Source organism: Catenibacterium sp. RTP21428st1_D7_RTP21428_210409, assembly GCF_040227455.1.
Classification (GTDB): domain Bacteria; phylum Bacillota_I; class Bacilli_A; order Erysipelotrichales; family Coprobacillaceae; genus Catenibacterium; species Catenibacterium mitsuoka_A.
In genome coordinates this window covers 1-57,671 of record NZ_JBEHVX010000004.1, presented here as the reverse complement: position 1 = coordinate 57,671, position 57,671 = coordinate 1, and the positions used below count along the sequence as shown (strand labels likewise).

General features: G+C 34.1%; 64 protein-coding genes and 2 other annotated features (1 of these 66 running past the window's edge). All 64 genes read right to left on the bottom strand.

Features of this window, described 5'->3' with window-relative positions:
• Positions 1-500 carry the 5' end (the start) of a 1-deoxy-D-xylulose-5-phosphate synthase gene (gene dxs / locus ABUA27_RS01450; protein ID WP_287846360.1) on the bottom strand. Its footprint begins 1,372 nt before the window's first position, so only the first 500 of its 1,872 coding nucleotides appear in the window; it begins with the start codon at positions 498-500; the stop codon falls past the left edge of the window.
• Positions 501-1,349, bottom strand: coding sequence for a polyprenyl synthetase family protein (locus ABUA27_RS01445; RefSeq protein WP_287846362.1), 849 nt, complete (start codon positions 1,347-1,349; stop codon positions 501-503).
• Positions 1,342-1,563, bottom strand: a complete 222-nt coding sequence (gene xseB, locus ABUA27_RS01440; protein WP_129981445.1) for an exodeoxyribonuclease VII small subunit — start codon at positions 1,561-1,563, stop codon at positions 1,342-1,344. Before xseB ends, ABUA27_RS01445 begins: the two co-directional genes overlap by 8 nt.
• A gap of 8 nt (positions 1,564-1,571) precedes the next feature.
• Positions 1,572-2,894: an exodeoxyribonuclease VII large subunit gene (gene xseA / locus ABUA27_RS01435; protein WP_349820077.1), complete on the bottom strand. Its 1,323-nt coding sequence runs from the start codon at positions 2,892-2,894 to the stop codon at positions 1,572-1,574.
• Entirely contained in the window at positions 2,894-3,298 is a 405-nt protein-coding gene (gene nusB, locus ABUA27_RS01430) for a transcription antitermination factor NusB (protein ID WP_129981443.1), read from the bottom strand. Before nusB ends, xseA begins: the two co-directional genes overlap by 1 nt.
• 110 nt (positions 3,299-3,408) lie before the next feature.
• The gene (locus ABUA27_RS01425) at positions 3,409-3,753 is read right to left on the bottom strand and encodes an Asp23/Gls24 family envelope stress response protein (protein ID WP_022424360.1); all 345 of its coding nucleotides are present in this window, start codon (positions 3,751-3,753) and stop codon (positions 3,409-3,411) included.
• 94 nt (positions 3,754-3,847) lie between these two features.
• Positions 3,848-4,405, bottom strand: a complete 558-nt coding sequence (efp, locus tag ABUA27_RS01420; protein WP_129981442.1) for an elongation factor P — start codon at positions 4,403-4,405, stop codon at positions 3,848-3,850.
• A gap of 68 nt (positions 4,406-4,473) precedes the next feature.
• Positions 4,474-4,842: a hypothetical protein gene (locus ABUA27_RS01415; protein ID WP_129981441.1), complete on the bottom strand. Its 369-nt coding sequence runs from the start codon at positions 4,840-4,842 to the stop codon at positions 4,474-4,476.
• On the bottom strand, positions 4,829-5,188 hold the full coding sequence (locus ABUA27_RS01410; RefSeq protein WP_349820076.1) for a hypothetical protein: 360 nt from the start codon (positions 5,186-5,188) through the stop codon (positions 4,829-4,831). Before ABUA27_RS01410 ends, ABUA27_RS01415 begins: the two co-directional genes overlap by 14 nt.
• A 29-nt stretch (positions 5,189-5,217) precedes the next feature.
• Positions 5,218-5,436 carry a hypothetical protein gene (locus tag ABUA27_RS01405; RefSeq protein ID WP_129981439.1) on the bottom strand — a complete coding sequence of 73 codons (219 nt, stop codon included), beginning with the start codon at positions 5,434-5,436 and terminating at the stop codon, positions 5,218-5,220.
• The gene (gene comGD, locus ABUA27_RS01400; protein WP_217748528.1) at positions 5,426-5,830 is read right to left on the bottom strand and encodes a competence type IV pilus minor pilin ComGD; all 405 of its coding nucleotides are present in this window, start codon (positions 5,828-5,830) and stop codon (positions 5,426-5,428) included. The genes ABUA27_RS01405 and comGD overlap by 11 nt, the downstream gene beginning before the upstream one ends.
• Positions 5,811-6,116: a competence type IV pilus major pilin ComGC gene (gene comGC / locus ABUA27_RS01395; protein WP_022424354.1), complete on the bottom strand. Its 306-nt coding sequence runs from the start codon at positions 6,114-6,116 to the stop codon at positions 5,811-5,813. The genes comGD and comGC overlap by 20 nt, the downstream gene beginning before the upstream one ends.
• An 8-nt stretch (positions 6,117-6,124) precedes the next feature.
• Positions 6,125-7,123: a type II secretion system F family protein gene (locus ABUA27_RS01390; RefSeq protein WP_129981438.1), complete on the bottom strand. Its 999-nt coding sequence runs from the start codon at positions 7,121-7,123 to the stop codon at positions 6,125-6,127.
• Positions 7,113-8,102 (bottom strand): ATPase, T2SS/T4P/T4SS family, encoded by a 990-nt coding sequence (locus ABUA27_RS01385; protein WP_349820075.1) that lies wholly within the window; start codon positions 8,100-8,102, stop codon positions 7,113-7,115. Before ABUA27_RS01385 ends, ABUA27_RS01390 begins: the two co-directional genes overlap by 11 nt.
• Positions 8,103-8,176: 74 nt before the next feature.
• Positions 8,177-9,043, bottom strand: a complete 867-nt coding sequence (locus ABUA27_RS12680; RefSeq protein WP_502812762.1) for a peptidylprolyl isomerase — start codon at positions 9,041-9,043, stop codon at positions 8,177-8,179.
• 218 nt (positions 9,044-9,261) lie between these two features.
• Positions 9,262-9,867, bottom strand: coding sequence for an MBL fold metallo-hydrolase (locus tag ABUA27_RS01375; RefSeq protein ID WP_129981435.1), 606 nt, complete (start codon positions 9,865-9,867; stop codon positions 9,262-9,264).
• A 39-nt stretch (positions 9,868-9,906) separates the two neighbouring features.
• Positions 9,907-10,056 carry a 50S ribosomal protein L33 gene (gene rpmG, locus ABUA27_RS01370; RefSeq protein WP_006506678.1) on the bottom strand — a complete coding sequence of 50 codons (150 nt, stop codon included), beginning with the start codon at positions 10,054-10,056 and terminating at the stop codon, positions 9,907-9,909.
• Positions 10,057-10,127: 71 nt separating this feature from the next.
• Positions 10,128-12,200: a peptidoglycan D,D-transpeptidase FtsI family protein gene (locus ABUA27_RS01365; protein WP_287845513.1), complete on the bottom strand. Its 2,073-nt coding sequence runs from the start codon at positions 12,198-12,200 to the stop codon at positions 10,128-10,130.
• A gap of 110 nt (positions 12,201-12,310) precedes the next feature.
• Positions 12,311-14,116, bottom strand: coding sequence for a translation elongation factor 4 (gene lepA, locus ABUA27_RS01360; protein ID WP_349820074.1), 1,806 nt, complete (start codon positions 14,114-14,116; stop codon positions 12,311-12,313).
• An 18-nt stretch (positions 14,117-14,134) separates the two neighbouring features.
• Positions 14,135-14,482, bottom strand: coding sequence for a single-stranded DNA-binding protein (locus tag ABUA27_RS01355; protein ID WP_022424347.1), 348 nt, complete (start codon positions 14,480-14,482; stop codon positions 14,135-14,137).
• A 62-nt stretch (positions 14,483-14,544) separates the two neighbouring features.
• Positions 14,545-14,868 carry a holo-ACP synthase gene (acpS, locus tag ABUA27_RS01350; protein ID WP_349820073.1) on the bottom strand — a complete coding sequence of 108 codons (324 nt, stop codon included), beginning with the start codon at positions 14,866-14,868 and terminating at the stop codon, positions 14,545-14,547.
• Positions 14,868-15,515 carry a hypothetical protein gene (locus tag ABUA27_RS01345; RefSeq protein WP_349820072.1) on the bottom strand — a complete coding sequence of 216 codons (648 nt, stop codon included), beginning with the start codon at positions 15,513-15,515 and terminating at the stop codon, positions 14,868-14,870. Before ABUA27_RS01345 ends, acpS begins: the two co-directional genes overlap by 1 nt.
• 21 nt (positions 15,516-15,536) lie before the next feature.
• Positions 15,537-15,854, bottom strand: coding sequence for a thioredoxin family protein (locus ABUA27_RS01340; protein WP_022424344.1), 318 nt, complete (start codon positions 15,852-15,854; stop codon positions 15,537-15,539).
• Positions 15,847-16,500: a tRNA (guanosine(46)-N7)-methyltransferase TrmB gene (trmB, locus tag ABUA27_RS01335; RefSeq protein ID WP_129981433.1), complete on the bottom strand. Its 654-nt coding sequence runs from the start codon at positions 16,498-16,500 to the stop codon at positions 15,847-15,849. Before trmB ends, ABUA27_RS01340 begins: the two co-directional genes overlap by 8 nt.
• Positions 16,501-16,536: 36 nt before the next feature.
• On the bottom strand, positions 16,537-17,232 hold the full coding sequence (locus tag ABUA27_RS01330) for a pseudouridine synthase (protein ID WP_129981432.1): 696 nt from the start codon (positions 17,230-17,232) through the stop codon (positions 16,537-16,539).
• Positions 17,222-17,713 carry a hypothetical protein gene (locus tag ABUA27_RS01325; protein ID WP_129981431.1) on the bottom strand — a complete coding sequence of 164 codons (492 nt, stop codon included), beginning with the start codon at positions 17,711-17,713 and terminating at the stop codon, positions 17,222-17,224. Before ABUA27_RS01325 ends, ABUA27_RS01330 begins: the two co-directional genes overlap by 11 nt.
• An 88-nt stretch (positions 17,714-17,801) precedes the next feature.
• Positions 17,802-18,680, bottom strand: coding sequence for an aldose 1-epimerase family protein (locus ABUA27_RS01320; RefSeq protein WP_129981430.1), 879 nt, complete (start codon positions 18,678-18,680; stop codon positions 17,802-17,804).
• A 2-nt stretch (positions 18,681-18,682) separates the two neighbouring features.
• Positions 18,683-19,822: an N-acetylglucosamine-6-phosphate deacetylase gene (nagA, locus tag ABUA27_RS01315; RefSeq protein ID WP_287514877.1), complete on the bottom strand. Its 1,140-nt coding sequence runs from the start codon at positions 19,820-19,822 to the stop codon at positions 18,683-18,685.
• A gap of 118 nt (positions 19,823-19,940) precedes the next feature.
• Positions 19,941-20,270 carry a 30S ribosome-binding factor RbfA gene (gene rbfA / locus ABUA27_RS01310; RefSeq protein WP_022424338.1) on the bottom strand — a complete coding sequence of 110 codons (330 nt, stop codon included), beginning with the start codon at positions 20,268-20,270 and terminating at the stop codon, positions 19,941-19,943.
• A 3-nt stretch (positions 20,271-20,273) separates the two neighbouring features.
• Positions 20,274-22,118: a translation initiation factor IF-2 gene (gene infB, locus ABUA27_RS01305; protein ID WP_349820071.1), complete on the bottom strand. Its 1,845-nt coding sequence runs from the start codon at positions 22,116-22,118 to the stop codon at positions 20,274-20,276.
• Between the two features lie 3 nt (positions 22,119-22,121).
• Positions 22,122-22,424 (bottom strand): L7Ae/L30e/S12e/Gadd45 family ribosomal protein, encoded by a 303-nt coding sequence (locus ABUA27_RS01300; RefSeq protein WP_287845529.1) that lies wholly within the window; start codon positions 22,422-22,424, stop codon positions 22,122-22,124.
• Positions 22,417-22,668, bottom strand: a complete 252-nt coding sequence (rnpM, locus tag ABUA27_RS01295) for an RNase P modulator RnpM (protein WP_022424335.1) — start codon at positions 22,666-22,668, stop codon at positions 22,417-22,419. Before rnpM ends, ABUA27_RS01300 begins: the two co-directional genes overlap by 8 nt.
• A gap of 12 nt (positions 22,669-22,680) precedes the next feature.
• Complete coding sequence (gene nusA, locus ABUA27_RS01290) at positions 22,681-23,991, bottom strand: transcription termination factor NusA (protein WP_287845532.1); 1,311 nt, start codon at positions 23,989-23,991, stop codon at positions 22,681-22,683.
• Between the two features lie 12 nt (positions 23,992-24,003).
• Positions 24,004-24,465, bottom strand: coding sequence for a ribosome maturation factor RimP (rimP, locus tag ABUA27_RS01285; protein ID WP_022424333.1), 462 nt, complete (start codon positions 24,463-24,465; stop codon positions 24,004-24,006).
• Between the two features lie 113 nt (positions 24,466-24,578).
• Positions 24,579-28,910, bottom strand: coding sequence for a PolC-type DNA polymerase III (locus ABUA27_RS01280; RefSeq protein ID WP_129981735.1), 4,332 nt, complete (start codon positions 28,908-28,910; stop codon positions 24,579-24,581).
• 33 nt (positions 28,911-28,943) lie between these two features.
• A complete protein-coding gene (locus ABUA27_RS01275; RefSeq protein WP_129981734.1) occupies positions 28,944-30,035 on the bottom strand; it encodes a M50 family metallopeptidase in 1,092 nt (363 codons plus the stop codon).
• 1 nt (position 30,036) lies between these two features.
• A complete protein-coding gene (locus tag ABUA27_RS01270) occupies positions 30,037-31,185 on the bottom strand; it encodes a 1-deoxy-D-xylulose-5-phosphate reductoisomerase (RefSeq protein WP_288835364.1) in 1,149 nt (382 codons plus the stop codon).
• Positions 31,186-31,200: 15 nt separating this feature from the next.
• Positions 31,201-31,974, bottom strand: coding sequence for a phosphatidate cytidylyltransferase (locus ABUA27_RS01265; protein ID WP_303352692.1), 774 nt, complete (start codon positions 31,972-31,974; stop codon positions 31,201-31,203).
• Positions 31,971-32,714 carry an undecaprenyl pyrophosphate synthase gene (gene uppS, locus ABUA27_RS01260; RefSeq protein WP_349820070.1) on the bottom strand — a complete coding sequence of 248 codons (744 nt, stop codon included), beginning with the start codon at positions 32,712-32,714 and terminating at the stop codon, positions 31,971-31,973. Before uppS ends, ABUA27_RS01265 begins: the two co-directional genes overlap by 4 nt.
• Before the next feature lie 93 nt (positions 32,715-32,807).
• Positions 32,808-33,353 (bottom strand): ribosome recycling factor, encoded by a 546-nt coding sequence (gene frr / locus ABUA27_RS01255; RefSeq protein ID WP_287514975.1) that lies wholly within the window; start codon positions 33,351-33,353, stop codon positions 32,808-32,810.
• Between the two features lie 2 nt (positions 33,354-33,355).
• A complete protein-coding gene (pyrH, locus tag ABUA27_RS01250; RefSeq protein WP_022424326.1) occupies positions 33,356-34,072 on the bottom strand; it encodes a UMP kinase in 717 nt (238 codons plus the stop codon).
• Positions 34,073-34,203: 131 nt separating this feature from the next.
• Positions 34,204-35,535 carry a uracil-xanthine permease family protein gene (locus tag ABUA27_RS01245; RefSeq protein ID WP_129981729.1) on the bottom strand — a complete coding sequence of 444 codons (1,332 nt, stop codon included), beginning with the start codon at positions 35,533-35,535 and terminating at the stop codon, positions 34,204-34,206.
• A 133-nt stretch (positions 35,536-35,668) separates the two neighbouring features.
• Positions 35,669-36,565, bottom strand: coding sequence for a translation elongation factor Ts (gene tsf, locus ABUA27_RS01240; protein ID WP_129982340.1), 897 nt, complete (start codon positions 36,563-36,565; stop codon positions 35,669-35,671).
• Between the two features lie 59 nt (positions 36,566-36,624).
• Positions 36,625-37,464 (bottom strand): 30S ribosomal protein S2, encoded by an 840-nt coding sequence (rpsB, locus tag ABUA27_RS01235; protein WP_022424323.1) that lies wholly within the window; start codon positions 37,462-37,464, stop codon positions 36,625-36,627.
• A gap of 165 nt (positions 37,465-37,629) precedes the next feature.
• Positions 37,630-38,169 (bottom strand): rod shape-determining protein MreD, encoded by a 540-nt coding sequence (locus ABUA27_RS01230; RefSeq protein ID WP_129982122.1) that lies wholly within the window; start codon positions 38,167-38,169, stop codon positions 37,630-37,632.
• Position 38,170: 1 nt separating this feature from the next.
• Positions 38,171-39,070 (bottom strand): rod shape-determining protein MreC, encoded by a 900-nt coding sequence (gene mreC / locus ABUA27_RS01225; protein WP_192924059.1) that lies wholly within the window; start codon positions 39,068-39,070, stop codon positions 38,171-38,173.
• Positions 39,071-39,085: 15 nt separating this feature from the next.
• A complete protein-coding gene (gene radC / locus ABUA27_RS01220) occupies positions 39,086-39,763 on the bottom strand; it encodes a RadC family protein (protein ID WP_129982120.1) in 678 nt (225 codons plus the stop codon).
• 305 nt (positions 39,764-40,068) lie between these two features.
• Complete coding sequence (locus tag ABUA27_RS01215) at positions 40,069-40,191, bottom strand: hypothetical protein (RefSeq protein ID WP_287846419.1); 123 nt, start codon at positions 40,189-40,191, stop codon at positions 40,069-40,071.
• A gap of 49 nt (positions 40,192-40,240) precedes the next feature.
• Positions 40,241-40,402, bottom strand: coding sequence for a hypothetical protein (locus ABUA27_RS01210; protein WP_022424318.1), 162 nt, complete (start codon positions 40,400-40,402; stop codon positions 40,241-40,243).
• Between the two features lie 40 nt (positions 40,403-40,442).
• Positions 40,443-40,595, bottom strand: a complete 153-nt coding sequence (locus tag ABUA27_RS01205) for a hypothetical protein (RefSeq protein ID WP_187012533.1) — start codon at positions 40,593-40,595, stop codon at positions 40,443-40,445.
• A gap of 88 nt (positions 40,596-40,683) precedes the next feature.
• Entirely contained in the window at positions 40,684-43,308 is a 2,625-nt protein-coding gene (locus ABUA27_RS01200) for a valine--tRNA ligase (protein ID WP_129982118.1), read from the bottom strand.
• Positions 43,286-43,921, bottom strand: coding sequence for a DMP19 family protein (locus ABUA27_RS01195; RefSeq protein WP_129982117.1), 636 nt, complete (start codon positions 43,919-43,921; stop codon positions 43,286-43,288). The genes ABUA27_RS01200 and ABUA27_RS01195 overlap by 23 nt, the downstream gene beginning before the upstream one ends.
• 30 nt (positions 43,922-43,951) lie before the next feature.
• Positions 43,952-44,153 (bottom strand) — a binding site (T-box leader).
• 36 nt (positions 44,154-44,189) lie between these two features.
• Positions 44,190-44,492 (bottom strand): PTS sugar transporter subunit IIB, encoded by a 303-nt coding sequence (locus tag ABUA27_RS01190; RefSeq protein ID WP_022424314.1) that lies wholly within the window; start codon positions 44,490-44,492, stop codon positions 44,190-44,192.
• A gap of 73 nt (positions 44,493-44,565) precedes the next feature.
• Positions 44,566-45,162: a ribosome biogenesis GTP-binding protein YihA/YsxC gene (gene yihA / locus ABUA27_RS01185; protein ID WP_022424313.1), complete on the bottom strand. Its 597-nt coding sequence runs from the start codon at positions 45,160-45,162 to the stop codon at positions 44,566-44,568.
• Between the two features lies 1 nt (position 45,163).
• Positions 45,164-47,488, bottom strand: coding sequence for an endopeptidase La (lon, locus tag ABUA27_RS01180; RefSeq protein WP_129982172.1), 2,325 nt, complete (start codon positions 47,486-47,488; stop codon positions 45,164-45,166).
• 44 nt (positions 47,489-47,532) lie between these two features.
• Positions 47,533-48,813: a trigger factor gene (tig, locus tag ABUA27_RS01175; RefSeq protein ID WP_129982173.1), complete on the bottom strand. Its 1,281-nt coding sequence runs from the start codon at positions 48,811-48,813 to the stop codon at positions 47,533-47,535.
• Between the two features lie 64 nt (positions 48,814-48,877).
• Positions 48,878-49,801, bottom strand: a complete 924-nt coding sequence (locus tag ABUA27_RS01170) for a hypothetical protein (protein WP_022424310.1) — start codon at positions 49,799-49,801, stop codon at positions 48,878-48,880.
• Between the two features lie 89 nt (positions 49,802-49,890).
• On the bottom strand, positions 49,891-51,009 hold the full coding sequence (locus tag ABUA27_RS01165; RefSeq protein ID WP_129982386.1) for a 6-phosphofructokinase: 1,119 nt from the start codon (positions 51,007-51,009) through the stop codon (positions 49,891-49,893).
• A 103-nt stretch (positions 51,010-51,112) separates the two neighbouring features.
• Positions 51,113-51,676 carry a Maf family protein gene (locus tag ABUA27_RS01160; protein WP_129981991.1) on the bottom strand — a complete coding sequence of 188 codons (564 nt, stop codon included), beginning with the start codon at positions 51,674-51,676 and terminating at the stop codon, positions 51,113-51,115.
• Positions 51,676-53,814, bottom strand: a complete 2,139-nt coding sequence (gene pnp / locus ABUA27_RS01155) for a polyribonucleotide nucleotidyltransferase (RefSeq protein WP_349820069.1) — start codon at positions 53,812-53,814, stop codon at positions 51,676-51,678. Before pnp ends, ABUA27_RS01160 begins: the two co-directional genes overlap by 1 nt.
• A 98-nt stretch (positions 53,815-53,912) precedes the next feature.
• On the bottom strand, positions 53,913-54,179 hold the full coding sequence (rpsO, locus tag ABUA27_RS01150) for a 30S ribosomal protein S15 (RefSeq protein ID WP_129981993.1): 267 nt from the start codon (positions 54,177-54,179) through the stop codon (positions 53,913-53,915).
• Between the two features lie 83 nt (positions 54,180-54,262).
• The gene (gene ribF, locus ABUA27_RS01145) at positions 54,263-55,192 is read right to left on the bottom strand and encodes a riboflavin biosynthesis protein RibF (RefSeq protein WP_349820068.1); all 930 of its coding nucleotides are present in this window, start codon (positions 55,190-55,192) and stop codon (positions 54,263-54,265) included.
• Positions 55,192-56,025 carry a tRNA pseudouridine(55) synthase TruB gene (gene truB / locus ABUA27_RS01140; protein WP_129981995.1) on the bottom strand — a complete coding sequence of 278 codons (834 nt, stop codon included), beginning with the start codon at positions 56,023-56,025 and terminating at the stop codon, positions 55,192-55,194. The genes ribF and truB overlap by 1 nt, the downstream gene beginning before the upstream one ends.
• Positions 56,026-56,065: 40 nt before the next feature.
• Complete coding sequence (tyrS, locus tag ABUA27_RS01135) at positions 56,066-57,292, bottom strand: tyrosine--tRNA ligase (protein WP_117458083.1); 1,227 nt, start codon at positions 57,290-57,292, stop codon at positions 56,066-56,068.
• A 32-nt stretch (positions 57,293-57,324) separates the two neighbouring features.
• Positions 57,325-57,523, bottom strand: a binding site (T-box leader).
• Positions 57,524-57,671 lie beyond the last annotated feature (148 nt).

Here is a 57,671-nt window from a genome sequence, read left to right as displayed (position 1 = left end):
ATAACCTTTGTATCTATACCACCAAGGAAATTGAGTGCTTCTAAAGATTCTCCACTCATTAAAGCAGCATCACCAATCACGCTTACTACTTCAAATTTTTCTTTTTTAAGATCTCGGGCAAGAGCCAGACCTGTTGCCCCTGATATAGCTGTAGAAGAATGACCCGCTTCCCAAGGATCATAAATACTTTCCTGACGATTCTGGAAACCACATAATCCACCATATTTTTTTAACATAGAAAACTGAGATGCTCTACCAGTCAAAATCTTATGAACATAAGACTGATGTCCGACGTCAAAAAGAAATTTATCATTAGGTGAATCAAATACGTAATGAAGAGCAACAGTCAATTCCACAATACCAAGATTACTAGAGAAATGACCGCCAGTCTGAGAAATATTTTCGATCAAAAAATTCCTTATGTCCAGTGATAATTGATTTAATTCTGTAATATTCAATTGTTTCAAGAATCGAGGATTCTCAATCTTCTTAATTTCCATTTAATTCACTCTTTTCATAATAATTTGGAATAATTCAATCATCAATCCATGGTTAAGTTGTAAACCATACACATTAGCTAAACATTCTTCAAATAAATCTTCTACACGCTTTTGTGACTCTTCTAAACCAAGTAATGAAACATATGTAGACTTATGATTTATAATATCACTACCTACTCTTTTACCTAATGTTTCAGTTGTACTTGTGACATCTAGAATATCATCCTGAATCTGGAATGCAAGACCAAGCTTGAATCCAATATCTTCTAAAGCGTTTGCGTCTTCTTCTTTCGCAATAAGTCCAGCAATCTTCATCGGTACAGAAATAAGTGCACCTGTCTTATCACGATGAATAGCCTGCAATTCTTCAAGAGATGCCTTATGCGATTCAAAGTACATATCCTGCTGCTGTCCATAAATCATTCCATCCATCCCAGATGCCTGATATAAAGAGCCTAATATCTTGAGTTTAAGTGCGTCATCTAAATTCATTCTTAAAATCACATTCATAGATTCATTCAATAAAGCATCACCTGCTAAAATTGCAGTGGCTTCATCAAATTGTTTATGACATGTTGGTTTACCACGTCTCAAATCATCATTATCCATCCCTGGAAGATCATCATGAATCAAAGAATATGTATGTATCATTTCAATAGCACATGCAATATCTATATATTTATGATAATCCACATTATATGCTCTTAATGTCTGAATAAAGAGAAGAGGTCTTAATCTTTTACCGCCAGCCATCACAGAATAAGTCATTGCTTCTTTTACTAAACCTGGACGATATTGAGATAAGATTTCTTTTAATCGTTCATTCACTTCTTCAATCATATTATTCATCATCATCACCTAGATAATCTTTTAACTGATGTTCCTCAAAAATTTTAGTTACTTCCTGGTCTACATTTTTTAATTTTGTATCACAAAATGCAGCGAGTGACACGCCTTCTTTATAAAGATCTAAACTCTCATCTAAGGAAGCTTCATTGTTTTCTAATAAATCAATGATTTCATCTAAACGTGCCATTGCTTCTTCATATGTCTTTTCTGCCATATCATCACCTACTTCACTATAACTTCTTTTTCACCGTCTGCATAAACAAGTGTAATTGTATCATCTGTATGAAGATCTTTCACACTCTTAATGATAGAATCATTCTTTTTAGAAATGATATAACCTCTTTGTAATGTTTTTAAAGGACTTAATAAATCAAGTTTCTCAATACAATAAGAGAAAGAAGTCTTTTTATTTTTCAAATATTTCTCAAAACAATTTTTAAGTAATTCCTGCTTATTACTAATATTCTTTGTCTCAATCAATTGTTTCTGTTTAATCAATGTATTGAGTTGAATTGCTTTTTTATGCATTTCATAATGTGATTTTTGTTTAATTCTAATTTTATAATTATTCAGTTTAAGATGAACGCTATCCAATTTCATGAATTTGATTTCGAATATTCTAGAAGGGTCGGTAAAAACATAGGAATGTGTATACTTTTCTAGCTTTTGTTTTTCTAGATAAATAGTCTTTCTCATGACATTCGATAATTGCATAATCTTATTTTCGAGATGACTTAAAAGTTCCTTTTGAGAAGGTACTGCAGCTACTGCAGCTGCAGTAGGCGTAGGTGCACGTAAATCACTGACATAATCCACTAATGTAAAATCTGTCTCATGTCCTACACCTGTAATAATAGGTGTTTTTAAATCATAGATACAACGTGCAAGTGCTTCTTCATTAAAATTCCATAGATCTTCAATAGAACCTCCACCTCTTACAAGAAGAATAGTAGAATAGCCCAATTGATCAATCTGACTTAATGTCTCTACAATATACTTATAAGCATCTCTGCCCTGCACTGGTACAGGATAGATATCTCGTCTAACTAATGGATAACGCTGATGAAGTGTACGTAACACATCCTGCAAGGCAGCCCCTTGTTTAGCTGAAAGAATAGCTAAACGTTCAGGCATAACAGGTATAGCCTTTTTATGCATAGTATTAAAGAGACCTTCTCTTTCTAAGGTCTGCTTTAACTCATTGAAGCGAAGGTAAAGATTACCTAAACCATCTTCCTGCATACTTCTTACATAAAGCTGATATCTTCCTGCTCTTTCAAATACAGAAACCTGTGCTGTGATAAATACCTTCATACCATCTCTTAGTCTAAACTTTAAATAACGTGCCTGTGATGCAAACATTATTGCACTAATGGATGATTCTGTCTGATCATCCTTTAAAGTAAAATACATATGACCTGATGGATGTGGACGATAATTAGATATCTCGCCACGAATATATACAGTCTGAAGCTGCATATCATTATCCAGTACAGCTTTAATATAACGATTTAAAGCATGTACGCTTACATATTGTCTTTCCATTATTCGATTGCAGTTAAAACACCATTAATGAATTTATAAGAATCTTCATCACAATACTGTTTTGCATTAATAACTGCTTCATTAATTACAATACTCTTATCTAATTCTGATTCTAATAATTCACATGTTGCAACAAGAAGAATGGCCTGTTCCATCTTATTTAAACGATCAAAAGACCAGCCTTTCTTTAATTTAGTATTCAATAAAGTTTCATAAGAACTCTTATTTTCCATAACTGTTTCAATCAACCAATAACAGAATTGTTCTGCTGATCTACCTTCAAGCAATGCTTCATCAGCATGAACATATTCCTTAAGTTCTTCTTTAGATGCATCAACTGTTAACCATTGATATACTGCAATAACTGCTTTTTCTCTAGCGATTTGTCTAATTGTTTTTTCCATTTTAAAGGACCTCCATAATACTCATTCATTTTAACACATCAACACTTTTTATAAAAGATTTTACCTCTTTTTGCTTCTTCAAAAAAAATAAAAGCAAGTTAGACTTGCTTTTAGAAATCAATAGCTTCTACTACAACATCAACACTCTTTACTGTTACAGCAGCCATTTCTTTAATTCCAGAAGCAATTTTCTTCTGTAATTCTTTTGTCTTGGCTGTAATGTTTGTACCATATTTAATACGAACATGAACTGTAATATAAACTTCATTATCTTTAATTGTACAGTTCACAAGATTCTTAGTACCTGTCACAGAAAAACCTTTTGATGTATCAAGCTTAATATCCTTATCTTCAGCAGCTACCTGCTTAGTGATAATATCAAAAACTTGAACACTCATCATGATATCGCCATTAATTGGGCTATCCTTATATGTATAATATTCATTACGTGCCATACTATTACCTCTTCTTTCTTTACCTTATATTTTATAAGAAAACAGGGATAATTACAAGTATTGATACATTATCTCCTATGAAAAAAGGAAGAGTTTAAGCTCTTCCTGAATATTTACCTTCAACTGTATTTACAACAACAACTTCGCCTTCTTCAATAAATAAAGGTACTTTGATCTGGTAACCTGTTTCAATGGTTGCATACTTAGTTGCACCTGTTGCAGTATCACCTTTAACTGCTGCTTCAGTTTCAATAATCTTGAATGGTACATTGACTGGTAATGCGACACCTAAAATTTCACCTTCATAGCTTGTTACTTCTACATTATCAGAAGGTTTCATGAAGTTGATTTCCCATTCTAAGCGATCTGCAGGAATTTCAACCTGGTCGTATGTTTCATTATCCATGAATACTAACATACCAGCATTGTCATATAAATACTGCATTTTGCTCTTTTCTACCTGAGCCTTCTTTACCTTTGCGTTACTACCAAAAGTCATTTCAGTAGTAGTTCCTGTTCTCATGTTCTTCATCTTAACACGAATGTTTGCAGCAGCACGTGCTGTCTTGTTGTGGCTATAATCTAAACATACATAAAGATTGCCATCATATTCAAATGTTACTCCTGGTCTTAAATCAGTTGCATTAATCATAACTTTATATCATCCTTTCTAATCGTACACCATTATATCATATATAATAGTATAAAGTAAAGTATCCATTAATGCCCATATATGCACTCATGCATATCTAAAGTTTCCATATCAATTTTAACCTGCATTGTATAGTGATAAGACTTTGTAGTAATATCACAATCAATAAGATAATCCCTTCCATCATCATCTACAGTATAACTAATAATACTCTCTTCTATTTCATAGGTATCACTAAGTAGAATGTCTTGATCAATTGTAGAACGCCAATGTCTTCTTAACAGTATTTCTATACGTCTTTGTTCATTCATCATTCTCTGAAAGCGTGACAATTCATATTGTCTTGATACAAGCGTACAATAGCTAAATATACTTGTAAATAATATCAGGAAGATCACTAAGACTACTTGTAATACGCTTCCTCTATTCCTCGACATAATCTTCCTGCTTTCTATATAAGTCACAGATCATATATGTATATTTCTGTTGTCCTCTCGTAATAGTCATATACATATATGCATCTTTTTCAAAGAAAATGACATCGTCGATATCAGTTATTAATATTTCATACCCTGGTGTTTTAACAAGTCTTCTCTTATCAAAAATAATGGTATTCTCTTCACCTTTCTCATCATAATATCCAATATCTTCACTATATGTCTTAATCTTAGAAACAAGAAGATAATCAGCAAGCTGTTTAGCGCCTACCGCAATATCCTGATTATAACTCGCTACAGGGACCTTTAAGACACGTATGATAGAAGGTACATTCAAAACAATCATTAAACAAATACTTAAAGACAACAACATTTCTACGAGCGTAAAGCCTCTTTGAGTTTTGATTGGAGATCATCTCCTTCCTCTGCAATGCGTAATTCCTGCTTATTACTATTTTCTTGAGCACGTCTGAATCTCAGTTGCGCCTTATTTAGTACAGTTAAAGATCCAACAAAATAAACCACAATCATCAAATAAATAGACAATGCAAAAAGTGACTCAATAAGTGTATTTCCTTTATGATTAAGTAACATAATAAGCACCACTTCCTAACTGAAACACAAACTTTCTTGTATGATGAGGTGTTTTTAAAACAAGAGTCTTGGCTATTTTAATACGCCCATGATCATTATATGTAAATGTATGATTTGTAAGAAACTGATAGCCTTCCTCTAGATTCAATGTCTTATTTTCCTTTCCAATCAAATCAATACGATGATTAGAAACTGATACCTTTACTGTATCTTTTTCTACTATAGCCATTGCTCTTGCTTCATCAAACATGGCTTTAATAAGCGCTATTTCTTCTTGTTCATTAATTGTACGTGTATGCATAGTCATACAAAGTGATGATAAAAAGATTGTAATAGACAAAACAAATAACATCTCGATAACTGTAAATCCCTTCTTATACATAAGCTTGTCCATTTGATATATAAATAGATTTTCCATTTGGACATGTAGCCTGTTTTTGAGTGAGATAAGGATTAGAACCAGATGTTAATTGAGAAATACTTGTAGGTAATTCATCATGTTCTATCTGATAAAGTATAATCTGTGAATTAACAACTTCCACCTGCGCTTCACATCCTTTGCCTTTTACTACATTATTCTTACTTGTAACATTAGGAATAACAAGTAATAAAATCACAAGAATAACGGAAATACAGAATATCATTTCGATTAAAGTAAAACCTGCTTTATTATTTTTCATAGAACCTCCTAAATATCTCCAATAACATTCATCATCGGAATAATAACCGCTACATAAATAGTGATGACGAAAAATGCGACAAAACCATAAACAATAGGTACAAAGAATTTAGTAAACTTGTTCACTGCATATGTAATCTGTTCCTGAGAAATATCTAAATAACCCCTCATTGAGCCTATTTCTTCAGGATTCTTTAAATACATCTTATACATAGATACAAAGAGATGATCAAAATAAGGAAAACCATCAATAATATTTTCTAATTGCTCTCCTTCCTTTAATCTTGTATAAATCTCATATAATACTATCTTAATATCACTCTGAGTCATATTCTCATTCAGCATAGTTATAATTGTATTAGAATCAATGTGATCTTCTAATAACTCATTAAAATAAAGACAGAACTTAAATGTGAAATACTTTTGAATGTACTTTTTCAAAAAAGGAACTTTAAGAAAACGCTCAATAATCCAATACTTCTTTTGCTTAAGTGCGATAAGAAAATAAACGAAAGAAACAATAAGTGCAACTAATATACCGATTACAAGAATAGGAATCAAACGAATAATAAAGAACAGAATACTAAAGCTCAAAGATGGATTCATTCCAAATGAACTAAATAACGATGTCACTTTTGGGAAGAGAATAAATGTCGCAAATAATGAGAAAAAAAGCAAAAATACAATCAAAATCAAAGGATAAGTCATCTGTGCCGTTAATTTCTTTCTTATCGAAATTATTTCATTATAGATCTTTAAGCTATTCTTAATTGCATCAGAAATAGTAGAACGCATAGAAAAGAAGGTAAAGAATTCAATAAATAATCTTGGTAGATGTGGGTCTAATAAAGCGTCTGTGAAGTCTTCCCCATCATATATTTTCTGTAGTATTGTATCAATGCTGGGATGACTATTGATATCTTTACAAATAAGTAATGTTTCTTCTATGCCATAACCCTGCTCAAGTAAATTAGAAAGGTTTTCTAGAAACAATAGATCATTGTCCATTTAGTTCATCCTTAAACAAATATTGATCACAATGCTTCTCTTTAATAAGCATAAGTGCATTATCCTTAAATGATAGATAGCTGACAGTATGATCAAGAAAATATGTTTTAATTTGGTTCCTATTCATTGTTTCAGGAAGTATAATGACCTTTCTATTTCTTCTATCATATTTAATACGCTGAGTTACTACACCTATAAGTACATCTTCTAAATCCGTTTCATTAATACCTAAATTCAACATTCTCTTAATAACTAGTAGAGAATTACTCGCATGAATAGTAGATAATACCAGATGTCCTGTCAAAGCACATGTAATAGCCAGTTTTGCTGTCTTCTCGTCTCTTATTTCACCAATCATTATTACATCTGGATCATGTCTTAAAATCTGTTTCAATGAATTATAATAGTCTATTCCCATGCTTTCATTCATCTCTATCTGTAAACAATGTTCCTTTACTATTTCAATAGGATCCTCTAGCGTGACTACATTTCTTCCACCCATTTCTATAATCTTATCTAAAATCGCATATAAAGTTGTAGATTTACCTGATCCAGTTGCACCTGCCACTAAAAATAACCCTGACTTTTGATAACATACCTCATTGAGGTAGAAAGTAAAATCATCTATTTCTGAGATTTCATTAATAGTAATGTTTTCGTGATTATTCAGTATTCTAATAACAATACTTTCAAAATCCATACCTGGCAAATAAGAGACACGTAAGAAATAGATATGCTCATTCAGATAATAATGAAAAGCACCTGTTTGAGGAACCATCTTATAATTCACGTTAATAAAAGACTTATATTTCAAATAATTCATGATTTTAGCCCCTATTGTCTTTTCATACTCCTGATAAGGCTGTAACTCTCCAAATACTCTGAATTGAATACTCAAATGATCTGTCAGCTTAAAATGGATATCTGTAGAGTCTGCCTTCAGAGCTTTGAAAAAAATGGTTTCAAATAGTTCATCCATAAAATAACCTCCTACTATTACATACATATTTGAATCCCATTTTTCTCATAAAATAAAAAAAGATTCAGCAAAAATTACTGAATCTTTTTACATGTAATACTTTCAATGACTGGCTGGTTCTTTTTAGAAACAGTTCCATTGCTGTCTTCTGTCTTTACGTCATCACAGATCTTATCAACAATATCCATACCTGAATAAGCACATCCAAATGCTGCATATTGACCATCTAATGAAGGTGCATCTTCATGCATGATAAAAAACTGACTACTCGCACTATCATATGACTGACTTCTCGCCATTGAAATAACACCTCTTGTATGTTTTATTGGATTATCAACACCATTGGCAGTGAATTCACCTTTAATTGTTTGTTTAGATCCTCCAGTACCATCACCATTAGGGTCACCACCCTGAATCATGAATCCTTTAATAATACGATGGAATGTTAAACCATTATAGAAACCATCATTCGCAAGACCTACAAAGTTGCTCACTGTAATAGGTGCAGTATTCGCATCTAACTTCAATTTAATTGAACCATAGTTCTTGACTTTGATTTCACAATCATAATAGCCTGTTAATAAATCCTTTAGTCCGGATACTTTTACCTTCTTAGTCGGATTCTTAATAGTCAATCCTAAATCTTTTGCCTTAGATTTAGAATATTTCGCTTTAATAGTAATTTCATCACCATTAGAAAGAGCACCATTTGTTCCATTCTCTAAAGTATATTCTATATCAGCTACAAAGTCTCTAATATCTGAATCCGTTTTATCGTACTTTGTATTATTATCGATATAAACTTCTCCTTTTCCATTAAACCCTTTGATTGATACTTTAATATGACTCGTTAAATCAATAGTACCTCCTGGCTTAGAAGAACATCCAATAAGAGTAGAACCTATAGCCAAAGCAAGAATTATACGTATTAACTTCTTCATCTTTTAAACCTCCATCATTTATTATAATTGAAAGCGCATTAATTGCCAACAAAAAAAGTCCTCTATTTCAAGGCATAGAGGACAATTGAAATGGACAATGAGAATGTAGAACTCATATACATGAGGGAAAATCATATAGTTATAATCCACTTCAAAAACATTATATACCTAAATATTTATATTCTTTATATTTTGCTTTAAACAACACTGTTTTTACCTTAAAAAGACAAAAATGGGTTATTTTTCTTTTCAAAAGAGAGAGTTGACTCCGGTCCATGGCCAGGATAAACATCTGCATCTAAGTCAAGATTCTTTATACGAGATAAAGATTTTATTAAAGAGAACTTATCTCCTGTAGGAAAATCAACTCTTCCACAGCCACCTTTAAATAATGTATCACCTGTAAATAACGCATCCTCTTTTGCATAATAATAAAGACAACTTCCTTTTGCATGTCCAGGTGTTTTATAAATTCCAAAGTACATTTCACCCAATGTAATGCTGTCTTCGATGGCTATTACATCATCTACAATATACTTTTCTCCACCAAGCATCACTGATAGATTCTCATCCCAATCAAGCATCATGTCTTTTGCATCTTCTGTTGCATAGACATTTGTATGATAATAATCTCTTAATTCATTTACTGCGCCAATATGATCATAATGGCCATGTGTAATAAGAATTCCTTTAACATCTAACTGTGCTGTTTCTTCAATAATACTCTTTGGTTCATCTCCAGGATCAATAATAACACAATTCGAACCAAAACTCACAATATAACAATTCTCTTGAATAGGACCTACTACTATTCTTTTTATCATACAATTTCCTCCCTGTATAAAAAAAATAAGCCTTGAGGCTTATTTCTTTTCCTTATGAACAGTTTTCTTGTTACATCTTGGACAATATTTTTTAAATTCAACCCTTTCAGGATGACTCTTTTTATTCTTTGTGTTGATATAGTTTTCTTCACCACATTCTGTACACTTTAAGATAATATTATCTCTCATGAATATTACACCTCCAAATAAGTTTGCTTCAATATAATATCATATAAATTCATAAATTACTAGTTCTTTTTTTAATTATTATAGCCATATTTTTCAAAATAAAGACTAAATGCTTTTTTCGCAATACTTGGTGCATCATTTGCACCCTTTAATCTTTCTTCAAGAACAGCTACGACAACCTGTGGATCCTTACTAGGACCATATGATATAAACAAATGGTTAGGATGATCGACATTACCTGTATGCGTATAGTCTTCTGCAGTACCTGATTTAGCAGAAATATCATACTGGAACCCAGCAAAAGAACCTGCAGCAGTACCATAAGTAACTACGGCTTTCATACCAGCCTGAATCTGATTAAATGCATCTTCATTACCTTCTGAGACATCATCCATTATATGCTTCTTATGTGTATTAAGAGTCACAATATTACCAGATGTATCTGTCTTATAAGAACTCTTATAAAGATGTGGCTGCACTTTGACACCTTTATTTGCTAGAGTAGACGCATATACAGCAAGCTGTAATGGTGTATATGTATCATACTGACCAATAGAGAAGTCAAGAAGCTTACCAGCAGTATCTTCTTCTACACGAGGACCAGTCGCTGCTTCATAAGGTAAATCAATACCAGTCTTAACACCTAAACCTAATTCTCCTGCTGCATTTCTTAATTTAGCAAAGGCACTCTTATCAATATGAATTGGTTTATCATACTGATAATGACCACCAGCAAGCTTGATGATAATCTTCATCATATAAATATTAGAAGAATAAGCCAATGCCTGTACTTCATTGATATTACCAAAACCACTCTTATTCCAAGAATGCTTAGCTTTAGTACCAGCAATCTTTAAACCTTCAGATGTATCTGTTTCATAATGGTTAGCTTTAATAATGTTATTCTTGAAGCAGGCATAAATAACAGCCCCCTTCATAGTAGAACCAATACGATAAGCACCTGTATAAGTAAGATAAGTAGCATCCTTCATCTCATAAGGTGTTTTCTCCTTATTGTATTCCTTACCAACTAACGCAATAATATCACCTGTCTTAGGTTCCATCACTATACAATAAATATGCTGCTGATATCTTTCTGCTGTATGACTATAAAGACACTGTTCTACCATCTGAGTCAATTGTGACTGAATATCCCAGTCAATCGTTAACTGAATATTCTCACCACTGCTGCCCTGTTTCTTTGTTTTGACGATTGGTGTTCCATCACTTGCATACTTTAAAGTCATTACTGACTTATTACCACTTAAAATATCTTCATACTGTCTTTCAAGTCCTGAAGTCCCTACACGTGAGTCATTACTATAATCTAATGCAAGAAGTTCATCCTTTAAAGTAGCAGGTAACCCCTGTTTCTTAGTTGTTACCTTCCCTAGTGTACTCTTTAAAGTAGACTCATCAGTATAAGCACGTTTCCAATCACTTGTGACCTGAATACCTCTTAATAAGTCATTGTTTTCACCAATAACACTTGCTTCTTGATAACTAATATTTTCAAGAAGCACTGCAGAACCACTCTTACAATTCTTAATCGTATAATAAAGCTTATAATAACGTACATCATCATCACTCAAGTGCTTCTTTAATACACTATCTGTGATTCGTTTAAGTTGTAAATTATAATATTCAGTATCTCCATCATCATTTGCTGCAAGAGCCTTTTTCTCTGCCTCTGACACAAGAGATTTTGCAAACTTCTTATCCTTCATGAGCAGATAGTCTTTCTTTTCTCTCTCAGTCACGCTAGAAATATCAATATTACAATTCTTAGTCAAGAAATTAACCATTGATTTGATTTCATCATCCTTAATTCCTTTGACTGCATAATAAGTTGCACATACTACATTCTCATTATATACAAGCTTATTATAGTTTCTATCTACTATTTCACCACGTAATGCATCGACTTCAAATGTATTTGTACTATATTGTTCTAGCTTTGCTGAATAAAAGTCAGACTTATTGACCTGCATATAAAAAAGTCTTAATGCAAAAATGCTTGCTATCACAATAACGACGCCAATAATAATATAGAAACGACGTGCAACTACATTATCTAATTGATTACGTTCCTGTTCCTGGGCTTCTTTTCGCCCAATAAACTTTATCGGTCTATTACTAAACAATCAAATCCCACCTTTTTTCTCTCATATTATATATGTATATTCTTTTCATTTCAATTAATTAGAGAAAATCAAATGTGTGAAAAAACAAAGAAAGGCAGAAATAACTCTGCCTATTCATCATCCACAGATAAAATAGCCATGAATGCTTCTTGTGGAATTTCTACACTTCCTACAGCCTTCATACGCTTTTTACCTTCTTTCTGTTTTTCAAGAAGTTTCTTCTTACGTGAAATATCCCCACCATAACACTTTGCAAGGACATTCTTTCTAATTGCCTTAACATTAGTACGAGCAATAACACGTCCCTGAATAGCTGCCTGAACCGGAATCTCGAATTGCTGTCTTGGAATAATAGTCTTTAATTTCTCACAGATGATTCTTCCTCGATCATACGCAAAATCTTTATGAACAATAGAAGATAATGCATCGACTACTTCACCATTTAAAAGAATATCCATCTTTGTTAAATTACTTGCACGATAACCATGTAATTCATAATCAAATGAAGCATAGCCACGAGTACATGATTTTAATTTATCAAAGAAATCATAAACAATTTCTGATAGTGGAATATAATAAATAACGTTTCTTCTTGTATCATCAAGATATTCAATATCTACATATTCTCCACGCTTGTTCTGACATAATTCCATAATAGGACCAATAAATTCATCAGGTGTCATAATTGCTGCACGTACATAAGGTTCTTCAATACGTGTAATTGTTGTTGGATCTGGCAATAAAGCTGGGTTATCTATTTCAATCATAGAACCATCACTTAAATAAACGTTATAGATTACAGATGGTGCTGTCGCAATTAAATCAAGACCAAATTCTCTTTCTAGTCTTTCTTCAATAACATCCATATGTAATAATCCAAGGAATCCACAACGGAAACCAAATCCTAAAGCCTGAGATGTTTCAGGTTCATAAACAAGTGAAGAGTCACTTAATGCAATCTTTTCAAGTGCTTCACGTAAATCTTTATATTTAACATTATCAATAGGATAAAGACCACAATAAACCATTGGGTTCATACGTCTATAACCAGGTAACGGCTCTGATGCTTTATTTTCTAAAGTAGTAACTGTATCACCTACATGAACATCAGATATAGACTTGATACTTGCTGCAATCCATCCTACTTCGCCTGTTACTAGTTCATCCTTTTTCACTTCACGAGGCGTATGCACACCGCATTCTACAACTTCGTAATCAGCATCACTTGCCATAAAATGAATGTGATCCCCTACTCTAATCTTACCTTCCTTAACGCATACAAGAATAATAACACCTCTATACGCATCATAGAAAGAGTCAAAGATTAAAGCCTGTGTAGGGTTATTAATATCACCACTAGGTGCAGGAATCTTAGTTACAACCTCTTCTAGTACCTGGTCAACATTTAAGCCTGTCTTAGCTGAAATACGAGGTGCATCATCTGCAGGAAGACCAATTAAATCTTCTACTTCTTCTGCAACCCTATCAGGATCTGCACTAGGAAGATCAATTTTATTAATAACAGGAAGAATCTCTAAATTATTATCTAATGCAAGATAAACATTCGCAAGAGTCTGTGCTTCTACACCCTGAGCCGCATCTACTACAAGAATAGCTCCTTCGCAAGCTGCAAGGGAACGTGATACTTCATAAGAGAAATCAACATGGCCCGGTGTATCAATAAGATGCAAAAGATAAGTCTTACCATCTTTTGCAGTATATGAAAGAGATACTGCATTTAATTTGATTGTAATACCACGTTCTCTTTCAAGTTCCATATCATCAAGTAACTGATCCTTCATATCACGATCAGCTACTGTGCCAGTTAATTGTAAAATTCTATCGGCAAGGGTACTCTTACCATGGTCAATATGTGCGATAATTGAAAAGTTTCTAATAAGTGACTGATCAACCATAAATAAACCTCCTTATTTCTACATAGTCAGCGGTTTCTGAAGTTCTTTGAGCTTCTCATCAAGAACCTCGAAAGACTCTGCACGTACAGACATGACACGATATCCTTGATAATCGGGCTTGTCTTCAAGATCATTCAATCTTCCTTTTACTGCAATGACACTGCCAACATGACATGTATCATTAATCATTTCCGCTAAACCTCTCCACAAGATAATAGGAACCAAATCATAATCCCTACATCCTTTCACTTCATCAAAAGGACGATAAACCATAATATGGATTAAAGCATCCTTTCGATAATTATTGATAATTTCATAATCAGGCATCTGAGCAAGTCTACCCACAAGAAATACTTGATTATACATATAAAAATCACCTCCTCCAAAAGACTTGTTTTAAGAAGAAGGTGAATACGGGTTAAATAAAATTATTTCTTATTTACAAAAGCGATCGCAATGCCACCATCATGTGCAATAGAAATGTCTGCATCCTCATCATTGAGATAAGGACTTCCGTCTTCATGATTCAAAATGACAATATCATGAAATGAAATACCACCAATACCTAGGTGATTTGCTTTCAGATAAGCTTCCTTGGCTGCAAAACGACCACCTAGATACTCTCTCTTACGCTTTTTGGTAGGGAATGATTGAAATATCTCATATTCTGCATCTGACAAAATATGACGGACAAATCTTTCATTCTCAATATCTAAGCGAGAAAGCTCAACGATATCAACACCAACCCCCATTAATCTTCAAACTTCTTTTCATAAAGATTCATGAGTTCATCATAGCTCATATCATCATTGATTTCTTCAATCAAAGGATCTTCATTCTCCATGTCATGTTTGAACTTACCAGTTCTCTCTTCAACAATTTTGAGGTCTTCTTGTGATTCAAGTGTTAAAGTAGATAAATTCTTCAAGCGGCTTTCTACAGAATCAATCACTTCACTGCTTTCCTTCTTGACGACTTTCTCTACCTTCTTTGCCTTTTTCACAACAGGCTTTTCTTCCTCAATTCCTTGAGCACCATAAAAAGGACTTAATACCGGTACCACATCATCCTCACGTCTTTTTATTTTTTTCTTAACTGCTGGCTTTTTTTGTGGCACAGGGTTATTAGATTCCTGCACTCCGTTCATTGGAGAGATGATCTGACTCATGACATATTCTTGCTTTTTAGGCTTTTTAGGTTCTTCTTTTTTCTTTACTACGGGAACCTTTACTTCGACCTTTTGTTCTTCAACTTTTTTTTCTTCGTTATAAATCATAGGTTCACTGAACTTTTCTTTACGACGCTGTTCAATCACAGGATCCACATATGGTGGCTCCTCTTTCTTTACAGTATCTTCAAAATCCATATCTTTACCCATAATCCAATCTGTAATTTTCATATTCAACCCACACTTTCTTTTTTAAATTGAATCAATGAAAGACTGAACTTCCTCCTCTGTCTTTCTTAATTTCGATACCAATCGTCCTAGTTCCTGTCCCTTATCATATGCGATAAAAGAAGGAATACCTAAGATATTTAATTCAATACATAAATCAAGCATATCGTCACGATTCACATAATAGAATTGATATGCTGGATTGTTTTCAACAACATGTTCTATATAGGTTTTCATATAAAGACAATCTGGACACCAATCTGTAGAAAATACGATAATACATTTATTCTGGATAGCTTCTTTAAACTCTTCTAAAGAATGCAATTGAATGAGCTTATCCATTCATATCACCAAAATCAATATCGATTCTATAAATAGGGCCAAATGGTGAGAACTTCTTTTCATATTCAGTCATCACATTATCTTCATATCCTTCGCTATGATGAAGATCTAAACATATATCATGGAAACGTGCTCCATAATTATTCATAGAAACAAGTGAGAATTCAAAGAACGGGCGGTTATCTGTCTTAAAAATCAAATGACCTTCATTCTTTAAAATACTCTTATAAACATCCAAGAATGAAGAATAAGTCAATCTTCTCTTTGAATGTCTCTTTTTAGGCCAAGGATCACTGAAGTTTAAATAAACTGTATCAATCTCACCTTCCGCAAATACTTCACCTAAAACTGCAGCATCTTCCTTCATAAAGCGAAGATTTGGTAAAGTTTCCATTTCTAAAGATTTCTTTACCGCAATAGTTAGAACTGTTGAATATTTTTCAATACCAATAAAGTTGATATTTGGATTTCTTCTCGCATTTTCGATAATGAAATCGCCTTTTCCCATTCCGATTTCAATCGCAATAGGATTGTCATTTCCGAATACCTCATGCCACTTACCTAAGCGGTCACGTGGATTAATAAAAACTAAATCTGCATGCTCTTGTAAAAAAGGCATCGCATCAGGATTATTTCTTAATCTCATAAAACCTCCATATCATTGTTATTATATCATAAAACGTTATAGTATGCTATTAATTTCCTCATCTGTAAGTGGTCTGTAATGACCTAATTTAAGACTCTCATCAAGTTTAAGTTCTCCCATGCTGATACGCTTCAAATAAACAACCTCTTTACCACACGCTTGAAACATTCTTTTAACCTGATGAAACTTGCCTTCATAAATAGTCACTTCACACTCACTAATTTCACCGCTCTTAATAATATTCAAAAAAGCTGGCATACATGTGAAATCTTCTAAAGGAATACCTTTAGTAAATGCGTTGATATCACCTATTCCAAGTCTTCCCTTCACTTTAACATAATAAGTCTTTGGAACATGTGTTCTAGGAGAAAGAAGACGATGTGCTAGCTGCCCATCATTAGTGATAAGCAAAAGACCTTCTGTATCTACATCAAGTCTTCCTACCGGGAATAATCCAGGATGATATTCTTTAATCAAATCAATAACCGTAGGATAAAGATTATCTTCTGTTGCACTCACATAACCATCTGGCTTATTCAACATATAATAAACATACTTTAAATAAACAATCTTTTCACCATCTACATAAATCTCATCTTTTTCAGGATCAACATGAGCCCCTGATGATTTAATCTTCTTACCATTAGAAACAACAACTCCATCCTTTAAAAGCTGCTTCACATCTTTTCTTGAGCCATATCCACAATGTGCTAATAATTTATCAATTCTCATTCTTCACCTCAAAACAATAACTATAACTTTCATCAGAATCTGATTTCTTTTTATCATAATGAACAAAAACTTTAAGTGTCTCTTTCTTCTTCACTCTTCCTGACAAAGAAATGCCTTTATAAATATTTTTCTTTTTATCAACGACTCCAGGAACCATAGAATATGTTTCCTTATCAAAATATCCAATAGTCGGCTGGTAATCATCTAAACATGATGAACTATATGAAATAGCCTTAATATTGTACATGTTCTCTTTTGGTTCATCAATAACTAATTCATATCGATATCCTTCATTTATTTCCGTATAATACAATTTCATATTCATTTTATCAGAAACATTATCGAATTTCTTAGTTTTTTTGATATATGACAAATCTTCTTTATATTTTCTCAACACACTATCTGAAATATCTGAATTTTTCGTCTTAGTTCCACATGCTGTGATAAATAAACAAAGCAAAACCACCAACAACTTCTTCATACAAACTGCCTCCTATTTGAAAATTATAACATTCTCATCTATAAAACGTAAATACAATGTTAAAAAAAGAAGACAATTTCTTGTCTTCTTACTGGAAAATTTCAACAGCAAATTCGCAATTAAATGTTTCACCCTTCTTAAGTGCCACAGCACTTTCCTTATCTTTGAAATCTCCTTCAAAGTCAACATAATCAGTATGTCCAACCCAAGGTTCAATGGCAAGTAAACCACCCACATGCTTGCTTGTCCAAAGTCCTAAATGATCAAAGCCCTTCATGTAGAAGTTCAAACTCTTATTATTAGTAAGTGACTTTAATGAAACATAGCGAGATTTAAAATGAGGCACTACAACTGCATCATTATCAAACATAGCCTGACGTACAAAGAAATGACGTTCATTATCAAATAAACGTTTTGTTTCATGAGACATACCTTTTCTTTCTACATCAATAATTTTCTGATCTACCGTTTCATTCTGTTCAAATTCAATATAATAATCATTCGCATCTTCACCTTCAATAAATGGGCAGGCAAATGCTGGATGACCACCAATCTGGAAATAGATTACATCTTCATTATGATTTTCTACTCTAAATTCAGCTTTTAATTTATTGTCTACTAATGTATAAGTCACATATAAATCAAATTCATAAGGATACATTTTCTTGATTTCATCACTAGAAGATAAATGGAACACTACATGTGTATCATCATGTTCATATACTTCGTATTCAGTATTTCTAGAGAAACCATGCTGATTCATATGATATTCCTTACCATCAATACAACATGTTCCATTCTTTAATGCACCTACAATTGGGAAAAGTACAGGCGCACTATGTCCCCATAAACAAGGATCCTGCTTCCACATATAGTTGAGGCCATCCTGCATTCCAATAAGCTTTGAGATTTCAGCACCTTTAGGATCAAATTGTGCTTCTAAATAATCATTTTTAATTGTAATCATGTCTACCCTCCAATTTTAGTTTCACCATTTAAAATGACTCTCTTAATATCAATTTCATCATCAATAAGAATCATATCAGCTACGCATCCTTCTTTAATACGTCCATAATCCTTTAAACCTAGATGATCTGCAGGATTCTTAGTCGCATAACCAATAGCTTCATATAATGGCAAATCAAGATGTTTATAAGCATTTCTTACACACTGATTAAGGTTTGCAGTAGAACCAGCAAGGTTACCTGACTTCAAGCGTGCCTGACCATCCTTTACATAAACCTTCTGATTACCTAATTCATAAGTGCCATCTGGAAGCATAGCAGCCTCTAATGAGTCCGTAATTAAAATTAATTTATCTGCACCTTTCATCTTAGATAAAATCTTAGCTGCTGGGAATGATACATGAATACCATCAAGAATAAGTTCTGCATATACTTCATCATGAAGCATTACAGCACCTACAACACCTGGCTCTCTATGTTTTAAAGGAGTCATCGCATTATAAGTATGAGTACCTGAAGTCGCACCTGCTTCAATAGCTTTCACTGCTTCTTCATAAGTCGCATCAGTATGTCCCATAGAAACAACAACGTTCTGTTCTCTTAAATATTTAATCAAATCTACTGCACCTTCAATTTCAGGTGCTAAAGAAATCTTCTTTACAAAATCAGGATGATCACCTGCAAAAGATAAGTAGTTTTCTACAGTAGGTGCAATCATACATTCTTCTGGCTGAGCACCTTTATATTTCACACTAAAGAAAGGTCCTTCTAGGTGCATACCTAAGATTTTAGCACCTTCTACCTTATCCTTATTATCATAGCCTGCTGCAATAGCCTTTTTAATATCTTCAGCTGGCATAGTCATAGTTGTAGGTAAAAAGCTCGTTACACCTGTCTTTAATTCTGATACAGAAATATTATTTAAATCTTTAAAAGTTGCATACATTGTATCGCTACCATTACGTCCATGAGTATGCACATCAATCATACCAGGCGCAACATATAAGCCCTTTGCATCTATTACTGTTTCATCAGTAGGTACACGGTTACTGACTTCTGTAATCTTTCCATTTTCAAAAAATACATTTAATTCTTTAATTGAATCTTCTAAAATCACTTTACCATTTATAATAACGTTTTTCATATTGAAATCCTCCTTTCTCTATTATAGCACATATTTATCGTATAATGAAATTATACGAATTTTTATACGTATATATTTTGTCTTTAATTGTAAAAAAAGAGCCTCTTGATAGAGACTCTTAGTGTAAGTTCTTAATTAATTCTTCAATACGATTACCATATTCTAATGATTCGTCTACCTTGAAGATTAATTCAGGACATTTTCTGATTTTTAATCTTCTAGCAAGCTGTGAACGGATAAAACCTTTACATCTTTCTAATGCCTGAAGACCTTTACCCTGGTTCTTCATGAATGTCACATAAACTTTTGCGACAGACATATCGTTTGTACAGCTTACTGAAGTAACAGTACACATACGTAAAGCTGGATCTTTTACTTCATCACGAAGAATTAATGATAATTCCTTCATGATATAATGATTCATTTTATCAACTTTTAATGAAGCCATAAATTAACCTTCAACTTCCTGCATAACATATCCTTCAACGATGTCGCCTTCTTTGATATCGTTATAGTTTTCGATAGTTAAACCACATTCATAGCCCTGATTAACTTCCTTCGCATCATCCTTGAAACGCTTTAATGAAGCAAGCTTACCTTCATAAACAATGATACCTTCACGAATTAATCTGATACCACAATCTCTCTTAATAGAACCATCTGTTACATAACATCCAGCGATATTACCAATCTTAGAAACCTTATAAATATGTCTTATTTCAGCCTGACCAGTAACAACTTCTTCCATTTCAGGAGCAAGCATACCCTTCAGGGCTGCTTCAATTTCTTCAACCATCTTATAGATTACCTGGTGTAAACGGATTTCTACACCTTCTTCATCTGCTTTACGACGTACATTAGCATCTGGTCTTACATTGAAACCATAAATGATTGCCTTAGAAGCACTTGCAAGAAGGATATCAGATTCAGAAATAGCACCAACAGTAGAACGGATAACGTTAACTCTTGCACCTTCTACATCAATCTTTTCTAATGAACTCTTAACTGCTTCTGCAGTACCATTTACATCAGCTTTAACAATGATGTTTAAGTCAACGACTTCACCAGACTTCATCTGTGAGAATAAGTCATCAAGACTCATTGCTGAAGTAGAGTTTCTTTCTTCTTCAATCTTCTTCTGAGCACGTTCTTCACCGACATGTCTCGCTTCTCTTTCAGTTTCAAATACCATGAACTTATCACCTGCTTCAGGTACATCATTTAAACCAGTAATTTCTACTGGAGTTGCAGGACCAGCAGATTTAATTTCACGTCCACGATCATCAACGAACTGTCTAACACGACCATAAGTCGCACCAACAACAATTGGGTTACCACTTCTTAAAGTACCATTCTGAATTAATAGAGTCGCAACTGGTCCTCTACCCTTATCAAGACGGCCTTCGATAACACTACCATAAGCCATACGCTTTGGATTTGCTTTTAATTCAGCAAGTTCAGCTACAACTGTAACTGTTTCTAATAATTCATCGATACCAATACCCTGTTTAGCTGAAATGTTTACATAAGGAACATCTCCACCCCATTCTTCAGGCATAAGTCCAAGTTCAGATACTTCAGTCATAATACGCTGAGGATCAGCACCTGGTTTATCAATCTTATTAACAGCTACAATAATAGGTACATTTGCAGCTAAAGCGTGGTCTACTGCTTCTCTAGTCTGAGGCATAACACCATCATCAGCAGCAACTACAATAATAACAATATCAGTAATCATTGCACCACGTGCACGCATTGCAGTAAATGCTTCATGACCTGGTGTATCAAGGAAAGTAATCTTCTTACCTTTTACTGATACCTGATAGGCACCGATATGCTGTGTAATACCACCAAATTCACCTTCAGCAACTCTTGACTTTCTAATATGGTCAAGCAATGTTGTCTTACCATGGTCAACGTGACCCATGATAGTAATAACTGGAGGTCTTGGCTCTAAATCTTTAGGATCATCAACAACTTCTAAATCTTCAAAGTTTACTTCACTTACAGGAACAACCTTTTTACATTCAAGACCATATTCCATACAAATAAGTTCAACCTGTTCATCATTTAATGATGAGTTGATTGTCACCATTGTACCTAACATGAATAAAACCTTGATAACATTTGCTGGTGTTTGACCAATCTTTTGAGAAAGTTCATCAACAGTGATACCTTCTTCATATTCAACAACACCATCTACAACAGCTTTTTCTTCTTTCTTGCTAGGAAAGTTTGAGATCATTTTCTTCTTGTCATTCCCTTTGTTTTTTATGTTTTTCTTCTTTTTTGCCATAAATTACCCTCCTAACTTAGATTTCATACTTTTCGCAAAACCAGCATCAAGTACCGCAATTGCCATTCTATTTATTTTACCAACAGAATTAGATAGCTCTTCACTTGTGCCAGCAACATAATAATCTACATGATAATATGTACACTTATCAATATATTTCTTCTTCGTATTGTCACTTGCATCACTCGCAATAAGTACAAGACGAGCCTGCTGTGACTGGATAGCCTTTAAAGCACTCTCTCCAGTCGCAAGCTTTCTTGCACGCATCGCAAGACCTAATAAAGAAGCCACCTGCTTATTAAGCATAAGTCTTAAGCTCCTCATAGATTTCTTCAGGAATTTCAGTATCAAGAACTCTATTTAAAATCTTTTTCTTTTTTGCAAGTTCAATTGCATCTAAAGAACGTTTTAAATAAGCCCCACGACCGTTCTTTTTACCTGTAGGATCGACAGAAACTTCTCCTTCTTTATTTTTCACAATACGAATGAGTTCTTTCTTTGGCAGCTGTTCACCAGTTGCCACACACTTTCTTAAAGGCACTTTCTTCATAAAAGATCACCTCTAGTCTTTATAATATTCATCATACTGATCATAATCAATATCTTCATCATATTTAGGATCATGGTCTGGTTCTTCTGAATCATCTTCATCATCAAATGATTCATCATCACCTAAGTCTTCTTCTACCTTATCTTCTTCATTTTCATCTTCATCTAGAGTTAAAATGATAGATTCTTTTTCTTCATCTGCTTCATGTTCTTCCATAGATTTCTTCATCTTTTCAAGAAGTTCCATATCTACTTCAGGTGCATCTAAATCAATACCTTCTTCTAAGATTTCAGATACTGACTTAATATCAATCTTCCAGTTTGTTAATTTAACTGCAAGTCTTGCATTCTGACCACGCTTACCAATAGCAAGAGATAACTGATCATCAGGTACAACAACTAAAGCACTGTTCTTAGAATGATTTAATTTCACTCTTTCAACCTTAGCTGGAGAAAGAGCATGAGAAATGAATGTTACAGGATCTTCAGACCATTCAATAATATCAATCATTTCACCATTTAATTCTTCAACAACATTTCTAACACGATTTCCCTTTGGACCAACACATGCACCAATAGGATCAATATCAGGATTTGCTGTATAGACAGCAATCTTAGAACGTTCACCTGCTTCTCTAGATACTGATTTGATTTCAACAGTTCCCTCGAAGATTTCAGGAACTTCCATTTCAAATAAACGCTTTACTAATCCTTCATGAGTACGAGATACGCTGATATGAGTACCTTTAGTAGTACGTTCTACTTCACTCACATAAACCTTAACATGTTCACCTTCAACTAAAGTTTCACCAGGAATCTGGTCTTTAGATGAAAGAAGTGCACCTGTCTTACCAATGTTGATGATTGCGAATCTTTCTTCTACACGATCAACAGTACCATTGATGATTTCATCAAGTTTATTGATATATTCATTATATAAAGCTTCTTTTTCAGCTTCTCTGATTTTCTGTCTTAATAACTGTTTAGTTTGAATTGCAGCTAAACGACCAAATTCAGAAATATCAGCTTCTTCAACAACTTCATCTCCAACCTGATATTTTGGGTCAATTTCCTGTGCTTCTTCAATAGAATATTCAAAATCTTCATCATTTACATCATCTACAACATAATGAGTTGTAAAGATTCTGATTTTTCCATCATCATCAATCTTACAATCAACGATTGATTCTGCCCCACTATAGTTTTTCTTATATGACTTAGCAAGTGCTTCAGTCAATGCTTCAATTACAATAGCACTATCTAGCCCTTTATCTTCAATAAGATTTTCAAGAGCTGATTTATAACCTTTATCCTTTTTCGCCACGTTTTTTACCTCCTAGAACTTTACAGCGAGTCTGATGAATTTAATATCATCATAGTTTATAGTCATTTTCTTTCTTACAGCTTTCACCATATACTGGATCAATAATTCCTGGCCATCAATAGAGGCTAATGTTCCTTCTAGAGAATCAATTCCATTCTTTGGATTCTTCAAATCAATATGAACATATGAGCCAACATGAGCTTCTACCTGCTCAAAAGTCTTTAATGGCTTTTCAATTCCTGGAGAAGATACTTCAAGATAATACTCATCCTTGATTAAATCAAGTTCATCTAACTTTTCACTCACAGCTTCACTGACTGCAACACAAGTATCCATGTCAAGATTTCCATCATTCTTTTCAATGAAGACACGTAAATACCATTCTCCTTTTTCCTTTACATATTCCATTGAATCAAGATGGCATTCAAATGAAGCAATAATAGGCAATAAGCCTTCTTTAATTTTCTCTAGCATAGAACCTCCTATTCAATAAATAACGAGAGGGTCTCCCCTCTCGTCTTTTGCTAAATCGAGTATAGCACAGTTAAATGTATAAGTCAAATAATGTTGAAGAACACGTAAAAAAACTATAAATCAAAGATTGTAAGCTGATCACTTTCAGAAAAACCATTTAAAACACCCATCTTCTGCAGTGTCTCAATATGTGTTCCTGAAAGACGTGTTCTCTTTTTAATGTCTTCAATAGAAGTGAAAGGTCTCTCCTTTCTTGCTTCTACTACTGAGTCACCAACGGCATCACCTAATCCATCAATAGAAGTAAAAGGAGGAATAATAGCTGCCAGATCATCTGGATGACAAATAAACTTTCTAGAATCAGATTGATCAAGAGAAATCTTACTAAACTTTAGGCCTCTTTCAAACATTTCTAAAGCAACCTCAAATACAGTAATCAAACCTTCTTCTTTATTAGATGCTTTATGTTCAGCCTTTAACTTTAAACATTCCTGATATTTATCATATACTGCTTCTTTTCCAGCAATGAGCGTTTCAATATCATAGAAATCACATCTAGTTGTAAAGTATACAGCATAATATTCTCTTGGATAATATAATTTCCACCAAGCTACACGTATGGCACTTAATACATAAGCGACGGCATGGGCTTTAGGGAACATGTATTTAATCTTTAAGCATGAATCAATATACCATTGTGGCACATTATGTTTCTTCATGAGTTCAACATAACCCTTTTGAGGGAATACTTTAGGTGACTTACCTTTACGTACACATTCCATGATATCAAAAGCATCCTTATTAGGAAGTCCCTTTTCAATTAAGTAAACCATGATATCATCACGACATCCGATAACCTGCTGTAATGTACAAGTACCTGACTTGATCAATGTCTCCGCATTGCCTAGATATACGTCAGTCCCATGAGACAATCCAGAGATAATAACTAATTCATTAAAGCTTTTTGGATGTGTCTGTTCAAGCATGCCACGGACAAACTTTGTACCAAATTCTGGTAACCCTAAGGCACCTGTCTTACAGTTTAAGAAAGATAGATCACAGCCTAATGCTTTAGAACTATTAAATAAGCTCATAACCTTCTGGTCATTTGTAGGAATAGACTTTGGATCAACACCTGTCATATCCTGAAGCATACGAATAACAGTAGGATCAACATGTCCTAAGATATCAAATTTTAATACGTTATCATGAATCTTATGGAAATCGAAGTGAGTTGTACGCCATTCAGCATTCACATCATCTGCAGGATACTGATAAGGTGTAAAGTCAAATACTTCCATGTCATTAGGAATAACGATAATACCACCCGGATGCTGACCGGTAGTACGTTTAACCCCCGTACATCCATTAGCCAGTCTTTGCAATTCAGCACTACGGATATGATCTTCTAAACCTAAGTTTTCAGCATATGCTCTTGCATAACCATAAGCTGTCTTTTCTGCAACAGTAGAGATAGTACCGGCTCTAAAGACATGGTCTTCACCAAAGATTGTTTTAGTATAAGCATGCGCTTGAGGCTGATATTCACCTGAGAAGTTTAAGTCAATATCTGGAACCTTATCCGCATTGAACCCTAAGAAGGTTTCGAATGGGATATTATGTCCTTCGCCTTTCATCTTATGTCCACATACTGGACAGTTCTTATCAGGCAAATCATAACCATCAGAAATAACTCCTTCTTCTAAGAACTCATTATGTTTACAATGAGGACATATATAATGTGGTGCAAGAGGATTTACTTCTGAAATACCAGCCATAGTGGCTACGAAAGATGAACCAACTGATCCTCGAGATCCTACTAGGTAACCTGCTTCATTAGAAACTCTTACAAGTTCTGAAGCGATAAAATAAATAACTGCGAATCCATGTTTGATGATGTTGGATAACTCTTTTTCAAGTCTTGCTGATACAATCTCTGGTAATACTTCACCATATGTCTCATGCGCATTCTTATGACATAATTCTCTAAGTTTCTTATCTACGTTTTCAATTGAAGGTGGATATAATCCTTCTTTTGTGACAATAATATCATCACCAATCATATCTGCAATCTTATTTGTATTAGTGACAACATATTCATATGTATCTTCATCACTTAAATAAGGGAAGCATTCCAACATTTCATCTGTTGTTCTTAAATAAACATCAGGTGTTAAAGCACGAGGATTATTTCTTACAAGGAGTGGATGAGGTTTACCATTAATCTGAATCTTAGAGTTAGTAATAAATACTTCACGGTATACCTTATCTCTCTTATCTAGAAAATGAACATCACCTGTCGCACAGATAAGTTTATTTTCTTCTTTCGCAATCTTAATAATACGCTTGTATATTCTTTCTATATCATCAATAGAATCATACTTACCACGATCCACCAAATACATTGCATCTTCTAAAGGCTGTATTTCTACATAATCATAGAATCGTATTTCTTCTCTTAATTCTTCTTCATCTCTTGTAGAAGCTATTTCAAAGACTTTAGAATTTAAACAGCCACTACCAAAGATTAATCCTTCACGATAGAATTCTAATTCACTTCTAGGAATACGATCACATTGATGGAAATACTTAGTATTCGCAATAGATACAAGTCTAAACATGTTCTTTAACCCTTCAGGTGTTTTCGCAAGAACACACATATGATAAGGGAAAGCATGCTTATAAGCATCTTCTATTTTGATATCATTGATTTCATCAATCGTCTTAAAACCTCTCTTAATTAAATCCTGAAGCATGACATTAAATGAATGACTTAATACTTCAGCATCATAGTCAGCACGGTGAGCCGCTTCTGTATCATAAGGAATATGATAAAAACGACAGACAGCACCTAATCGATAAGAACGCATTAATGGTATGAGACGTCTAGATAAAGGCAATGTATCAATCCAAGGGTTTTTAATATGTTCTTTTCCCATTCTCTCTAATGCCTTATCTAACATACCAATATCGAAACGACCATTATGCGCAATGAGAAGATTATCTCCAAAGAATTCCATTAATTTAGGCATGAATTCTTCAATTGTAGGCGCATTTCTAATATCTTCATTTGTAATAGATGTTAATTCAGTAATCTTCTTAGAAATAGGTTTAGGAGATTTAATAAATGTCTGTAATCTTCCAACCTCTAACCCATTTTTTATCTTTACTGCACCAATTTCAGTAATATGATCGTCTATCTGAGATAAACCTGTTGTTTCTAAGTCAAAAGAAACATAAGTTAAATCATTAAGCTTTAATCCATTCGCATTGAAAACACAATCAAAATTTGTATCAATCATGTTCATTTCAACACCATAGATCATCTTCAACTTGTCTCCTGCTGCTGCCTGTGCATCAGGGAATGACTGCACGTTGCCATGATCAGTTACTGCAATAGCACTCATACCCCATTCTGTCGCTCTTTTAATATAAGAACCAACAGTCGCAATACCATCCATAGTAGACATATTAGAGTGGCAATGTAGTTCCACACGCTTCTTTTCCGCCTTGTCAATACGTGGTTTAGGTGCTGGAATAATTTCTATTTCAGTCGCAATAATCACCTGTTCACGGGCAAAGCTATCATATTCAAAGGTACCTTTAACACGAATCCATTTACCACCTTTTTTTAATTGTTCCATTTCTTCTAATGTATTACGATTCTTATTCTCAAATCTCTTTACCATAATACTATCAGAATAATCAGTGACAAGAAGTGTCTGAATATGTTTACCACTTTTAGTCTGTGTTGTTTCTTCCTGGAAACAATACCCCTGTACAGCTACTTCACGCATTGTATTATCTAATTGACTGATCTGCGTCATGACATATTCTTTCTTATAACGTTTATAATTACCTGCTGGCTTAGAATAAGCAGGAGGTGCATCATTCATCGCTTCATTATATTTTTCAAGTGCACTTGAATCTATATGAACGCCTTTATTTTCTTCCATCTTTGCAATAGTCTGTTGATATTCATGATTATCTGCATCTACCTCAGCTCTTAAATCAATATTAATACCAAAGCCAGATAATAATGTACGCATTTCATTAAGCTGAGTCTTAATAGAATCACATTGAATATGATTAACAGTATGTAATGTCAAAATATTGTCCTTTAAATCCATATCATCTCTTGTCATACTCTGCATTTCAGGTACATTGCCTAATACATGATGCATAATATAATCACTATATTCAATGACATCTTCCTCTCTAAAATGATTAGACGTTGTTTCAAAGAGGAATTCACATGGATAAGGGAATAAATGCTGGGCTTCTTTTAAAGCCTTCACATTATCAAGAGGCATTAATTCTGGTGAACTGATATAAAAGGTATAACGGCTATCATGATGGACAACTACTCTTGTAATATCAGCCTGCGAAAACGCCTGATTTGTATCTATATGTAATTGTTGTAATAAAATACTTAGTTTATTCATAAAATCACCTTTTAAAAAGGAACCGAAGTTCCTTTATTTAAAAAATCGCAGCAGATCCTGATAAGTAACTGCAATCATGAGACCAAATACAAGTGCAAGTCCAAGAACCTGCAATGCATATTTCACCTTCACAGGTACTTCTCTATGGATAATACCTTCAATTAAAGAAAGAATAGCCTGATAGCCATCTAACCCCGGAATAGGCAATAAGTTTAAGATTCCAATATTTACTGACAACATCGCAACTAAATATAGAAGTGTTGTCATAGAACCAGATTCTCTTACCTGTGAAGTGACTTTATAAATTCCCACTGGTCCTGACATCTGCTTAATAGTAGACGCAAAATTCACAATAAGCTGTCCCAATGCATGAAAGATTGCAGTAGACATCTCACATAATTCTTTAAATGTATAGCTGAATGCTTCAGTGACACTCATTCTTCGAGTCACCTGCATAAAGCCAAGAACATAACGCCCCTGTTCTTCATTATATGGACTCACTGCCTTGACCACAATACTATTTTTACCACGTCTGACAGTAATATCTAATGTCGCATTTCTAGAATTAATCTTTAATGCTTTCTTAGTCATATCACTATGAAGATCTTCATAACTTGCGACTGCATACGACACACCAGTCTGCTTACATTCAATATTAGTTATAATGTCACCTTTTTTAAATCCATATTTTGTCGCAGAACCATTTTCTACGAGCGTTCCTACTTCACAACGATTGACATTTACCTGACCACCCATTAAGTTTGCAGATAACATAATGACAAGTGCAAGCATGAAATTCATAAAGACACCTGCAAGCATAATAATAATCTTTTGATATGTCTTCTTACCCTTTAATGTACGTTCTACTGGAACATCCTTAAGTTCTTCATCGTCTTCCTGATCCGCTTCACCTGCCATAGAGACAAAACCACCTATTGGTAAAGCACGAATCTGGAATTCTGTTTCTTTTCCTTTTTTTCCATAAATCTTAGGACCCATACCAATACTAAATGCGCCACAATAAACCTTGAAAAACTTAGCAGTTACAAAGTGTCCTAATTCATGTATGACAATAATTCCTGTAAGAATAAGCAGGAAAACGAGTATATTCAATAAAGTCTGCATCTTATAAACCTACTCTCTTTCTTACAAAAGCTCTTGCTTCCGCATCTATCTTGATCAATTCGTCAAGAGATGGATTTTCAATAACAGTATGTGCATTCATGGCTTCTTCAATTAAATCAACGATTTCTAGGAATTTAATCTTTCCATCACGGAATAACTGGTTGGCTTCTTCATTTGCGCCATTGAAAACACAAGGCATACTGCCCCCTATTCTTCCTGCACGATAAGCAAGAGGTAGTGCCTTAAATCTTTCTGTATCAGGCTTATAGAAATGAAGTGTTCCAATATCTGATAAAGAAAGTCTCTTACTATTAATAAGTGGTATTCTATGAGGATATGTTAAAGCATATTGAATAGGCAAACGCATATCTGGAGTACCTAATTGTCCAATTACTGCAGTATCTGTACATTCAATCATAGAATGTACAACACTTTCAGGATGAATCAATACTTCAATATCATCATAATCTACATCAAAAAGCCATTTGGCTTCCATCACCTCTAAACCTTTATTAACTAAAGTCGCACTATCAATAGTGATCTTTGCCCCCATGCTCCAGTTAGGATGATTTAATGCCTGTTCAACAGTAGCATCCTTTAATTCATCTAATGATTTATCACGGAAACTTCCACCACTACATGTTAAAATTATTTTTGAAATTTCTCTTGGATACTCTCCATGCATTGATTGGAAAATAGCACTATGTTCACTATCTACAGGTAAAAGCTGAATGCCATATTCTTTTGCGAGAGGAATAATAATATGTCCTGCAACTACTAGAGTTTCTTTGTTTGCAAGTGCAATATCCTTACCTGCTTTAATTGCTTCTATAGTTGGTAATAATCCTGCAAATCCTACAATCGCATTAAGAACTATTTCTGTCTCTTCAAGAGTACTAATTTGAATAAGTCCTTCCTGTCCAAGATAAAAATGACGATCTGGATATTTTTCACTTAAATAATCATAATCTTTCTGTTCTAGTACACAAATATGTGGAACAGGAAGCTGATTCATAATTTCTTCTAATTTCTTGATATTGTGTCCTGCTGACATTGCAACAATTTCAAATTCATCAGGATGTCCAGTCACAACATCAATTGTCTGCGTTCCAATAGAACCAGTCACACCAAGTACTGTAATTTTTTTCATAGATTGCCTCCTTCATTAGAGTAATGTAAGTAAGAATCCTAAAATCATAGAATTAAAGATGATAGAATCAAAACGATCCAACACACCACCATGACCAGGGAAAATCTGAGAATAGTCCTTTACTTCAAAAGTTCTCTTAATAGAGCTAAATGTCAAATCACCAATCTGACCTGTTGTTGCAAGTAGAAAGCTCATTAAGGCAAGATAAGGAAGTGAATAAGGAATCTGAACACAATAAGCATAAGCTAAACCTAATAAGCCACCACATACTATACCACCAATAGAGCCTTCAATTGTCTTCTTAGGTGAAAGACGAGGATTAAGTTTATGTTTACCAATTGCACGTCCCACAAAATAAGCAAATGTATCAGCGCCTAAAGTCGCAAGTGCTAAGAAGATAACATATCTGATATCTAAGGCTGTTCTAAAATAATAAATAGCATGAAGACCAAGAGCTACTAAAGTCGCACTTGTAAAGTAATATGAAATTCTCAAGAAAGGCATACCTGCATCAAAGATTCCACAAGTTAATAATATAACCATGTAAATTACAATAAACATATTAGATACAAGTAATCCTTTTGAAAAGAATAATGAACCTAGAATATAAACACCTAGTACTCCATATAAATAAAAATGTGGCTTAGGTTCTTTTGTAATAGATAGTAATTCATATGTAGCCATAGCCCCAATAAAAGCTATAAGGATTTTAAAAGGAATACCACTTACAATAACACACGGTAAAAATAAAACTACTAATACAATCGCTGTTATGACCCTTTGCTTCATTTCTTCACTCCTCCATAACGACGATCTCTATTCTGATATTTCCAGATGCATTCATGTAATTTTTCCGCATTAAAATCTGGCCAATATGCTTCATCAAAAATAAATTCAGCATAACTTAACTGCCATAATAAGAAGTTAGATAAACGACATTCACCACTTGAGCGAATCATTAAATCAACAGGCGGTAATTCTTTAGTCATTAAATGAGATTGAAAATAATCTTCTGTAATATTATCTAAGTCAATCTTACCTTCTTTATATTCTTCACAAATCGCTTTAGTAGCTTCAACGATTTCATCACGTCCACCATAAATAAATGCAAAGACAAGCTTTAATCCAGTATTATCTTTAGTTTTAGTAATAGCATCATTAATAATGTCTTGAGTTTCCTGTGGTGCGAGTTCTAGATGACCAATTGTCATAATACGTACATTATTATCCATTAGTTCCTGAAAATATAAAGAGAAGAACTCTTTAGGTAACTTAAAGATATATTCTACTTCACTCTGTTCTCTTTTAAAGTTTTCAGTAGAGAATGCATAGACAGTCATTGCTTTTACACCTAAGTTGTTGGCTTCTAAAGCAAGATTTCTTATTGTTTTAGTTCCTTCATGATGACCATATGTTCTAGGCATTTTTCTTTTCTTAGCCCATCTTCCATTTCCATCCATGATAAATGCGATATGAGCTGGAATTCGATTCATATCTAATGTATATTTTTCTTTTCTTTTAAAAAGCATAATAATCACCTCATAAACCGTATTATAACATAGTGCACTCCATTTTCAAACAGACAAAAAAAGGAGGATTTCATAATCCTCCCAAAAATGACATTAAACTGTCATTAAATCCTTTTCTTTTTCTTTAGCAATCTGTTCAATTTTCTTAACAAATTCATTTGTTAAATCCTGAACATCTTCCTTACCTGCTTTTACTTCATCTTCAGTTTCGCCAGTCTTTTCAACATCAGCATTTGCATTTCTTCTGATATTTCTTAAAGCAACCTTAGCTTCTTCAGCAAGCTTATTTACCTGCTTAACCATTTCTTTTCTTCTTTCTTCAGTTAGAGGTGGAATCACAATACGGATGACTGTTCCATCATTCTGTGGAGTTAAACCTAAATCGGCCTGGTAAATACCATGTTCAATATCCTTCATAGAATTCTTATCATAAGGCTTAATCACTAACTGACGACCTTCTACAACTGAAATACCAGCAACCTGATTAAGTGGAGTTGGTGAACCATAATATTCAACCATAACTCTATCAAGCATGCTTGGATTAGCACGTCCAGTTCTAATATTAACTAATTCATTAGAGAAAGCGTCAATTGATTTCTCCATCTTTTCTTTTGCTTCTTCAAGTACTAATTCTACCATTATTATTCTCCCTTTGAAATAATTGTGCCAGCCACTTCCTGTTTACATGCTAACGCAATATTTCCTTCTTTCTGCATATTAAATACACTTAAATCAATGTTGTTGTCTTTACATAATGTAATAGCTGTCTGATCCATGATCTTTAAATCTTTATTAAGAACATCTAAGTAAGTTAACTTATCAAACTTAACAGCATTTGGATCTAACTTAGGATCAGCTGAATAAACACCATCAACACCATTCTTAGCCATCAAGATAACATCTGCATGAATTTCAGCAGCTCTTAATGCAGCAGTTGTGTCTGTAGTAAAGTATGGACTACCTGTTCCAGCTGAGAAAATAACAATACGACCTTTTTCAAGATGACGTACAGCTCTTCTTCTGATATATGGTTCAGCTACTTCTTTCATATCAATAGCAGTCATAACACGTGTTTCAAGACCAATTGACTCTAAAGCATTCTGTAAAGCAAGACCGTTCATAACAGTTGCAAGCATACCCATGTAATCTGCACTTGCTCTTTCCATACCCATATCGGCACCAGTCTTACCTCTCCAGATATTACCGCCACCACAAACAATCGCAATTTCAACACCTAGATCTTTTGCATCTTTGATCTGCTGTGCAATGTCTTTAACTACAATAGGATTAATACCAAAGCCCTGATCACCAGCCAAAGCTTCACCACTTATTTTTAATAAAACTCTTTTATAATTCATATGGATCTCCTTCTGTAAAATCTACAAATTAATTATAAATAGAATTAAGTTTTTAGTCAACAACGAACTGATGCCACAAAACTTACTCCTCAAACAAAAACTTCCTGATTAAATAATCAGGAAGCATTATACTATGAATTCGTATTTTTTGGTAAGATTAAGTTTAAAACAATAGCTGTAATAGTAGCAAGGACTACTGGAGACTTACCAAAGATAGTTGTCACCCAAGATGGGAATGATGCAAGTGCTGCATTCGCCTGAGTAACACCCATACCAAGTGCAACAGCTAAACCAACAACTGTAGTATTTCTGAAATCCATTGGATGAGATGCAATTAATTTAATACCAGTCATCGCAATAGATGCAAATACAGAAACAGTGGCACCTCCAAGAACGCAATAAGGAATGGTAGTTAAAAGTGATGAAAACTTAGGAATAAGCCCTGCAACTAAAATAATACTAGCTGCAATTCCAAATACCTTTTTAGATACAACTTTTGTTGATCCAACAATACCAACATTCTGACTATAAGTTGCAGTTGGTAAACCACCAAAGAATGCACAAAAGATATTAGTTAAACCATAAGCAACAATACCACCATTTAATTCTTCATCAGTAGGCATACGATCCATACCACCTGTAGTAGTGGCAGAGAAATCACCAATTGCCTGAATAGAGTTTATTGCGAATAATACCGCAATTGCCACACATGCTGCTGGATTAAACTTCACACCAAAATGCATGAATTGTGGTAAAGCAAACCATGATGCATTTGCGACAGCTGAGAAATTGATCATACCAAAGCAGAGAGCAATAATATAACCAACAATAATACCAATTAAAATAGAAGCTAATTTAAAAATTCCTTTACCATAATGATTCAAGAAAGTAACAACAGCTAATGTAATAAAAGCAATAAGCCAATTCTGCCAAGAACCATAACTCTTAGAAGCTGCACCACCAGCCATATAATTAATAGCTGTAGGATACAATGATAAACCAATTGAGAATACTACTGTACCAGTAATAAGTGGTGGAAAGAATTTTCTAATCTTCTTTACAAATAGTCCTACAATAACAGCAACAATACCACCAGCAATCTGTGCGCCTAAAATGGTTGCAATATCAAATTCACCAGCAATTGCCTGCATAGTAGGTAAATAGGCAAAACTAATACCCATGATAACAGGTAATCCTGCCCCAATTGCAAGTTTTTTCTCTCTTAATAACGGAAAAACCTGAAATAATGTAGAGATAGCAGACATTGTAAGTGCAGCCTGAATCAGAATAACTGAATCACTCGCTGAAAGTCCTGCAACTCCTGAAATAATAATAGCAGGTGCAACACATCCGACAACCATGGCCACAACGTGCTGAAGTGCTAAAGGTAAAGCTTGTGATGTAGAAGGCTTTCCGTCTAATTTGAAAAGTTCTTCTGACATACTAGTTTGATCTTTACTCATATTTCCTCCTCATTTGTATACAAAAAATACAATTCAGATAATAACACGTAATTGATTATTGTGCAACGGATTTATTATTATAAGAAAATAGTAAAAAAAGAAGTACTATTCGTACTTCTTCTAAGAATCATAATTATTTTTTAGCAGCAGCCATCTGAGCAGCTACTTCAGCAGCGAAGTCTTCTTCTTTATGTTCCATACCTTCACCAACCATGAATCTAGCCATTTCAACTACTTTACCGTTACCTAAGAACTGTGCAACTGTTAAATCAGGGTTCTTAACGAATTCCTGGTCAACTAAGCAGATAGCCTTTAATTCTTTGTTTAAACGTCCAGCAATCATCTTTTCTACGATATTTTCTGGTTTTGGTTTAGCTGACTTAGCATTTTCTTCTAAAGCCTGTTTCTTTAATACTTCAGTTTCCTTAGCGATATGTTCAGCAGGGATTGCAGATCTATCGATAAACTGAGGAGCACTTGCAGCTACGTGCATAGCAACATCTCTAGCCTTTTCTTCATCACAATCAGCGATTTTAACTAAAGCAGTGATCTTACCACCCATATGAGAGTAAGCACCAAATACTTCATTTTCAGCCTTAGTCATAACAGCAAATCTTCTTAAAGATAATTTTTCACCAATCTTACCTGATTTTTCAGCGATTACAGTAGCAAGATCTTTACCTTCTACTTCAATCTTTAAAGCTGCTTCAACATCAGCTGGGTTGTTAGCAACAATAGTCTTTGCAACATTTGCTACTAATTCCTGGAATTCAGCGTTCTTAGCAACGAAGTCAGTTTCAGAGTTAACTTCTACTAAAGCTGCTTTATCACCATCAATTACAAATGCAGATAAACCTTCAGCTGCAATTCTGTCAGCCTTCTTAGCTGCCTTTGCGATACCTTTTTCTCTTAACCAGTCAAAAGCTTCTTCGATGTTACCGTTAGTTGCATCTAAAGCCTTTTTACAGTCCATCATACCTGCACCAGTTTTTTCACGTAATTCTTTTACTAATTTTGCACTAATTGCCATTTGTTTTTCCTCCGTAAATTTTATTAAAAAGGAGAAAGCATAATGCTTTCTCCTTTTGATTATGCTTCAGTCTTGTCAGTTCTTGGAGCTTTATTTCTTCTAGGACCGTTCTTATATCTTGGTCCTCTGTTGTTTTTATTTTCTTCAACGCTTGCAACAGCATCGTTCATTGTAACTTCTTTTTCTTCTTCGTCTTTAACGAATGCTACAGTAGTAGGTTCACCCTTAGCTTCGCAGATAGCATCAGCCATAGCAGCAACGATTAACTTAACAGCTCTGATTGCATCATCGTTTGCAGGGATTACGTAATCTACTTCATCAGGATCACAGTTAGTATCAACGATACCGAATACTGGGATACCTAAGATCTTAGCTTCAGCAACAGCATTGTGTTCAACCTTTGGATCAACTACGAATAAAGCATTTGGTAACTTCTTCATTTCTTTGATACCGCCAAGGTTTCTTTCTAACTTAGCCTTTTCCTTCATAAGAAGAACTGCTTCCTTCTTAGTGTACTGTTCTAAGCTTCCGTCTTCTTCCATCTTTTCAAGTTCGATAAGTCTCTTGATTCTCTTCTGGATAGTCTTGAAGTTTGTTAAAGTTCCACCTAACCATCTAGAGTTTACGAAATAAGAACCAGATCTTTCAGCTTCTGTCTGAACAGCTTCCTGAGCCTGTTTCTTAGTACCAACAAATAAAACCTTACCGCCCTTTTCAGCGATTTCTTTCATTGCCTGATAAGCTTCATCTAATTTGTCTGAAGACTTCTTTAAGTCAATGATATAGATTCCATTTCTTGATGTAAAGATGTATGGAGCCATTTTTGGATTCCATCTCTTTGTCTGATGTCCGAAGTGAACACCAACTTCTAATAATTTTTTCATTGAAATTACTGACATGTGTAATTTCCTCCTTTTTGTTTTTTCCTCCACTATTTCTAACATAGCCCACCAATAAGGCACTCGAACTATGAATCCATAGTGTGTGTATTTCAAACACCATGACATAATAACATAAAATTAAATAAAATACAATAAAAAAAGAGAAGAAAATCTCTCCTTCTCTTAAATATCTTTCATATCAAAATCATTTGGTTCAATATAAATATCAAATTGTTTATAGACTAGATATACGATTGGCGCAAATGCTACATTCATCACTAATGTTGGAAGATATCTCATTGTAATAAATTGAATAACTCCAATATAAGTAAAACGTGAAATAAGCATCAGCCAGTAAACAACGAATTCCTTAAACGTAACAATGAGAATCGCATAAACAATGAATTCTAAGCAAGTCATGTTATCGTTTCTATAAATGTATGTTCTCACAAATGTAATAGCACAATAGATCAGAATATAGACCATTAAGGAATTAGAATAACAAACAGTATAATATAGACCACATGCTGCACTAAAGAAAAATCTTTCGGATTTGTCATGAACTGTGATAGTTAATAAAGAAAACATAAGTAATCCAATACATGGAACAAATGTAAGACCTGAACGATTGATATTAGTAGGAATAAAGAAATTGATGACACTATCAATCAAAAAACAGACAAACATAATCAGGAAATTCTTCAAAATCTGATTATTCTTCATATTAGTTTACCCTCTGTACAACTGCTACATAGTTCAATGAATCAAAATTAACTGAAGGTTTAACAGTAACATATTTACCTGATGCATCCGTACCTTCATTAAATCCTACAACCTTACCTACTAGTATTCCTTTAGGAGACTTTCCTTTTCCTCCTAAACCACTTGTAGTTACATTTAAACCTTTTTGAATCTTGTCCACTGTAGATAAGAGAGAAACCTTATAAGTGCCCGCCTTTACATTGTAGCTGTTGACCAAACCGTAATATGTATTTTCTCCATCTACAATCATAACAGGAAGCTGAACACTATTATTTTCTGAACAAAGTAATGTCACAGTAGAAGAAATAGTACCTACTTTAGTAACAGTCCCAATCATTCCTTTAGAAGTAATAACAGACATACCTTTTTGAATCTGAGAATTACTTCCCATATTAATCTTCACCTGATTACTCCAAGATTCAGCATCTCTTTCAATAATAGTTGTATATTTAACTTTATAGTCAGTAGGTAAAGATTCAATGTTTGTAATTTTCTTCATTTCCGACAATTCATTTGATAATACTTCATTCATTGCAAGCTCACTCGCATAGTTATCAAGTGAACGCTTCAATTTCTTATTCTCACGATAAACAAGCTTAAGATCATGATATTCAGTAAATACATTTTTTACGTAATTCACTGGTGCCTTGATAACATAATATTCAGCATTTGCGATTGTATCCTGAAATACGCTTGAAAATGGCAGTTCAGTAATACCTGATACAAGAGCATAGACAGATGTCACAATCAATACAACAGTGATTACGATCATTCTTCTTGTATGCTTGTTTTTCTTCTTTTTATACAATGACATCACCTCGGTGAATACATTATAATATCTCTTTTTGAAAAATGCAATCATAAGGAAAAACAGTTATCAGATTGAAGAATAGACCCTCTCTGCTTTAAAACTATAATATTGATTTCTTCCAATAATGATATGGTCCACTATATCTACATTCATCATTTTTCCAAGTTCTATAAGCTTTTGTGTCATATTAATATCTTCACTAGAAGGATGTGCATCACCTGAAGGGTGATTATGTACACAAATGATACTAACCCCATTAAAAGCAAGTGCTTCTCTAAATATTTCTCTTGCAGAAACAATAGACATATTGACACTTCCCACAAATAATGTCTTTTCCGCAATCAAACGATTATGATTATCTAAAATCATAATCAAGAAATGTTCCTGCGATAAATGGGACATCTTGTTTTCTAAATGATAGAAAACTTTAGCTGGGTTATCATATATCTCATTCATATCTGTATGCATATTAATTCTTTTAGAAAATTCTAAAGCAGCCATAATCCCGATCGCTTTGGCTTTATTGATTCCCTTAAAAGATAATAGCTTTGCAAAAGTAATAGAATGAAATCCACTCATTCCCTGTATTTCTCTTAATATTGTAGAAGATAAATCTAAAACTGACTGCTCCTTATTACCAGTTCTTAATAATAATGCAAGTAGTTCTTCATCCGTCAATGATTCTATACCATTTAAGAGTGCTTTTTCTCTTGGTTGAGAAGATTGTTCAAGTCCCTTGATCATAAATACCACCTCATATTTGCCTTTTAAGCATATGTATTTAACACCTTGAATTCAATTCCATGCATTTTACATCTTACTTTCATTCTTATTACAAACTCATAATATTTTTGTAAAAACTTTTGATTATTCTCAACAATCACGACACAACTCGGATTACTTTTTATCACTACACTAATGCATTTATTCATATAATCATTATAGACATTATCCAATTTATTCTCTATTTTCTTTATCTTCTCTAAAACTGCTTTACTATTATTTGAATTTTGTTCTTTTCTTGATAATCGTCTCTTTTGTCTCAGTAATTATTTCTCTAATTTCTCAATGTTTTCTAATACATCCACTCTTTGTATGCTTAATCCATTTATCGTAAATATACATTCAACTATATCTATCTCAATTCTTACTTCTCTATCAACTGTTTCCATTTTCCTTCACTTCCTTATAAATAAGGGTGCGAATCGCACCCTTCTCTTCTTATTTTCCCCATTCTAATGTGATAAGACGACCTAATCTGAGACGACCCTTAGCAGATCTAAGTAGTTTTAATCCAGCAACTCCTAGTAATGCATAAATAATATATGTCAATGCACTACCACCACAGATTTGTTCCTGGCTACTAACGGATAATTCGTACATATTTACTCCTTTCTAAAATTTTGTAAATGAGACAAATGAACTATTTCATCCTTATTACTCTTCCACCTCTTAGATGACTCAAAGATGCTCTCAACAATTTCATGCCAGCAATACCTAGAAGTGCATATATAATACGATACATAACACTTCCACCATTAATCTGCTGTTGTCTTTTCGTAGATAGCTCGTACATCTTTACTCCTTTCTGCCCCCTCTACTATATCTATACGTCTAAAGAAATGAAATTACTTAAAAAAAATCCCCAAAATGGGGATTTTTGATTAGTTCATCTTAGCAAGTTTTTCTTTTGCTGCAGCATATTTAGAACGATAATCTTCTAATTTAGCTTTTTCTGCTTCTACTTTAGCAGCTGGCGCTTTAGATGTGAAATTAGGGTTAGATAACATACCTTCACCACGCTTGATTTCACCTTCAAGCTTCTTGATTTCTTTTTCAACCTTTACCTTTTCAGCTTCCATATCAATATACTGACCTAAATCAATATTAAGTGTATTACCACCCTTGATAACTTCAGTCGCATTATTCTTACTTGTTGGAACATTATATCCTACACAAGTTGCGTTAACTAGTTTGCTGACATAAGGGGCAATTTCCTTTAATAATGTTTCAAGATCATCCTGTTTAGTAGTGATTGTATAATCAACCTCAATACTATTCTTGATAACATAAGTATGTCTAATTTCTCTTACACCCTTGATAATATCAATTAAATAAGTAAACTGATCATTGATTGTGTCATTATCATATTCTGGATTTACTTCTGGCCATTTAGAAATAACGATAGATTCTTCATTATGTGGAATAGCCTGATAGATTTCTTCAGTAACGAATGGCATGATTGGATGTAATAATCTAACAATAGTATTTAATACATAAACAAGTGTGTTTAATGCAGATTTCTTAGCAACTTCATCATCACCTGTTAAATGAAGTTTAGATAATTCGATATACCAAGAACAGAAATCATCCCAGATGAAACGATATAATTCAGTTCCTACATTGATAAATTCAAACTTATCCATATTTTCATCAACACTTCTGATTACTTCATTTAATCTATTCAAGATCCACTTATCAGCTAAGTTAAGTGTTGCATAATCTAATTCTTCTAATTTTTGATCTTCATCAATGTTCATTAATACATAACGTGCACTGTTCCAGATCTTGTTAATGAAGTTCCAAGTAGATTTTAATTTAGCTGGTACATAACGCATATCAGCTCCTGGTGAAGAGTTATTTAATAAGAACCATCTTAATGAGTCAGCTCCATATTCATCAATAACATCCATTGGGTCAACACCATTACCTAATGATTTCGACATCTTACGACCCTGTTCATCTCTGATTAAACCATGAATTAAAACATTCTTGAATGGTCTTCTACCAGTAAATTCGATTGACTGGAACATCATACGGCTTACCCAGAAGAAGATAATATCATAACCAGTAACTAATGTATCAGTTGGAAAATATCTCTTAAACATTGGATCTTCTGTATTAGGCCAGCCCATAGTTGAGAATGGCCATAAAGCACTTGAGAACCATGTATCAAGAACATCTTCATCCTGAGTCCAGTTTTCTACGTCTTTAGGTGCTTCTCTACCTACATATAATTCACCTGTTTCATTGTTGTACCATGCAGGAATACGATGTCCCCACCATACCTGACGTGAAATACACCAGTCTTCAATGCTGTTCATCCAGTTAGAGAATGTCTTTTCAAATCTTTCTGGAACGAAATCTACTCTATCATCAGTTTCCTGATTCTTTAATGCATTTTCAGCTAATGGCTTCATCTTTACAAACCACTGCTTAGATAAATAAGGTTCTACAATTGCATGAGAACGTTCTGAGTGACCTACTGAATGGACAATAGTTTCAATATGATCTACAACACCTGCTTCTTCAAAATCCTTTAATAAAGCTTCACGGCATTCAAAACGATCCATTCCTTTATATTTACCAGCCAAATCATTCATAGTACCATCTTCATTCATACACTTAGGCATTGGTAGATTGTACTTCTTTGCTAGCTGGAAGTCATTTGGGTCATGTGCTGGTGTACATTTCATAACAGCAGTACCAAAATCAAGATCAATATAGCTATCAGCCATAATTGGTAATTCATCACCGTTGGCAGGGTTGATTGCCTTCATACCAACATATTTCTTATATCTTTCATCATCAGGATGTACGAAAATTGCCTGGTCAGCAAACATTGTTTCTGGACGTGTAGTGGCAATGACTAAAATATCATCAGAACCAACAATATGATAATTGAAGTAGTACATATGACCTTCAATATCTTCATGATATACTTCTATATTTGATAATGCAGTTCTTTGTACTGGATCCCAGTTAATGATCTTTTCACCCTGGTAGATTAATCCCTTTTCATATAATCTAACAAAGACTTCCCTAACAGCATCTGATAAACCTTCATCAAAAGTAAATCTTTCCTTTGAATAATCAAGTGATAAACCTAATTTAGCCCACTGTGCACGAATGATATCTGCATATTCTTCTTTCCATTCCCAGATCTTATCAACAAGCTTTTCTCTACCTAAATCATAACGAGAAATACCCTGTTCTCTAAGTCTAGCTTCTACCTTAGCCTGAGTTGCAAGTCCAGCATGGTCCATACCTGGTAACCATAATGCATCATAACCCTGCATTCTCTTATAACGGATAATCATATCCTGCATAGTAGTATCCCATGCATGTCCTAAATGTAATTTACCAGTTACATTTGGTGGTGGAATAACAATACTATAAGGCTTCTTTGTTAAATCACCTGCTTTAAAGTATTCCTTATCTAACCACTGCTGATATTTACCTTTTTCTACAGCTAAATGGTCATATTTAGTCGGCAACTCTTTCTTCATTTGTTTCGTCCCCCTCAATAAATGATTCTTTATGTTCTCTAATATACTTAGTTAACTTTGGCATAAAATCAGTACCTGCAATCATAGTAATATATTCATGTGTGAAGTCTGAGAAATTATAAGAAGAATAATCACCCATATCTTCATCTTCTTCACCATTTTCCATGATTTCATTCAATCTTCTTGCACTCTTTACTAATTCTGCAATCTGCGGTTCACGCACATTATTGAAATAAGTTTCTAATTCATCCGCATATACTGAATAAGCAGGTGTTTCAAAGAAAGATCTAATTGTTTTAGTAGTACTCACACATTCATTTAACTGACTGATACCATAGACAGTTCTTTCTTCCATATTTAATTTATCTAGGAAGTTTTCATCTTCATCTTCTAAATCACCAATAAGTGCAACAATTAAATTGACTAAATCCTTATCACTGCATGCATCAAATTTTTCTGATGTAAAATGCTTGTTTTCATCTTTGAAATCCGCAAATCGTAACGTTTCTTCCATCTGTTTGTCTTTGATTGCTTTTGTTTTCTTATAATAGAAATAACATAATGTGATTATAAATAGAGTAAAAGCAACCAATATCGGTGTTCTGTATTCCATAATTCCTCCTTAAATAAAAAAGAGCATGTGCATAAGGACGACTGCATCGTGGTACCACCTTATTTCACATACTCTGTATGTCTCTTTACTTTAACGCAGTATTACGTATCTGACTACTTCATTCACCAAATATGCTCCAAGGCTACCTTCCAGTCTTCACTCTCCTCTTTCACACCAGCCAAGAGGTCTCTTTAAGAAGAATAACTGTACTCCTCCTCTTCAACGCTTGTTATTATTCTACCAAAGGCTTTACTATAAGTCAATGAACTTATTTACCTAGATATTCTAAAGCCTGAGCAAGAACTGAATCACCATTCATCATACCATAGTCCTTCATACCAATCATATATACTGGAATAGAACCAACAGTTTTCTGAATTTCTTCCTTTGCATAACGAACCTGTGGTCCAAGGAAAATAATATCAGCTTCTACATCCTTTAAATCAGTATTTTCAGCATTCACTGCCCAAATTTCAGCTTCGACATTCTGTTTAGTCGCTGCTCTTTTCATCTTTTCTACAAGTAAGCTTGTACTCATCCCTGATGCACAGCATAATAAAATCTTAATCATCCAAAAACTCCCTTCTTGCGACACATTATATACTAAAATAAGACGTTTGTGAAGAAAGAAAAAAAGAGAGATGTTATGATCTCTCTTCGCATAATTCTAAGATACAATCCCAGACTTCTCTGACACCTTTTTTCTTTAAGCTAGAAAAACGGACAAAGTGGTCACTTGGATCGAAATCCAATGTTTCTTTAATCAGCTTCTCATTTTTAACAAGTTCATTACGTTTTAGCTTATCTTCTTTAGTTGCGACAACAATAACAGGAATACCAAAATGCTTGGCGTAATCATACATTGTCACATCATCATCTTTAGGTTTATGACGATAATCCACAATAAGAATCATCGCTTTTAGATTCTTTCTATTACGTAAGTAATTGTCAATCATTTCTGAGAACTGCTCTAACATCTTCTTTGGTACCTTTGCATAGCCATATCCTGGTACATCAACAAGTCTTACTTCATCATTGATATTAAAGAAATTAAGAGTACGTGTTTTACCAGGAGTTGAACTAACCTTTGCAAGTCCCTGCACATTGGTTACTGTATTGATAAAGCTTGATTTACCTACATTTGAGCGTCCAGCCATCACTACTTCAGGTAATGATTCATCTGGCCACTGACTAGGCCAGGCTGCACATAACATGAATTCGGCTTTTTTAATTGTATACATATTACTTTTCCAACGCATTTTCTAAAACAGTATCAATATGATCTGCTGTGATGATAGTTAAATCGTTTCTTACAGATTCTGGAATATCATCAATATCTTTCGCATTATCCTTAGGAATAATGATTGTATGAATACCAGAACGATGTGCAGAAATAGACTTTTCTTTTAAGCCACCAATTGGTAATACATTACCTGTTAATGTCACTTCACCTGTCATTGCGACATCATCACGTACAGGCTTTTGTGTGAAAGCTGAATAGATAGCAGTTGTTAAAGTGACACCAGCACTAGGACCGTCCTTCTTTACTGCACCTTCAGGTACATGAATATGAATATCCTGCTTATCAAAATCAATATCCTTTAAGCTATACTTATCAGCATGTGCCTTAAGATAGTCTAACGCAATTGAAGCAGATTCTTTCATGACATCACCAAGCTGACCAGTGACGATGAATTTACCACTACCTTTAAAGTGGTTGACTTCAATCGGAAGAATATCTCCACCAAACTGAGTCCATGCTAAACCAGTGACTACACCCACCTGAGGTTTAGGCTGTTTCTTTGTATGGTCAAAAGGTGCTTTACCTAATAATTCTTCTAAGTCGTTTACTTCCACAGCAACATGATCAGTTGTTTTCTTAAGAATCTTCAATACTGATTTTCTACAGATTGCTGCAATCAATCTTTCTAACTGACGTACACCTGCTTCACGTGTATAGTGTCTAATAATATACATTAACGCATCATCAGTAATAGTTAACTGTTCATCAGTCAAACCATGATTCTTAAGTTCTTTCTTAATTAAATGATCTTTCGCAATCATTAATTTTTCTTGTTCTGTATATGAAGATAGTTCAATGATTTCTAATCTATCACGTAATGGTTCAGGAATACCACCTAGATCATTTGCTGTTGCGATAAATAAAACCTGTGATAAATCATATGGTTCTTCAATATAGTTATCTGAGAACATAGAATTCTGTTCAGGATCTAATACTTCAAGCATAGCACTTGTAGGATCACCCTTATAATCACTTGCCATCTTATCAATTTCATCTAATAAGAAGACAGGATTCATAACACCTGCTTTTTTCATACCCTGAATGATACGACCTGGCATAGAACCTAAATATGTTCTACGATGACCTCTGATTTCTGATTCATCAGTCACACCACCTAGAGAAATTTTAACAAACTTACGATCTAAAGCACGTGCAATAGACTTAGAAATAGAAGTCTTACCAACACCTGGTGGACCTACTAAACAGATAATAGGTGCCTTTAAAGACTGAGTCATCTGTTTAACAGCAAGCTGTTCTACAATTCTTTCTTTAGGTTTCTTTAAACCAAAATGGTCTTCATCAAGAATTTCTTCTACCTTAGTAATATCCTGATTATCTTCAGTCATTTCAAACCAAGGAAGCTTAGTCATCCAGTCAAGATAAGTACGTACGACATTGGCTTCTGGTGAAGTAGAAGGCATCATTTCATATCGTGCTAACTCTTCAGTTAACTTGTCTTTTACATTCTGTGGATAAGGATTATCCTTAATCATAGAACGGAATCTTTCAACTTCATCCTCACCATTAGGTGCATCACCTAATTCTTCTTTAATTGCCTTAAGCTTTTCTCGTAAATAGAATTCTTTCTGGTTTTCATCAATACTCTTCTTAACACGATTATTTATAGAATTTTCAATTTCATTAATAGCCTTTTCCTTCTGCATAGATGCAAGAACTAACAAAAGACGTTTATTAATATCTGGTTCAGCTAAAATCTTTTCTCTTTCCACTAAATCAGAATTAATATAATGACCAATAGTATCAGCAAGTTCACTTGCTGATAAACCATGAGTAATATTTGAAATTAATTCTCTAGGTAATAACTGACTCGCACCATTCATTGACTGCATCTGTTCAGTCAACTTACGTACTAGCGCAGTTTCTTCATTAGGATCACCATGAATATCTTCTAAATAGCGCACCTTTGCATAATAGCATTCACCTTCAGTATAAAGTGATTCTAATTCAACACGCTTTTCACCTACTACAGTAAGTTTGATTGTTCCATGGTTATCTTTCTTAATACGTTTTGTAATCTTACAAAGTGTGGCATGGTGATATACCATGTCAAAATTGATTTCTTCTTCTAAAGGATGGATCTGTGAGACTAATACAATATTAGAATCATGCTGACTTACAGCTAAATCCATTGCATTTAAGGAAAATGTACGTCCTACGTCCAAAGACAATTCATGTCCTGGAAATACAAGCATACCACGCGTACAAATAACAGGAAGATCAACTGTTACATTTAAATTTTCCATAATCTATTTCTCCTTTCTTAGAAAAAATAAGACGCGTAGGCGTCTTATTTCACATTATCTTTAATTAACTGAAGAGCCTTTCTGTGAGTTAAATCACTCTTTACTACATATTCCTGACCACCAAGAACCTTCTTAACTTCTTCAAGTGGCATGTTGTAGTATGTAGCGATTTCTTTCATTTCATCTTCCATTTCTGCATCAGTCACTTCAATGTTTTCTGCCTTAACGATTTCATCAAGGATTAAGTTTAACTTAACTCTTTCTTCAGCCTGATCTCTTACATCAGCTTTGATATCATCCATTGTCTTACCAGTCATCTGAGTGTATAATTCAATGTTTAATCCCTGCTGAGATAAGTTCTGGTTGATTTCGTTAATGATGTTCATAACTTCGCTATCAACCATTGCATCTGGTACATCGATTGTATTGTTAGCAACAACAGCCTTAATTACTTCTTCATTGAACTTGTTTTCAGCTTCAGCCTTCTTCATAGTTCTGATCTGATCTTTGATCTTTTCCTGTAACTGTTCTAATGTTTCAACACCTTCGATATTAACATCCTTAGCTAATTCATCATCAATTTCAGGTAAAACCTTTGCTTTGATTTCATGAACCTTAACCTTGAATACTACTTCAGCACCTGCTAAATCAGCTGCATGATATTCTTTAGGGAAAGTTAAGTTGATTTCTTTTTCTTCACCAGCAGCCATACCAACTAGACCTTCTTCAAATCCAGGGATAAATGAGTGAGAACCGATTTCAAGTGAATAGTTTTCTGCTTTTCCGCCTTCAAAAGCAACACCATCTTTGAAACCTTCATAATCGATAACAGCTGTATCGCCTTCTTCAACTGTTCCTTCTTCTTTAACTACTAATTCAGCGAACTGCTTCTGGTAGTCATTTAATCTTTCTTCAACATCTTTCTTAGTTACTCTTACCTGAGCCTTCTTAACTTCTAATCCTTTGTATTCACCTAATTCGAATTCAGGTTTAACTGGACAAGTGAAAGTTACTTCTAATTCAGTTTCAGTAGACTTAACAATGTTTGCAGTTGGCTGAGCAACTGGAGTTACATTGTTGTCAACGAAGATCTTAGCATAGTTTTCGCTTAAGATTTCTTCAACAGCCTGTTCTCTTAATGCCTTAGCACCAATCTTAGCTTTGATTAAATTCTTTGGAGCATGTCCCTTTCTGAAACCATCTAACTTAACTGAACCAGCTAACTTATTTAAAGCCTTTTCCTGAGCTGCTGCCCATTCTTCTGTATCGAAAACGGCTTTGATTTCAACCATTGATTTCTCAAGTTTTTTAACTTCTGTATTCATTTCTTAATCTCCTTTACTATTTGCAATTGCTATTATACATGAAAGATTCATGCAATGCAACAATTTAACACTCTAATTGTTTGAGTGCTAATATTTCTTTTTCTACGTCTGATAAATCGCAATTGTAGTCAATTTCTATATCAGATGGATCGACTGGCATATTCTGTAATGTTGCAACGTAATAGTGTAGCGTTGCTGCTACTAGATCACAGTCTTCTGGCATAATATCCTTAGGATAAATAGTATAAAGATAATATTCCAGATAATCGAGACATTGTGAGAGAAGCGTAGGATTATCATCTTCTAATACTCTTGAAAGAGATTTACCAATCAATGTATAACATTCTCTTTCTAATACCAAAGGACTATAAGAGCCATTAAAGTAATATGTTTCATCACCCTTTACTACAGTGAATTCTTCATCCACCTGCTGATCAATCAGAATTTCCATAATAAGTGTCTTCGCAAAAGATGACTTATGAGGATTTTCTAAGAATCTTCCTACTTCAGGCATGATCATACGGATATTTAACTGCTGTAATTGATCAAGTGCCATATAAATTAAATCATCATTCACTTCATCTCTATCAAGTAAACGTCCAATTTCCTGTGCAGACATAATGGTACTCTTGTTTTCTAGCTGGTAATTCTTTTCCTGCTTCATAAGAATAATTTCATCATAAACTGCATTGAATAAGTTTTCATACTGCTGAGGGATATAAGGCATAGATAATTCTTCAATAAGAATATTAATTGCCTGTTCATATTCTTCAAGTTCTTTTAAAGCATTTAAATATAAAGCAGTCACTTCATAATAAGTGTTATTGGCCTGCATTTTAGCAACGGCCCCTTCCTGCATACATCTTTGATAATCTTCTAATGCATTCAAGCATACAAGACGATAATATCTAGTCATCTCGTCATCCATATCTGTCAAACGACTTAATGCGACTTGATACTGGCCTTCTTCAATAAGTTCTTCTATCATGTTTGCCCCCTTGAGTTTTCATTTTATCAAAATTAGACTATCTGTCAACATAATTAAAAAACCTTACTAAATGTAAGGTCCTTGTCTTATTATTCATCACCAAATGATACGCCCATAGCCTTAGCAGCCTGAACAAGATCTCCATTAGGATCAACAAGCTTCTGCTTACCAAATTTCGCATCACCAATTACTTCTTCAAGTGAAGTATATTCCATGTTGCCACCCTTTAATGATACAACATTTCCAAATAAGCCTTCATCAATCATAGCACATGCCTTATTACCAAATCTGATAGATAGAATTCTATCATATGCATCAATATCACCACCACGGATAATATGACCCGGATTGACAGAACGTACTTCATGATTAGGAATGACTTTTTCTAGATCATCAGCCACCTTTGCAGCAAGTCCAGAATAACGAATTGGGTCTGGTGAATCTTCTACAATCTTACCGATTGACTTTGTACCATCCGCATACTTAGCACCTTCAGCTACTGCAATAACAGTATATGGAAGACCTGCTTCATCACGTTTCTTAACTGCTTTCGCAATATTTTCAATAGTAAATGGAATTTCAGGAATTAATACAACACCTGCATTACCTGCAAGACCTGCATATAATGAAATCCATCCAGCTTCTCTACCCATTAATTCACAGCAGATGACACGATGATGTGATTTTGCAGTAGTCTGAAGACGATCTATGAATTCAGTACCAACACTCATCGCACTGATGAAACCATATGTTAAATCTGTAGAAGTAAGGTCATTATCCATAGTCTTTGGTACACCAATGACATTGACACCTTTTCTGCTGAAATCTCTAGCACTTGTTAATGTACCATCGCCACCTAACACAACTAATACATCAACACCATCTTTCTTAAGATTTTCAACGCCTACATCACTGACGTCTTTTCTTACTTTTCCACCATTTCCATCATCTACAAGATAATCGAATAGGTTATCCTTATTAGAACTATAAAGAATAGTTCCACCTTCCTTATATATATCCTCTACCTTGTCTACAGTTAATTCTACATAATTATTATTATACAATCCACGATAACCATATACAAAACCAATAACTTCCCAATTATATTTTTCAATCGCAATCTTAGTGATTGTTCTGATTACCGCATTTAAGCCTGGACAATCTCCTCCGCCAGATAATAGCGCAATTTTTTTAACTTTTAAATTCATGATATTTCCTCCTTATGTAAATCCTACTCTCTATTATAAATTAAACTGTTAGCGTTTTCAATATAAATATGAAGCGCTTACATATAGGTGCTAAAAAAGAAGCCTATAATGGCTTCTTAGTCAAAGTTTCAATGACTTCTATTACATGCTTTACTGGGAGCCCAATGACATTATCAATATCTCCCTGCACTTCTTCAATGAATTTCCCTGCAACACCCTGAATCGCATAAGCGCCAGCTTTACCCTTCCATTCATCAATAGAAAGATAATCATCAATCATATCATTGATATTCTTAAATGTAACTTTTGTTTCATCTACAAATATACAAACCTGATCTTTATAGAATACAGCCACTGATGTAAACACACTATGTGTATCACTACTTAATGATTCAAGAATTTCTCTTGCTTCATGAGCACTGTGAGCTTTACCAATAATCTTTCCATTATGATAGATTGTTGTATCCGCACTGATTACAACATCATCAGGATATTTCTCATGAATAGAAACACCTTTATCATATGCGAGTTTCTTAAGTCTTTCTTCTATTTCTAGAGAAGAATCAAAATATTCAGTAATAGAAGAGGCATCGATAATAAAATCAATGCCTTCTCTTTCAAGCAGTTCTTTTCGTCTAGGAGAAGTACTTGCAAGAATAATTTTCATTATTTCTTTTCCTCAGCAGGTGCATCATGTTTAACGATTGGTTTTGGTAATAATGCTTTTCTAGAAACATTCACACCCTTATCAGTAATCTGAGTTACTTTAACCTTTACTGTATCACCAAGCTTGATTACATCGCCGACTTTATTTGTTCTATCCCAAGCAACATCTTTAACATGTAAGAAACCATTTGTACCAGGGAATAATTCAATGAATGCATACTTTTCTTCAACTCTTACAGCTTTACCATCAAAGATTTCGCCTACTTCAACTTTTCTAGTTAAATCCTTGATCATACCCATTGCATGGTCAATCGCTTCCTGAGAGTAATGATAGATAGTAACGTTACCTTCATCATCAATATCGATCTTAACATTATCACTTTCAGCAATAATCTTATTGATCATATCTCCGCCCTTACCGATTACATCTTTAATCTGTTCAGGTTCAATCTTTATCATAGCAACCTTAGGAGCATATGGGCTTAAGTGATCTCTAGGTTCACTGATTGCTGACATCATGCAGTCCATGATTTGTCCTCTTGCAACCTTTGCCTGAGCTAATGCTTCCTGTAAGATTTCTTTAGTGATACCATCAATCTTGATATCCATCTGTAATGCACAGATACCGTTCTTTGTACCTGCAACCTTGAAATCCATATCACCTAGATGGTCTTCCATACCCTGGATATCAGTTAAGATTGTATAGTTTTCGCCTTTTTTAACTAGACCCATAGCGACGCCAGCCACTGGATTACTAATTGGAACACCTGCAGCCATTAAAGCCATAGTTGATGCACAAATTGAAGCCTGTGAAGAAGAACCGTTAGATTCTAATACTTCAGCAACAACTCTGATTGCATATGGGAATTCTGTTTCAGAAGGAATAACCTGTCTTAAGGCTCTTTCACCTAAAGCACCATGACCAATTTCTCTTCTACCTGGAGAACCCATTCTTCCTGTTTCACCTACACAATATGGTGGGAAATTATAGTGATGCATGAAACGTTTCTGGTCTTCCATTCCAAGACCATCAATCTTCTGTACTTCACCTAATGCACCAAGTGTGCAGGCAGATAATACCTGAGTTTCACCACGAGTGAACATAGCTGAACCATGTACACGTGGCAATAAATCTACCTGTGCATCTAATGGACGTACTTCATCTACTTTACGACCATCAGGTCTTACCTTTTCTTCAGTAATCAAACGTCTTACTTCTTCTTTTTCAAGATCACCAAGAACCATCTTAACCTGTTTAATTGTCTTATCATGTTCTTCAACAGTTGCATATTCTTTTTCTTCAAAAGATTCTACAACCTTAGCATCTAATTCATCAATAGCAGCATATCTTTCAAGCTTGCCAGGAATAGAAATAGCCTTGATCATTTCTTCCTTAGCCATTGCTTCTACGCTAGACACAATATTTTCATCTAATGCGAATAGTGGAACATCAATCTTTTCCTTACCAACAGCTTCTACAATCTGTTCCTGGAAAGCGATTAATTCCTTAATCTTTTCATGACCGAACATCAATGCATTCAACATTGTTTCTTCATCTACTTCTTTTGCATCTGCTTCAACCATGTTAATAGCATCCTTTGTACCTGCTACTTCAAGATTGATTTCACTTCTAGCCATATCTTCAGGTCCTGCGTTGACAGTAAATTCACCATCTATTAAACCAACATTTACACCTGCAATTGGACCATTAAATGGAATATCAGAAATACATAGAGCGATAGATGCGCCAAGCATTGCAGCCATTTCTGGAGTAGCTTCCTGATCAACTGATAGTACAGTATTAACAACCTGTACTTCGTTTCTGAAACCATCTGCGAATAATGGACGGATAGGTCTGTCAATCATTCTTGCAGTTAATGTACCATGTTCACTAGGACGGCCTTCACGCTTTAAGAATCCACCTGGAATCTTACCTACAGAATATAGTTTTTCTTCATAAGTTACTGTTAATGGGAAGAAATCTACATCTTTTGGTTCTTTCCCAGCACATGCTGTTGAAAGAACGACTGTATCATCATATCTTACTAAACAAGAGCCGTTTGCCTGTTTAGCCATTTCACCGACTTCAACCTGGATTTTCTTACCATAGAAATCCATACTAAAAATTTGTTTTGCCATAAATTCACCTCATATTCTTCAAAATTATATCATAAATCAACTATTACACAAACAATTATTTGACAGAGACATGAAAAAAAGCCCCATAGGGCTTTTTCTTATCTTCTTAATCCTAACTTATCAGTTAAAGTTGTATATCTGTCAAGATCTTCATTCTTAAGATACTTTAATAAATCTCTTCTTCTACCGATCTTCTTTAAAAGACCTCTGTTAGAATGATTATCCTTTGGATGCTGTTTGAAGTGACCATTTAACTTGTTGATATCAGCAGTTAATAATGCGATCTGAACTTCTGGAGAACCAGTATCCTTTTCTACGCGACCATATTCAGCCATGATCTTAGCTTTTTCTTCTTTAGTTAACATTATGTTTTCCTCCTAAATTATATTCTTCGCAATATCCAAGCTAGATGTAAGAGGTACAAATATCCTAGACATTGTTGCAATGACTATTTTACATTATTTTTATATAAAGTCAAATACTTTTTCATGACCTGACTTAAATATTTTCTGTCTTCTGTTAATTGTGTTTTTAGTCCTTCTAATCCATTAAAAACAGTTTCTTCACGCTTATATAAATAGAAAGTCACCTCTACTTCTTTACCATACACATCTTCATCAAAATCAAAGACGTTGACTTCTAATGAAAGACGATTGATATCATTGAATGTAGGATTCATCCCAATATTTGCCATACCTATATAATATTGATGATTGATTTCTACAATTGTGCCGTATACCCCTCTTTTAGGCAAGTATTTCATGCCATAATCAATATTCAATGTAGGAAAACCAATCAAACGACCTCTCTGTTTTCCATGAATAACAGTACCCTTTACCTTATAAGGTCGATCAAGTAAAGTATTGACTTCTTCAATCATTCCCTGATCCATCAGTTTCTTAATAAGAGTAGATGATACTTTTTCTGTTTCATTATACATAACAGCGTTTTTCACAATAAGTTCAAATGACTGTTTCTTTAAGTCTTCTATGCTGCCACTGTTATGAGCTCCAAAATGGAAATCATAACCACATACTAGTCTTTTTAAAGGAAGCTTATTTAAGTATTCATCAATAAATGCCTGTGGACTTAATGCTGCCACTTCCTTAGTAAAATGAATTACAAGCAAATAATCAATCCCCATTTCTTCTAGAAGTTCTTTTTTTTCTTCTAAAGTGATAATTGATTGTCTCTTTTCCCCCTTTAAAACACATAAAGGATGCACATCAAAGCTCATAACAGCTGTTTTTGTTTCTCCCTTATATTTCAATACTTCATTAATCAAAGACATATGACCTAAATGTAATCCATCAAAAAAGCCAATTGCAAGAGAAAGAGGTTCTGCTAAATGTACCTCTTCCATTTTTATGACCTTCATTAGAAAAGCCCCCTTAGGCTCTTCAAATTGCCTTTTCCATCTGGTCCATATATCGCAAGTAATTTACCTTCTTTTGAATAAATAGCTACATTATGATCTTTATCACTCTTGATTTTCTGACCAGTCATGACAATTCTTTCATCTACGACCATAGAATCATAGAAAGAAAATACTTCTTCTAACGATATCACTGGTCCATTGTTTTCTTCTAGTTCTTCGAGTGTCACTGCCTGATCGATTGTAAAATGACCTGACTGATTTCTTACTAATGCAGTCATATGAGCAGGATAACCTAAGGCTTTTCCAATATCTACACATAAAGAGCGGATATATGTTCCTTTAGAGCACTTAACATCTATTGTTATTTCATCATCATGTGCATCGACTAAATCAAGTTTATAAATAGTAATTGGTCTTTCTGGAACTTCTACTTCTATACCTTCTCTGGCATATTCATAGAGCTTCTTACCATTAATTTTAATAGCTGAATACATTGGAGGCTTCTGCATGGAATCTCCTTTAAATGATGATAATACTTCTTCTAGATTCTCATAACCTGTAAAAGGCTTGGTTTCTAAAACCTTCCCTTCAGCATCATATGTATCTGTCGCACTGCCAAGTTTAAGGGTCGCACGATATTCTTTTTCTTCACTCATTAAAAACTGCATTGCTTTAGTGGCTTTATTAATACCAATAACTAAAACACCAGTCGCCATAGGGTCAAGAGTCCCACAATGTCCTACTTTTTTAGTATGCATAATACGTCTCACACGATTAACGACATCATGACTTGTCATACCCTGTGGTTTATTAATTAAAATAATACCATCCATCTACTCACATCCTTCCTAAAAAAAGCAGACTATTGTCTGCTTAGATATGATTAATAACGAAGTACTTCTTCTTACCTCTTCTAATAACAGTCACCTTACCACCAAACGCATTGTCTTTTGATACAACAAACTTTTCATCAGTGACCTTTTCACCATTTACAAGAACACTTCCACCTTTTACGAACTGTCTTGCTTCACGATTACTAGAAGCAGCACCTGCTTTTACTAATACATTTAAGATTTGTTCATCTTCAGTGACATCAATACTTGGTACACCATTGAAGCACTGTTTAACCTGTTCATAAGTCATGCTCTTGATATCACCACTGAATAACTTTTCAGAAATGCTGACAGCTTCTTCATAAGCATCTGCACCATGAATGAAAGTAATAACTTCTTTCGCAAGGGCTTTATGTGCTTTTCTTAAGTGTGGTTCATTCTTATTTGATTCTTCTAATGCTTCAATTTCTTCTTTAGATAAGAAAGTGAGGTATTTTAAGTAATCAATAACCTTGCTATCTTCACTGTTGATGAAGAACTGATACATTTCATATGGTGAAGTCTTTTCTCTGTCTAACCAGATTGCATTTCCTTCTGATTTACCAAACTTAGTACCATCACTCTTAGTAAGTAAAGGCATAGTGAATCCATATGCTTCATCACCAGTCTTCTTTCTAATTAATTCAATACCTGCAGTGATATTACCCCACTGGTCCTGGCCAGCAACCTGTAAGTTACAGCCTTTATTTTCATGTAAGTAATAGAAGTCCATTGCCTGCATGATCATATAAGAGAATTCAGTGAAAGTAATACCTTCATCTAATCTTCTCTTGATAATATCCTTAGATAACATGTAGTTGATATTGAAATATTTACCATAATCTCTTAACCAGTCAATGAAGTTTAAATCCTTAGACCAATCCAAGTTATTAACTACTTCAAAACCGAATAAATCTTCAGCCTGCTTCTTTAAGCAGTCAAAGTTATGCTGTACCTGTTCTTTTGTGATCATTGGTCTTTCAGTTGTTGGCTTTGGATCCCCAATCTGTCCAGTTGCACCACCGACTAAAAGAATTGGATGATGCCCAGCATCCTTTAATCTCTTAGACATTAAGAAAGATGAGAAATGTCCAATATGTAATGAATCCCCAGTTGGGTCAGTACCAATATAGAATGTCATTCCTCCTGCATTTAATTTGTCTTTTAAGTCTTCAGAACTTACATCTTTAATGAGGCCACGCCACACTAATTCATCATAAAATGTCATAATTTCCTCCTATAATATAAAAGAGAATCCATCCAAAGGACGAATTCTCGCGTTACCACCTTTATTCATGTCAAAGACATGCTCTCTTGTTGATAACGGTGTACTCACCGTCTAGACTTTGCATCTAGAAGCTCCAAAGTGTATTCATTCATACTACTGCTCTTATTTTCACCAGCCATAAGTTCTCTAAACCAGCGCATATGAATTACTTGTCTTTTTCATCGCAACTAAAAGTCTACATGAAATCATGATGTTTGTCAATATCAGCTTGTGAAGACACTTTCCAACATCTGATTCCAATGTGATAATGTCTCAATGTATCCAAGTTGATATTGTCCCAATTGGGACAATATCAACTTGCCGTGTTAAACTATAACCT

Excerpts from the sequence above, each read along its gene's own strand:
- ABUA27_RS01445 (WP_287846362.1), bottom strand. The coding sequence starts at position 1,349 with ATGAATAATATGATTGAAGAAGTGAATGAACGATTAAAAGAAATCTTA.
- xseB (WP_129981445.1), bottom strand. The coding sequence starts at position 1,563 with ATGGCAGAAAAGACATATGAAGAAGCAATGGCACGTTTAGATGAAATC.
- xseA (WP_349820077.1), bottom strand. The coding sequence starts at position 2,894 with ATGGAAAGACAATATGTAAGCGTACATGCTTTAAATCGTTATATTAAA.
- nusB (WP_129981443.1), bottom strand. The coding sequence starts at position 3,298 with ATGGAAAAAACAATTAGACAAATCGCTAGAGAAAAAGCAGTTATTGCA.
- ABUA27_RS01425 (WP_022424360.1), bottom strand. The coding sequence starts at position 3,753 with ATGGCACGTAATGAATATTATACATATAAGGATAGCCCAATTAATGGC.
- efp (WP_129981442.1), bottom strand. The coding sequence starts at position 4,405 with ATGATTAATGCAACTGATTTAAGACCAGGAGTAACATTTGAATATGAT.
- ABUA27_RS01415 (WP_129981441.1), bottom strand. The coding sequence starts at position 4,842 with ATGTCGAGGAATAGAGGAAGCGTATTACAAGTAGTCTTAGTGATCTTC.
- ABUA27_RS01410 (WP_349820076.1), bottom strand. The coding sequence starts at position 5,188 with ATGATTGTTTTGAATGTACCTTCTATCATACGTGTCTTAAAGGTCCCT.
- ABUA27_RS01405 (WP_129981439.1), bottom strand. The coding sequence starts at position 5,436 with ATGTTACTTAATCATAAAGGAAATACACTTATTGAGTCACTTTTTGCA.
- comGD (WP_217748528.1), bottom strand. The coding sequence starts at position 5,830 with ATGGACAAGCTTATGTATAAGAAGGGATTTACAGTTATCGAGATGTTA.
- comGC (WP_022424354.1), bottom strand. The coding sequence starts at position 6,116 with ATGAAAAATAATAAAGCAGGTTTTACTTTAATCGAAATGATATTCTGT.
- ABUA27_RS01390 (WP_129981438.1), bottom strand. The coding sequence starts at position 7,123 with ATGGACAATGATCTATTGTTTCTAGAAAACCTTTCTAATTTACTTGAG.
- ABUA27_RS01385 (WP_349820075.1), bottom strand. The coding sequence starts at position 8,102 with ATGGATGAACTATTTGAAACCATTTTTTTCAAAGCTCTGAAGGCAGAC.
- ABUA27_RS12680 (WP_502812762.1), bottom strand. The coding sequence starts at position 9,043 with ATGAAGAAGTTAATACGTATAATTCTTGCTTTGGCTATAGGTTCTACT.
- ABUA27_RS01375 (WP_129981435.1), bottom strand. The coding sequence starts at position 9,867 with ATGATAAAAAGAATAGTAGTAGGTCCTATTCAAGAGAATTGTTATATT.
- rpmG (WP_006506678.1), bottom strand. The coding sequence starts at position 10,056 with ATGAGAGATAATATTATCTTAAAGTGTACAGAATGTGGTGAAGAAAAC.
- lepA (WP_349820074.1), bottom strand. The coding sequence starts at position 14,116 with ATGGTTGATCAGTCACTTATTAGAAACTTTTCAATTATCGCACATATT.
- ABUA27_RS01355 (WP_022424347.1), bottom strand. The coding sequence starts at position 14,482 with ATGTATAATCAAGTATTTCTTGTGGGTAGACTTGCTCAGATGCCTGAT.
- acpS (WP_349820073.1), bottom strand. The coding sequence starts at position 14,868 with ATGGGGGTTGGTGTTGATATCGTTGAGCTTTCTCGCTTAGATATTGAG.
- ABUA27_RS01345 (WP_349820072.1), bottom strand. The coding sequence starts at position 15,515 with ATGAAAATTACAGATTGGATTATGGGTAAAGATATGGATTTTGAAGAT.
- ABUA27_RS01340 (WP_022424344.1), bottom strand. The coding sequence starts at position 15,854 with ATGGATAAGCTCATTCAATTGCATTCTTTAGAAGAGTTTAAAGAAGCT.
- trmB (WP_129981433.1), bottom strand. The coding sequence starts at position 16,500 with ATGAGATTAAGAAATAATCCTGATGCGATGCCTTTTTTACAAGAGCAT.
- ABUA27_RS01330 (WP_129981432.1), bottom strand. The coding sequence starts at position 17,232 with ATGAGAATTGATAAATTATTAGCACATTGTGGATATGGCTCAAGAAAA.
- ABUA27_RS01325 (WP_129981431.1), bottom strand. The coding sequence starts at position 17,713 with ATGAAGAAGTTGTTGGTGGTTTTGCTTTGTTTATTTATCACAGCATGT.
- ABUA27_RS01320 (WP_129981430.1), bottom strand. The coding sequence starts at position 18,680 with ATGATTACAATTAAAAATGATTATTTAGAAGCACAATTTGATCCTAAA.
- nagA (WP_287514877.1), bottom strand. The coding sequence starts at position 19,822 with ATGAAAAACGTTATTATAAATGGTAAAGTGATTTTAGAAGATTCAATT.
- rbfA (WP_022424338.1), bottom strand. The coding sequence starts at position 20,270 with ATGGCTTCATTAAAAGTTGATAAAATGAATCATTATATCATGAAGGAA.
- infB (WP_349820071.1), bottom strand. The coding sequence starts at position 22,118 with ATGGCAAAAAAGAAGAAAAACATAAAAAACAAAGGGAATGACAAGAAG.
- ABUA27_RS01300 (WP_287845529.1), bottom strand. The coding sequence starts at position 22,424 with ATGCTTAATAAGCAGGTGGCTTCTTTATTAGGTCTTGCGATGCGTGCA.
- rnpM (WP_022424335.1), bottom strand. The coding sequence starts at position 22,668 with ATGAAGAAAGTGCCTTTAAGAAAGTGTGTGGCAACTGGTGAACAGCTG.
- rimP (WP_022424333.1), bottom strand. The coding sequence starts at position 24,465 with ATGCTAGAGAAAATTAAAGAAGGCTTATTGCCTATTATTGCTTCATTT.
- ABUA27_RS01280 (WP_129981735.1), bottom strand. The coding sequence starts at position 28,910 with ATGAATAAACTAAGTATTTTATTACAACAATTACATATAGATACAAAT.
- ABUA27_RS01275 (WP_129981734.1), bottom strand. The coding sequence starts at position 30,035 with ATGCAGACTTTATTGAATATACTCGTTTTCCTGCTTATTCTTACAGGA.
- ABUA27_RS01270 (WP_288835364.1), bottom strand. The coding sequence starts at position 31,185 with ATGAAAAAAATTACAGTACTTGGTGTGACTGGTTCTATTGGAACGCAG.
- ABUA27_RS01265 (WP_303352692.1), bottom strand. The coding sequence starts at position 31,974 with ATGAAGCAAAGGGTCATAACAGCGATTGTATTAGTAGTTTTATTTTTA.
- uppS (WP_349820070.1), bottom strand. The coding sequence starts at position 32,714 with ATGCTTTTTAAAAGAAAAGAAAAATATACATTAGATATGAATCGAATT.
- frr (WP_287514975.1), bottom strand. The coding sequence starts at position 33,353 with ATGGTAGAATTAGTACTTGAAGAAGCAAAAGAAAAGATGGAGAAATCA.
- pyrH (WP_022424326.1), bottom strand. The coding sequence starts at position 34,072 with ATGAATTATAAAAGAGTTTTATTAAAAATAAGTGGTGAAGCTTTGGCT.
- ABUA27_RS01245 (WP_129981729.1), bottom strand. The coding sequence starts at position 35,535 with ATGAGTAAAGATCAAACTAGTATGTCAGAAGAACTTTTCAAATTAGAC.
- tsf (WP_129982340.1), bottom strand. The coding sequence starts at position 36,565 with ATGGCAATTAGTGCAAAATTAGTAAAAGAATTACGTGAAAAAACTGGT.
- rpsB (WP_022424323.1), bottom strand. The coding sequence starts at position 37,464 with ATGTCAGTAATTTCAATGAAAAAATTATTAGAAGTTGGTGTTCACTTC.
- ABUA27_RS01230 (WP_129982122.1), bottom strand. The coding sequence starts at position 38,169 with ATGAAGAATAATCAGATTTTGAAGAATTTCCTGATTATGTTTGTCTGT.
- mreC (WP_192924059.1), bottom strand. The coding sequence starts at position 39,070 with ATGATTGCATTTTTCAAAAAGAGATATTATAATGTATTCACCGAGGTG.
- radC (WP_129982120.1), bottom strand. The coding sequence starts at position 39,763 with ATGATCAAGGGACTTGAACAATCTTCTCAACCAAGAGAAAAAGCACTC.
- ABUA27_RS01215 (WP_287846419.1), bottom strand. The coding sequence starts at position 40,191 with ATGGAAACAGTTGATAGAGAAGTAAGAATTGAGATAGATATAGTTGAA.
- ABUA27_RS01210 (WP_022424318.1), bottom strand. The coding sequence starts at position 40,402 with ATGTACGAATTATCCGTTAGTAGCCAGGAACAAATCTGTGGTGGTAGT.
- ABUA27_RS01205 (WP_187012533.1), bottom strand. The coding sequence starts at position 40,595 with ATGTACGAGCTATCTACGAAAAGACAACAGCAGATTAATGGTGGAAGT.
- ABUA27_RS01200 (WP_129982118.1), bottom strand. The coding sequence starts at position 43,308 with ATGAAGAAAGAGTTGCCGACTAAATATGACCATTTAGCTGTAGAAAAA.
- ABUA27_RS01195 (WP_129982117.1), bottom strand. The coding sequence starts at position 43,921 with ATGGAATACAGAACACCGATATTGGTTGCTTTTACTCTATTTATAATC.
- ABUA27_RS01190 (WP_022424314.1), bottom strand. The coding sequence starts at position 44,492 with ATGATTAAGATTTTATTATGCTGTGCATCAGGGATGAGTACAAGCTTA.
- yihA (WP_022424313.1), bottom strand. The coding sequence starts at position 45,162 with ATGTATACAATTAAAAAAGCCGAATTCATGTTATGTGCAGCCTGGCCT.
- lon (WP_129982172.1), bottom strand. The coding sequence starts at position 47,488 with ATGGAAAATTTAAATGTAACAGTTGATCTTCCTGTTATTTGTACGCGT.
- tig (WP_129982173.1), bottom strand. The coding sequence starts at position 48,813 with ATGAATACAGAAGTTAAAAAACTTGAGAAATCAATGGTTGAAATCAAA.
- ABUA27_RS01170 (WP_022424310.1), bottom strand. The coding sequence starts at position 49,801 with ATGATAGAAGAACTTATTGAAGAAGGCCAGTATCAAGTCGCATTAAGT.
- ABUA27_RS01165 (WP_129982386.1), bottom strand. The coding sequence starts at position 51,009 with ATGAATTTAAAAGTTAAAAAAATTGCGCTATTATCTGGCGGAGGAGAT.
- ABUA27_RS01160 (WP_129981991.1), bottom strand. The coding sequence starts at position 51,676 with ATGAAAATTATTCTTGCAAGTACTTCTCCTAGACGAAAAGAACTGCTT.
- pnp (WP_349820069.1), bottom strand. The coding sequence starts at position 53,814 with ATGGCAAAACAAATTTTTAGTATGGATTTCTATGGTAAGAAAATCCAG.
- rpsO (WP_129981993.1), bottom strand. The coding sequence starts at position 54,179 with ATGTTAACTAAAGAAGAAAAAGCTAAGATCATGGCTGAATATGGTCGC.
- ribF (WP_349820068.1), bottom strand. The coding sequence starts at position 55,192 with ATGAAGGTCATAAAAATGGAAGAGGTACATTTAGCAGAACCTCTTTCT.
- truB (WP_129981995.1), bottom strand. The coding sequence starts at position 56,025 with ATGGATGGTATTATTTTAATTAATAAACCACAGGGTATGACAAGTCAT.
- tyrS (WP_117458083.1), bottom strand. The coding sequence starts at position 57,292 with ATGACATTTTATGATGAATTAGTGTGGCGTGGCCTCATTAAAGATGTA.